Origin of the sequence: Billgrantia gudaonensis (assembly GCF_900100195.1) — a bacterium.
Lineage (GTDB): Bacteria > Pseudomonadota > Gammaproteobacteria > Pseudomonadales > Halomonadaceae > Halomonas > Halomonas gudaonensis.
Genome location: NZ_FNES01000002.1, coordinates 224590 through 281103, shown reverse-complemented (window position 1 = coordinate 281103; position 56514 = coordinate 224590). Strand labels below are relative to the sequence as shown.

Below are 56514 nucleotides of genomic sequence, written 5' to 3'. Positions count from 1 at the left end.
CCTGCCCACCACCTCCACCATCATGTACGGCCATATCGACGGTCCCGAGCACTGGGCGGCGCACATCGCCCTGCTGCGCGACATCCAGAAGCGCACCGGTGGATTCACCGAATTCGTGCCGCTCGGGTTCGTGCACTACAAGACGGCCCTGTTTCTCGAGCACGAAGGCGTGCGCCCTGGCCCGACACGGCTAGAGCACATTCGCATGCATGCAGTGGCGCGCCTGATGCTCGACGGCTGGATCGACAACATTCAGGCCTCCTGGGTGAAGCTGGGCCCGGAACTCGCTCGCCAGATGCTGGCGGCCGGGGTCAACGACCTGGGCGGCACCCTGATGAACGAGAGCATTTCGCGAGCCGCCGGCGGCCAGCACGGCCAGGAGATGCTGCCCGAGGAGATGGCCGACATGATCCGCGAAATGGGTCGCCGCCCGGTACGGCGCAACACCCTCTACCAGACGGTAGAGACCTTCGACGAACTCGCCGCCACGCCAACCCTTCGCCGTGCCGCTGGAGGCCTGGCATGACGCCCCGCGTCACCCTGCTGGCCGGCGGCGTGGGAGGCGCCAAGCTGGCCGAGGGGCTGGCGGCCGTCTGCTCGCCCGAACGGCTGTCGATCATCGGCAACGTGGCCGACGACCAGGAGTTCCACGGCCTGTGGGTGTCGCCGGACATCGACACTCTGACCTACAGCCTGGCGAACCTGATCGACCGACGGCAGGGCTGGGGCCTGGCCGACGAGAGCCACCGGGTGCTGGCGGGTCTCGAGCGCCTCGGCTGCGACACCTGGATGTCGCTGGGCGACCGGGACATGGCGACCCACATCTTCCGCACCCAACTGCGGCACCAGGGAGTTCGCCCCAGCGCCATCGCCCAGCGCATCGCCGAATCCCTGGGCGTGGACATCGACCTGCTGCTGCCCACGGACGATCCGCTGCAGACGACGGTGAAAACGGAGCAGGGCTGGCTGGCGTTTCAGGAGTACTTCGTCAGGGAGCGCTGCCGACCCGAGGTACTCGAGGTGCGCTTCGAGGGCGCTGCCACGGCACGTCCGACCTCCGAGGCCCTGGCAGCCATCGAGACGGCCGAGGTACTGCTGATCGCCCCCAGCAATCCGGTGGTCAGCATCGCCCCCATCCTCGCCGTGCCCGGCATTCGACGCGCCATCGAGACGTCTCGCGCCACGCGGGTCGCGGTCTCGCCGCTGATCGGCGGCCGCACCGTCAAGGGTCCGGCGGACCGCATGCTGACCGCCATGGGCTACCCCTGCAGCAACCTGGGCGTCGCCGAAAGCTATGCGGGCCTGCTCGATGGCCTGGTGATCGACGCGAGCGACCGCGACGACCGCACCGCCCTGGAGGCCGAGGGAGTGACGGTGTTGACCACGGACACGCTGATGACCGACGCCGAGGAGAAGGCGCGCCTGGCCGGGGAAACCCTCGCCTTTGCCGGCGCCCTGCGCCGCGAGGAGGTCGAGGCATGACCGAGCAGCCGCTGATCGTCATTCCGGTCAAAGCCTTCGGCCTGGCCAAGAGCCGGCTGGGCAACACGCTCTCGCCGGACCATCGCTCGGCCCTGGCCCAGCGCCTGTGTCAACGCACCCTGCACTTTTTCGCTCGGCACTTCCCCGAACACGATCGGCTGGTGGTCACAGCGTCTCCGGCGATCGGCCGGCTGGCGCAGGCCCACGGCGCCATGGTGCTCGAGGAAGCGGCAGCCGACGGGCTCTCCCAGGCGGCAGACCGTGCTGCCGAATGGGCCCGCCGGCGCGGCTATTCGGCCCAGTTGCTGGTCCCCGCGGACATCGTCCAGCTCGACGAAGGGGAAATCCGCCGGCTGCTCGAGACCCTCGACGCGGCCCCGTGCGCAGTGATCTGCCCGGCCAGCGACGGTGGCACCAACGCCCTGCTGACCTCGCCGCCGGATGCGCTGCCGTTCCGTTTCGGCCCCCGCTCCGCCGAGGCGCATCGCGAGACAGCCCTGCGCCTGGGCCTGAGCTGCCAAGTGCTGGAGCTGACCCACCTGCGCTTCGACCTCGATACCCCCGCGGACCTCGACACCCTGGACACCTTGATCCGGCATCACGGCGGCGAGACGCCGCAGGAGCTGAAGACGCTATGGAAACTGTGCACGACACCCACCGGGATGATGCCATGGCCGGCCTGGCCGACGACGCACTGATGGACGACGGCGTCGTTCTCCGCGCGCTGCCGGGCATCCCCGACATCCACCCGGGCGACGATCTAGCCGAGGTGCTGATCGAGAGCCTGCGGCGCCGGGACATGACCCTGCATGACGGCGACATTCTCGCCGTCGCCCACAAGGTGATCTCCAAGGCCGAAGGACGCGTCGTGGCCCTGGCCGATATCACCCCGAGCGCCGAGGCCCACGATCTCGCCGAGCGGGTCAACAAGGATCCGCGCAAGGTGCAGGCCATCCTCGGCGAGTCGACCCGCGTGGTGCGTGCCATGAAGCGTCCCGACCAGGACGAGGGCACCCTGATCGCCGAACATCGCCTGGGCTTCATCTGCGCCAACGCCGCCGTGGACGAATCCAACGTCGGCGCCGCGGACACCGTCATCCTGCTTCCCGTGGATCCCGACGCCAGTGCGCGCCGCCTGTGCGAACGCCTGGAGGCCGCCTTCGGCGTAAGGCTCGGCATCGTGGTCACCGACACCTTCGGCCGCCCCTGGCGCATGGGCCTGGTCAACGTGGCCATTGGCCTGGCCCGCGTCCCCGCCCGAATCGACATGGTCGGCGAACGCGACGCCTTCGGCCGCGTGCTGTCGGTGACCATGCCGGCCTTGGCCGACGAGCTGGCCGCTGCCTCGGGCCTGGTGATGGGCAAGAGCGACAAGACCCCGGTCGTGCTGTTCCGTGGCATCGACTGGCAATCCGAAGAGAGTTCGGCAAACGAACTGATCAGACCAAAACAAGAGGATCTGTTTCGATGAGCATTGCAATTCTTGGCGGCACCGGCCCTCAGGGCCGAGGGCTCGCCCTGCGTTTCGCCCGTGCCGGCACGCCGGTGGTGCTCGGTTCCCGCGACGCGGCTCGCGCTCAGGGCATTGCCGACGAGCTCAATGTGCAGCTCGACGGTGGGGCCGGCATCAGCGGCAAGGCACTACGCGACGCGGTAGCGGCCGCCGACGAGATGGTGATCCTGGCCGTTCCCTACGCCGCCCACGATGCCACCCTCGAGGCGATCCGCGACCTGCTGCCCGGCAAGATCCTGATCGACATCGTGGTGCCACTGGCCGATGGCGACCCGAAGAAGGTGGACATGCCCGACGCCGGTTCGGCCACCGAGGCCGCCCAGGCCCTGCTCGGCGAGGCGATCCCCGTGGTCGGCGCCCTGCACAACGTTTCGGCGGCGACCCTCAATCAACTGGATCACCCCATCAACTGCGACGTCCTGGTGTGCGGCAACGACCTGGCAGCCAAGGAAAAGGTGATCGAGCTGATTCGCCAGCTCGATGTCGCCGCCTACAACGCCGGCCCTGCCGTCAACGCGCGCTGCATCGAGGCGATCACCCCGATCCTGATCCGCCTCAACATCTCCAAGAAGGTTCCCTTTACCCATGCGGGTATCCGTATCTGGGCGCCCGGCGCCTGAGATACCCCTCGAAACGGCAACATCCAACAAGCACAACACGAGGAGACAACCATGGAATTCGGCATCTGTTTCAAGGGCTTCGTCAGCCCCGATCGCGCCCGCAAGCTGGTCAAGCAGGCCGAGGAGGTCGGTTTCGACTACTGCTGGTTCTACGACTCGCACATCCTGTGGCGGGAGTGCTATCCGGCCATCGCCATGTGCATGGAGCACACCACGAAGATGCGTTTCGCGCCCTGCGTCACCAATCCCAATGCTCGGGACTGGTCGCTGGCGGCCAGCCTGTTCGGCAGCCTGGCCAAGCAGAGCGGCGGCCGCTTCGATATCGGCCTGGGGCGCGGCGACAGCTCGGTGCGCGTCATGGGCAAGAAACCCGCCCCGCTGGCGCGCGTCGCCGAGTTCACCCACAAGGTCAAGGCGATGGTGCGCGGCGAGGAAGTGATCTACGGCGAGTGCCCGGAACCGGTCAAGTTCCCCTGGGCCGACGGCTACGAGCTGCCCGTGCACATCGGCGCCTACGGCCCCAAGGCCCTGAAGACGGCCGGCGAAGTGGGCGACGGCGTCATCCTGCAGATCGGCGACACCTACCTGGTCGAATGGCTGGGCAACCAGGCGCTCAAGGCGGGCAAGGAAGCCGGTCGCGACATGTCGGACTACAAGGTCGTCGTCGCGGCTCCCGCGTACTTCGGCGACAAGGAGAGCTGCATCGAGGCCACCAAGTGGTTCCCGGCCATGGTCGGCAACCACGTGGCGGACATCGTCGAGAAGTACGGCACCGACAGCGGCCTGGTGCCCAAGAGCCTCACCGACTACATCGAGAAGCGCAAGGGCTACGACTACTCCAAGCATGGCCAGAGCGACAACCCCTATCTCGACTTCATCACCCCCGAGATCGTGGAGAGTTTCTGTGTCCTGGGCCAGCCCGAAGACCATGTGGCCAAGCTGCAGAAGCTTCAAGAAGCGGGCATGACCCACTTCAACATCTACCTGGATAACGGCGACGAGGAGAACATCATCGCCCAGTACGGCGAGCATGTGATTCCGCGCTTCCGCCGCTGATCCAACGAGCCGGTGGCTGCGCCACCGGCTCCCCTTCCAAGACGACGTGCACGGGCTACTCAGCGTGAGCCCCTCAGGGCCCCTGTGTACCCATCACGTCACTCCGGCACGCTAATGACGCAGACGAGGACGACATGAACGACATCCGCATCGACAAGCAGCGTTTGTGGGACAGCCTGATGGAAATGGGCGAGATCGGCGGCACCGAAAAGGGCGGCTGTTGCCGCCTGGCGCTGACCGACCTGGACAAGCAGGGCCGCGATCTCTTCGTGAAATGGTGCGAAGAAGCCGGCTGCAGCATCACCGTGGACAAGATGGGCAACATCTTCGCCCGCCGTCCCGGTCAGGACGATTCGCTACCCCCGGTGGCCGTGGGCAGCCACCTGGACACCCAGCCCACCGGCGGCAAGTTCGACGGCGTCTTCGGCGTGCTGGCCGGCCTGGAGATCTTCCGTACCCTCAACGAACGGGGCATCGAGACCCGGACGCCGCTGGAGACGGTGATGTGGACCAACGAAGAGGGCTCGCGTTTCCCGCCCGCCATGGTTTCCTCGGGCGTGTTCGCCGGCGCCTTCGATCTGGACTATGGCCTGAGCCGCGCCGACCTCGACGGCAAGACCATGGGCGAGGAGCTCGAGCGCATCGGCTACGCCGGCAGCGCCGAGGTGGGCGGACGCCCCTTCAAGGCCTTCTTCGAGGCGCACATCGAGCAGGGGCCGATCCTCGAGGACGAAGGCAAGCAGATCGGTGTCGTCACCGACGCCCAGGGTCAGCGCTGGTACGAGATCACCCTCACCGGTCAGGAATCGCATGCCGGTCCCACGCCGATGCCCAGCCGCCGTGACGCCCTGCTGGGCGCCGCGCGCATCGTCGACATGGTCAACCGTATCGGCATGGACAACCAGCCCAACGCCTGCGCCACGGTGGGCCTGATGCAGGTCTTCCCCAACTCGCGCAACGTCATTCCCGGGCAGGTGTTCTTCACCGTGGACTTCCGCCACCCCGATGCCGAGGTGCTGGAGGCCATGGACGCTGCGCTGCGCGAGGGAGCGGTGCGCATCGCCGAGGACATCGGGCTGGAGATGGACTTCGAGCAGATCTGGTACTCACCACCCGTGCCCTTCGATGAGGACTGCGTCGCCTCGGTGCGCAAGGCGGCGGAGGCGCTCGGACTCAGCCATCGCGAGATGGTCAGCGGCGCCGGCCATGACGCCTGCTACATCGCCCGCGTGGCCCCCACCTCGATGATCTTCGTCCCCTGCGAAAAGGGCATCAGCCACAACGAGCTGGAACGCGCCGACGCCGACGATCTGGCCGCCGGCTGCAACGTCCTGCTCCAGGCGGTGCTGGAACGTGCCCAGGCGTGATGGCCACTCGATCGAGCCCAGGAGAACGACAATGCGACTAGCGGTGATGCGGGAACGCCACCCCGGGGAGACCCGGGTGGCCCTGACCCCCGCCAACGTATCGACCCTCACCGGCCTCGGCTGCGAGGTGTTCGTGGAAACCGGCGCCGGCGACGCCGCCGGCTTCGCCAACGACGGCTATCGCGAGGCGGGAGCCGAGATTCTCGAAACGCGCGCCCAGCTGCTCGACGCGGGCGAGATCGTCCTGTGCGTCGACGGTGCCCACGAGGAGGCCTTCGCCGACCTGCGCGCGGGCCACATCGGCATCGGCATGCTGGACCCCCTGAGCCGCCCCGAGCGTTTCCGCGGGCTGGCCGAACGCGGCATCACCAGCCTGGCGCTGGAGCTGGTGCCACGCATCAGTCGCGCCCAGAGCATGGACGCGCTCTCATCCATCGCCACCCTGGCCGGCTACAAGGCCGTGCTGCTCGCGGCCTGCCAGGCCCCGCGGCTCTTTCCCATGATGATGACGGCGGCGGGCACGCTGAATCCGTCGCGCGTCTTCATCATGGGGGCCGGGGTGGCCGGTCTGCAGGCGGCCGCCACCGCCAAGCGTCTGGGCGCCGTGGTGGAAGCCTACGACGTGCGCCCCGCAGCGCGCGACCAGATCCTGTCCGTGGGCGCCAAGCCCATCGAGCTCGATCTGGACACCTCTTCGAGCGAGGGTCAGGGCGGTTATGCCAGCGAGCAGGACGACGACTTCCTGAGACGCCAGCGCGAGCAGATGGCCGACGTCCTCGCCCAGCAGGACGTGGTGGTGACCACGGCGGCCATCCCCGGTGCCAAGGCCCCGGTGCTGATCACCGAAGAGATGGTGAAACGGATGAAGCCGGGGGCGGTCATCGTCGACCTCGCCGCCGAGCGGGGCGGCAACTGCGAGCTGACTCAGGCCGGCGAAACGCTCGAGGCCTACGGCGTCACCATCATCGGCCCGACCAACATCGCGGCCAGCCTGCCTCACCATGCCAGCCAGATGTATGGCCGCAACATGGAGAACCTGCTGCGCCATCTGCTGGACGAGGAAGGCAGGCTGGCGCTCGATTTCGAGGACGAGATCCTCGACGAGACGGTGGTGACCCATGGCGGGGAAGTGCGCGCGGCGCGTATCCGCGAGCGCCTGGTCCCGGCCTCCACGCGTGAAGAGGAGACGGTCTGATGGACATGCTGATCATGCAGATATCGCTCTTCGTGCTGGCCGTCATCCTGGGGGTCGAACTGATCACCAAGGTACCGGCCACCCTGCACACGCCGTTGATGTCGGGCAGCAACGCCATCTCCGGCATCACCCTGGTGGGTGCCCTGCTGGCCGCCGGTTCCGGCGAGGTCGGAGGCCTGTGGGTCTCCGTCCTCGGCACGGCGGCGGTCACCCTGGCCACCATCAATGTGGTCGGCGGCTTTCTGGTCACCAACCGCATGCTGAAGATGTTCCGCAGGAGGGACTGAGCCATGAGCCTGTCATTCGTCAATCTGTTCTATCTGGCTTCCGCGGTGCTGTTCGTCACCGGCATCAAGGGGTTGACCCGACCTCGCACGGCGGTACGCGGCAATCTGCTGGCCGCCATCGGCATGCTGGTCGCGGTCGTGGTGACCTTGCTGGATCGGTCGATCCTGTCCTACGGCTGGATCCTTGCCGGGGTCATCCTCGGCGGCACCATCGGGGCGCTGCTGGCCACGCGCATCCAGATGACGGCCATGCCGCAGATGGTCGCCCTCCTCAACGGCTTCGGTGGCGGCGCCTCGCTGGCCGTGGCCATGGCCAGCTTTCTCGCCCCCAGCGGGCCCATTGCCGCCGGCGGAACCATCGGCCTGCTGGCCATCGGTCTGACCGTACTGGTCGGCGCGGTCACCCTGACCGGCAGCGCGGTGGCTTTCGGCAAGCTGCAGGAACTGCTGCCCGGCAATCCCATCGGTTTCAAGGGCATCACGCTGTTCAACGCCGCCCTGCTCAGCGGTACCGTGGTGATCGTGGCCACCCTGGCCGGCGGCAACGGCGGCATCGGCTTGCTCTTGCTGCTGGCGACCATCGCTCTGGTGCTGGGCGTGACGCTGGTCATCCCCATCGGCGGCGCCGACATGCCCGTCGTCATCGCCCTGCTCAACTCCTACTCCGGCATTGCCGCCGCCGCCGCAGGCTTCATCATGGGCAATACCGTGCTGATCGTCTCCGGCGCCTTGGTGGGGGCCTCGGGGCTGATCCTGACCCGGATCATGTGCGTGGCCATGAATCGCTCCCTGGCCGGCGTGCTGTTCGGTTCGCTATCCGAGGAGGGCGGCGAGGGCATGGATGCCGACGAAGTCTATGCCGGCAAGGTGAAGTCCTCTTCCGCCGAAGAGATCAGCATGCTGCTGGAGACCGCCCAGCGGGTGGTGATCGTGCCGGGCTTCGGACTGGCCATGGCCCAGGCCCAGCATGCGGTGAGAGACCTGGCCGATACCCTGGAGCGACGCGGCGTGGAAGTGATCTATGGGCTGCACCCCGTGGCCGGCCGCATGCCGGGACACATGAACGTGCTGCTCGCCGAGGCCGAGGTGGATTACGACAAGATGCAACCCATGGAACAGGTGAACCCGCACTTCGCCCAGACCGACGTGGTCATCGTCATCGGAGCCAACGACGTCACCAATCCCATGGCGCGGGAGGACAAGGGCAGTCCGATCTATGGCATGCCGATCCTCGACGTCGATCAGGCCCGCACCGTGGTGGTGGTGAAGCGCAGCCTGAGTCCCGGCTTCGCCGGGCTGCCCAATCCGCTGTTCGCCAAGGACAACACCTTGATGCTGTTCGGCGATGGCAAGCAGGCGATCCTCGACCTGACCGGGGCACTGAACGAAGCCGCCTGATCGTCGGAAGCCAGAGCGTCGGAAGGGGGCGTTGAAGCGCCCCCTTTCAGCGTTTCTCCAGTCCCAGCCCCTTCAGGAAGACGTGGGTCAGGAAGTCCCCGGCACGCTGGAAGTCTTCCTCGTCGAGGTCCCGCTTTCCCAGCGCCAGGCTGACCTGGGACGAGAAGTCGGCGTAGGTCTGCGTGGACGCCCAGATGGTGAAGAAGAGATGCTCCGGGTCGACCTCATCCATTCGCCCATCGGCGATCCATTGCCGCACCAGGGCCAGATCGGCCTCCAGTTGGGGCAGCAGATCTTCTTCGAGATAGACCTGCAAGTGCGTGGCGCCACTGATCACTTCGTTGGCGAACACCTTGGAGCCATAGGGGCGTATGCGGGACAGTTCGAGCTTGCCACGTATGTAGTTCTCCAGCATCACGGCGGGCGTGTCGCCGGCCTGCTCCATCAGGGCCATCTTCTCGATCCATAGATCGAGCACGTGTTTCAAGACGTTCTGGTAGAGACTTTCCTTGGAGGGAAAGTAATACAGCATGTTCTGCTTGGAAAGACCGGCCCTTTCGGCAATCGCTTCCAGCGAGGCTCCACTGAAACCCTGTTCCGAAAAAACGATCTCGGCGGCATCGAGAATGCGCTGCTCGAGGGCCTTGCGGTTGGCGGAACGGCGAGGCGGCTTGCGCCCGTCGGCTGGTTGACTCATGTGGCTCTCGACCGGGTTGTCGTGTGCCATCGCACCCAGCGGACAAGACGCCATCGCAAGCACAGATCGCCGCTTACGACTCTGCCAGAGTTCCGAAAGGAGGGGCACACCAGGGGGGCTGAAACGGCCGACAGGATACCGTCGCCCTAGCGCCGCGTCCAGCCGCTCAGTAGCGACGAATGAGAAGCACTCCCAGGAACAGGAGCGCCACGCCCAAGAGCCTGGGCAGGGAAATGGACTGCTGGGGAAAGCCCAGCGCACCGAAATGATCGAGCAGCGTGGACGCCAGCATCTGTCCGGCCACCACGAGCGCGAGCAGGGTCGCCGCCCCCAGCTTGGGCGCGAAGATCACCATGACGGTGACGTAAAAGGCCCCCAGTACGCCGCCGGACCAGCTCCAGGCAGGAATGTCGGCAAGCTGCTGCCAGTTGGGCACGGCGAGACGCGACCCCATGGCCGCCCCCAGCAGTGCCAGGGTTCCCACCCCGAAGGAGATGGCCGCCGCCCACAGCGGATGCCCCCAGCCACGTGCCAGACCGGCGTTGATCCCGGCCTGCATGGGCAGCATGGCCCCGGCCGCCAGCACGATGATGAAGTGGAACCACATGCGACTCACTCCCTTGAAGCCTAGTCCCGGGGGGATGCCAGGTGTCGCTCCGCCTGGCACCCTTCAGCCCCGGTTCATGGTGAAGCGATCATCCCGTCCTTCTGGCGGCTTGAGCGACGGCAGCCTTGTCGAAGCTGGCCAACAGCACGGCATAACCAAGCACGGCAACCCCCACGCCCACCACCGGCGGCAGCACCGGCGAAAAGTACGCCGCGCCCGACCCCAACGCATAGGCGCCCAGACCGATCCGATTGAAGTTCGGCAACTGCACTTCCGCGATGGGCGGATAACGGCCGCGATGACGCAGCCAGAAGTCGGCCATGATGACGCCACCGAAGGGCGGGATGAAGGTGCCCAGCAACACCAGGAAAGGGATCAGCATGTTGTACATGCCGAACACGGCCAGAAGCGTCCCGATCGCGGCCCCCAGCAGGGTCACCAGGCGGCGATGCCGAGTTCTGACCAGATTGCAGCCCGCTACCGCGAAGTTGTAGATGGTGTTGTCCTGGGTCGTCCAGATGTTGAGAAACAGCATCAGCACGGCCAGCACGACGAACCCTTGCGCGAGCATGATGTCGACGATGTCGGCCTGCTGATAGACGAGCGCCCCGAAGGCCCCGGTGACGACCATCAGACCGTTGCCGACGCAGAAGGCCAGCATGGTGGCGATCACCGCAATGGCGGGAGATTTCGCGAAACGGCTCCAGTTGGTCGCCTGGGTTCCGCCGCTGACGAAGGTACCGATGATCACCGTCACCGCAGCGGCAAAGGTCATCTCTTCGCTCGGCGTCTGCCCCAGCAGGCCGGCGAAGCCGCCCGCATCGGCGAGACCGGTGTAGAGGCTGATCAGGATGAAGAGCAGCATGGCTGGCACGGCGAAGCGTGACAGCCAGTCGAGGCCGCGATAGCCGATCATGGCGGTCAGGCAGAAGGCGATGCCGAAGAAGACCATCAGCGGCGTTTCGGACCAGGCAGGCAGGCCGGTGGTCTTGACCAGCACGATGGCGATCGTGGCAGTGCCCCACGCATACCAGCCGATCTGGGTGAAGCCCAGCAGAATGTCCGAGAGCTTGCTGCCCAGCTCACCGAAGCAGAACCGACCCATCAGCACGGAGTTCAACCCGCTTTTGCAGGCGATGTAGGCCAGTGCCGAGGCATAGGCGCCCAGCAGCAGATTGCCCACCACTATCGCCCATAGCAGCTCGTCGAAAGGGAAGGCGGTGCCGATGCTGCCACCGGCCCACATGGTGGCCGTGAAGAAGGTGAACCCGAGCAGCACGACCGACGTGGAAAGAAGCCCCTTGCGTGACTCCCAGGGCACCTCGCTCAGCGGGTAATCGGAATGCTTCATGACTGTCATCTCCTGTCGTTGTTGTTATCGATCCGGTTCACGGCGAGTCAGGGTAAGGTACCGTCGCCGGCCGGCAAGTCGAGACCGTATCACACCGGCATAAAGCAAGCTGGCGGGACCTCGTCCCGCCAGCTTGGCTCTCTACGCTCAGCGTTTCACCGGTTGTGGCTCGTTGAGCTCCGTTTGGCGAGCCACGGCCTCCAGAACCGGGGCGAAGGCCGGCCGCTTGACGTAGCGGCCGGCGCCACGCTCCGCGTTCAACTCGCCGTTTCTCCACACCACCTTGCCATGACTCAGCGTATGGGTGGGAATGCCCTTCACGGTTCGGCCTTCGAAGATGTTGAAGTCGACGTTCATGTGATGGGTGTCGGCCGAAATCGTCCGGGTACCCTGCGGATCCCAGACGACGATATCGGCATCGGCACCCTCCGAGATGCTGCCCTTGCGCGGATAGATGTTGAACAGTTTCGCGGTATTGGTCGAGGTGACCGCCACGAATTCGTTCAGGGTCAGTCTTCCGTTGTTGACCCCCTCGTCCCAGAGAATCGCCAGACGATCCTCCACCCCGGCGGTACCGTTGGGAATCTTCGTGAAGTCGTCTTTCCCGGCGGCCTTCTGATCCCGGCAGAAGCAGCAGTGATCCGTTGCCGTGGTATGCAGGTTACCGCCCTGCAGACCGTTCCACAGCGCTGCCTGGTGTTCCTTGGAACGGAAGGGAGGGCTCATGACGTGGCCTGCCGCGACGTCGAAGTCCTCGCTGCGGTAGACGCCGTCGTCGATGACCAGATGCCCCGCCAGCACCTCACCGTAGACCCGCTGTCCCGCCGAGCGGGCCCTGGTGATGGCATCCAGCGAGTCCTTGCAGGAGACATGCACGATATAGATGGGCGTGTGCATGGCCTGGGCAACCTGGATCGCCCGGTTGGCCGCTTCTCCCTCGACGAAGGGGGGACGCGACAAGGGGTGGGCCTCGGGGCCGGTCAGGCCCTTTTCCAGCATCTCCTGCTGCAGCTGGTAGACCAGCTCACCGTTTTCCGCATGAACGGTAGGCATGGCCCCCAGTTCCACGCAGCGCCGGAAGCTTTTCACCAGCGTCTCGTCGTCGGCCATGATGGCGTTCTTGTAAGCCATGAAGTGCTTGAAGCTGTTCACGCCATGCTCGTGCACCAGGGTCTGCATGTCTTCATGGACGGAGTCGTCCCACCAGGTGATCGCCACATGGAAGGTGTAGTCGGCTGCCGCTTTCTCGGCCCATTCGCGCCACTGATTGTAAGCGTCCAGGAGACGCTGTCCCGGCTGGGGAATCACGAAGTCGATGATGCTGGTGGTACCGCCCGCCAGGGCAGCCGCGGTGCCGGTGTAGAAGTCATCGCTGGCCACGGTTCCCATGAAGGGGAACTGCATGTGCGTATGCGGATCGATGCCTCCCGGCATCACGTACTGGCCACTGGCATCCACCACTTCCGCGGAGGAGGGAACCTCCAGGTTCTCGCCGATGGCGGCGATCTTGCCATTCTCGCAGTAGACATCGGCTTGGAAGGTATGGTCGGCGGTGACGACGGTGCCACCCTTGATCAAGACGGACATGGATCTCTCCTTACCTTTCTTGTGGATTGTTGCTTTGCGGTTGCAATTCCGGCGTCACGCCGGCTGGCACGGGACTCGTCATGCGCATCAATGCCAGGTAGACGATGGCCCCGATGGCGACCCCGACGAACCAGGCATAGTTGTAGATGGCCGAGAAGATGCCAGGCACGCTGTCCAGCAGGCCTGCTGCCGCCAGAAAACCGGGGAGGTTGGGCAATACCGCAATGACGAAAGCGATCCAGGCCATGGGGTTCCAGCCATTGCCGTAGCTGTACCTGCCATTGCTCTTGAACAGGTCGTCGTGAGACAGATCGGTCTTTCGCAGCAGCAGATAATCGGCCAGCATGATCCCCGCCAGCGGGCCCAGCAGAGCCGAGTAGCCGATCAGCCAGGTGAAGATGTAGGCGCCGGTGGTTTCGAGCAGTTTCCAGGGCATGATGGCGATACCCAGACCGGCCGTGATGTACCCCCCCATGCGGAAGGAGATCTTGCCCGGCACCAGGTTGGCGAAGCCATTGGCGGGAGCGACGACGTTGGCCGCCAGGTTGGTGGTCACCGTGGCGATGACCAGCGCCAGCAAGGCAATGACGACCGCCACACCGCCCATGCGCTCGGTAATCGCCACCGGATCCCACAGCGCCTCGCCATAGATCACGATGGTGGCAGAGGCCACGGCCACGGCGATGAAGGCCAGAATCCCCATGGGGATCGGCAGCCCCAGCGCCTGGCCGACGAGCTGATGACGCTGGCTCTTGGCGAACCGGGTGAAGTCGGGAATGTTCAATGCCAGGGTTGCCCAGAAACCGACCATGGCGGTCAGGCCCGGCCAGAAGGCTTGCCAGAATTCGCCTTCTCTAGCCCCGCCCTCGACGAATTCCGACGGTGTGGAAAGCATGGGTCCGAAACCGCCCGCCTTCGTGACCGCCCAGATCAGCAGGCCGAAGCACATGGCAATCAGGAAGGGAGCCGCATAGGTCTCCAGGAAACGAATGGACTCGGTACCGCGTGCAATGAAGTAGACATGCATGCCCCAGGAAGCCAGGAAGCAGAGGAGCTGCGCCAGGTCGATGCCCAGCGCCGGTATCGGCTCTCCCACCAGGGCTCGATCGGTGAGAATGTTGAGAATCGCGTAGATGGCCGAGCCGCCTATCCACGTCTGGATGCCGAACCAGCCACAGCCGACGACGCCGCGCATCATGGCCGCCAGCTTGGCACCGGAGGTACCGAAGGAGGCCCTGAGCAGAACGGGAAACGGAATGCCGTGTTTGGCACCGGCATGGCCCAGCAACAGCATGGGTATGAGAATGATGGTGTTGGCCAGGAAGACGGTGAGCACCGCCTGCCACCACGACATCCCCTCGGGTATCAGGCTCGCTGCCAGCATGTAGGCCGGAACGCAGACCACCATCGATACCCACAGGCTGGCAATGTTCAACCAGGACCAGGTACGTTCTTCTCGCTCGACCGGTGCCAGGTCGGCATTCCATAGCTCGGGGCTATAACCGGCTTTCATCTTGGTTTTGTGCGTTGTTTCGCTCATGACTCAGCTCGCTATATTGTTATTGTGCTGCCGGGAGCAGCTTCTTCCCCCGACTCTCGATTCATGAAGGATTCAATAGTCCACCAGTTCGTCATAGGACTCAGGCCGCCGATCCCGGAAGAACTGCCAGCCCTTGCGAACCTCGCGAATCATGTCCAGGTCGATCTCGTGAACGAGAAGTTCGTCCTTGTCCTCGCTGGCCTGCGCTTCGATCTTCCCCATGGGATTGACGATGTAGCTGGAACCGTAGAAGTCACCCATTTGCTCGTCCCATGGCGCTTCGCGCCCTACGCGATTGATCGCGCCGATGAAGACGGCATTGGCGGCGGCCGATGCCGGCTGCTCCAGCTCCCAGAGGTAACGGCTCTTGCCCTTTACGGTGGCAGAGGGGTTGACGATGTACTCCGCGCCATTGAGTGCAAGAGCGCGCCACCCTTCCGGGAAATGACGGTCGTAGCAGATGTAGACGCCAAGTTTGCAGTAGGCAGTATCGAAGACGGGGTAACCGCAGTTGCCAGGCTTGAAGTAGAGCTTTTCCCAGAAGCCCGGCGCAGTGTCCGGAATGTGATTCTTTCGATATTTGCCGAGATAACTGCCATCCGCATCGATGACTGCTGCAGTGTTGTAGAACACACCGGGCATGTCTTCTTCGTAGATCGGAACCACGATGACCATGCGATGCTTCTTGGCATACTCCTGCATCAACTTGGTGGTCGGCCCGTCGGGAATCTTTTCCGCCGAGTCATACCACTTCTTGTCCTGGCTCGGACAGAAATAGGGTTGTGTGAACACCTCTTGGAAGCAGAGCACCTGGACGCCCTGACTCGCCGCATCGTCGATCATGGGAAGATGCGCTTCGATCATTTTCTCCCGAATCTCCCCCGGGCTCATCGACGTATCGCCCTTTAGCGACATTTGAATCAGACCGCATTTCACTTTATTCGACATATCGCAACCTCATTGTTGTGTTGTTGAGTTCAATTATCGCGCTATCGAGAACCCCCATTTATTCCGGGCACGACATCGCCCTATCGTCCGAAATCGAATCATTCGGACAAGTCGACTTGATGAATAGAGCGAATGCCGGACTGGGGATCAAGCCCTACCAGGCATGGCGGTTCGCCGCACGACCATCACGGCTGCCAGCCATGCCTAATGCCTGTAACAAACTGAATTAAATCGACATTGAGTGACATATCAGGTATCAGCCATATTGTGTTTGTTTTTTACCTACTGGTAAAGGTAAAAGCCATATCCGGGTTGGTCAAGGACTTTTTTGCCATCCGGTAAAGTCGATTTTCGCTGCACTGCAATGCTTCATAATGCTGGCTCATGCACTCGGAAAGTGCAGGAATTCACAGGCCGATAACTGCCGATCCTGATAGGAAGAATCGGTCCGTCACGCCTTTCCATGCCACACCTTTACCTGTCCATGCACGACGCTATCGTTGGCAATGGTTGCCAGAATACGGGCGCTCTTTCTCCGGCTTTCCGAGGCATAGTGAAGATACCGGTGTCGGCACTCACGGCCATGCATTTCATGTAGACGCCGGAACGCCTCCAGACACTAGATAGGGGAAGTAGGGGATACTTGCTGAGAGGGATACGGCCACCGATCGCCCGATGCTCGCGGTCGGTGCCTTGAAAAGGGAGGGGGACGATGGCCACGTCCCCCCGGTACGCTCATGACGGGAACGAGAACTGGGCACCCTCGCGCACCCCGGCCGACGGCCAGCGCTGGGTGACGGTCTTGCGCTTGGTGTAGAAGCGCACGGCATCCGGCCCGTAGGCGGCCAGGTCGCCGAACAGCGAACGCTTCCAGCCGCCGAAGCTATGATAGGAGACCGGTACCGGCAGTGGCACGTTGATGCCCACCATGCCGACCTGAATGTTGTCGCTGAAGTAGCGAGCAGCCTCACCGTCGCGGGTATAGATGCAGGTGCCATTGCCGTACTCGTGATCGTCGATCAGCTGCATGGCCTCTTCCATGGAGCCGGCACGCACCACCAGCAGCACCGGCCCGAAGATCTCTTCCCGGTAGCAAGTCATATCGGGCGTCACGCGGTCGATCAGGGTGCCGCCCACGTAGAAACCTTGCTCATGCCCCGGTACCTGTACGTCGCGACCGTCGACCACGATGGTGGCGCCCTGCTGCTCGGCGCTGTCGATGTAGCCGCAGACCTTCTCCTGATGAGCCTTGGTGATCACCGGGCCGAAATCATTGCTCTTGTCGGAGAAGGGGCCGACCTTGAGGGACTTCATCGACTCCTGCATCTTGGCGATCAGGGTATCGGCGGCCTCGTCACCCACGGCCACCGCCACGGAAAGCGCCATGCAGCGCTCGCCCGAGGAGCCGAAGGCCGCGCCGGTCAGGGAGTTGACCACGTTGTCCATGTCGGCGTCGGGCATCACGATGGCATGATTCTTGGCACCGCCGAGGGCCTGGCAACGCTTGCCGTTGGCGCTGGCGCGGGAGTAGATGGCCTCGGCAATGGGCGTGGAACCGACGAAGCTGACGGCTTGGACCCGGGCATCGTCGAGCAGAGTGTCGACGGCTTCCTTGTCGCCATTGACCACGTTGAGCACCCCGGCGGGCAGACCCGCTTCGAGCGCCAGCTCGGCAATGAACAGCGCCGAGGTCGGATCCCGCTCGGAGGGCTTGAGCACGAAGGTATTCCCGCAGGCGATGGCCATGGGGTACATCCACAACGGTACCATGGCCGGGAAGTTGAACGGCGTGATGCCGGCCACCACGCCCAGCGGCTGGAAATCGCTCCAGGAGTCGATGCCGGGGCCGGTGTTCTTGCTGTACTCACCCTTGAGCAGCTCGGGGGCGCCGCAGGCATACTCCACGTTCTCGATGCCGCGCGCCAGTTCGCCCTGGGCATCGTGGACGATCTTGCCATGCTCCTGGCCGACCAGGCGGACGATCTCGTCGGCATGTTCTTCCAGCAGCTGCTTGAAGCGGAACATCACGCGGGCACGCTTGGCCGGCGGGGTGTTCCGCCAGGCCGGAAAGGCAGCCTGGGCGGCAGCGATGGCCTCCTCGACAGTGGCCTTGCTGGCCAGGCTCACCTGGCCGCCGACCTCGCCGACGGAGGGATTGTAGATGGCCTGGGTGCGCCCTTCGCGATCGACGCGCACGCCGTTGATCAGATGGCCGAGTGTTGTCATGTGTCGCCTCTCGATGGGTCTGTCGGATGTTGAGATGTTCAGTCCAGTTCGCCGATCGCATCGCCAAGCGCATTGACGACCCGATCGATCTCCTCGCGCTCGACGATGAATGGCAGGCCGAGCTGGATGGTGTCGCCGCCGAAACGCACGTAGAAACCTTTCTCCCAGCACTTCATGGCGATCTCGTAGGGCCGCCGCGCCGGCTCGCCGGGATAGGGTTCGATCGTCAGTGCCCCAGCGAGCCCGTAGTTGCGGATGTCGCTGACATAGCGGGTGCCCTTGAGGCCGTGCAGCGCCTCCTCGAAGATCGGGCTCATCTCGCGCACGCGCTCGATCAGACGCTCCTGCTCCAGGATGTCCAGCGAGGCCAGGGCCGCTGCGCAGGCCACCGGATGGCCGGAGTAGGTATAGCCGTGGGGCAGCTCGAGCATGTAGTCGGGGCCGCCCTGCTCCATGAAGGTGTGGTAGATGTCCCCTTTGACCGTCACCCCACCCATGGGCACCGCCCCGTTGGTCAGCTGCTTGGCAAAGTTCATGATGTCGGGCGTCACGCCGAACTCCGCGGCGCCGGTCATCGACCCCATGCGGCCGAAGGCGGTGATCACCTCGTCGAAGATCAGCAGGATCTCGTGTGCATCGCAGATTTCGCGCAGCCGCTGGAGGTAACCCTGCGGCGGCGGAATCACCCCGGCGGAGCCGGCCAGCGGCTCGACGATCACCGCAGCGATGTTGGAGGCATCGTGCAGGGCGATCAGCTCCAGCAGCTCATCGGCCTTCTCGGCACCGCGCTCGGGCATGCCGCGAGTGAAGGCATTCTCCGGCAGCAGGGTGTGCGGCAGGTGATCGGCATCCACGCCTTGGCCGTACAGGGCACGGTTGGCCCCGATGCCGCCCAGACTGAAACCGCCGAAGTTCACGCCGTGGTAGCCCTTGGCCCGGCCGATCAGCTTGGTCTTGGTCGGCTTGCCCTTCTTGCGCCAGTAGGCGCGAGCGATCTTCAGAGAGGTATCGGCGCTCTCGGAGCCGGAACCGGTGAAAAAGGTGTAGTCCAGGCCGGCTGGGGTCAGTTCACGCAGGCGGTGAGCCAGCTCGAAGGCCTTGGGATGGCCGAACTGGAAGGCCGGGGCATAGTCCAGCTCGCGCAGCTGCCGGCTGACGGCATCGGCGATCTCGGGCCGGGAGTGCCCGGCACCGCAGGTCCAGAGTCCGGAGAGGCCATCGAAGACCTGGCGGCCCTGAGAGTCCGTCAGGTAGCTGCCTTTGGCGCCCACGATGATCCGCGGATCCCGCTTGAATTGGCGGTTGCCGGTATAGGGCATCCAGTAGGCGTCGAGCTGTTCGGCGCTGAGCCCGGCAGCATAGGGAAATTCTTGAGCGGTCATGGCACTGGCCTCCCGTTGTTCTGGCCATCGACGATAGCTTCGTGAATCAGGCTAGACGCCGCCTTCGATCAATTAAATAAAAAGCTCTTTAATTTCATGCAAGCAGTTGCTTAACTTTGTATGCCGCCTGCCGAGCAAGCCGGCAAGAGGAAACGCTGACGGAGGACATGCATGCCACAGCGCCGCACGACGCCCATGGGGCAGCCCGGGGACGCCGACCTGCGCCTGCTGCGGATCTACCGCAAGGTCGTGGAGTGCGGCGGTTTCTCCGCTGCCGAGGTGGAGTTGGGTATCAGCCGGGCCGCCATCAGCATGGCGATGAACGATCTGGAAACCCGGCTCGGTCTGCGCCTCTGTCAGCGCGGCCGCAGCGGATTCGCCCTCACCGACGAGGGCAGCGAAGTCTACGAATCGTCGCTGCAGCTGCTGGCGGCCGTGGAAGGTTTCCGCACCCGGGTCAACGGCCTGCATGCCCGGCTCAAGGGCGAACTCAACATCGGCATCACCGACAACCTGGTGACCATGCCCGAGATGCACATCACTCACGCGCTGAGCGCGCTGAAGGAGCGGGGACCCGATGTGCGCATCAACATCCGCATGATTCCGCCCAGCGACATCGAGCTGGCCGTGCTCGACGGTCGCTTGCACACTGGGGTGATCCCGGCCCTCAAGACCCTGCCGGGGCTCGACTACCGCTCGCTGTACGAAGAAGCGTCGCAGCTCTACTGTGCAGCCGGCCACCCGCTGTTCGAAGAGTCGGACGTCCACGAAGGGACACTGGCCAACCACGATGCCGTGGTGCCCGCCTATGCCCAGACGCCCGAGATCAAGGCGGTTCACGAGCCGCTCAAGGCCTCGGCCTCGGCGACCGACCGTGAAGGCATCGCCTTTCTGATCCTATCCGGCCGCTACATCGGTTACCTGCCGACCCACTACGCCGAGCGATGGGTCCGTGACGGTCGCATGCGCGCCCTGAATCCGCGGCGCTGGCACTATCTCACCCGCTACAGCGCCATCACTCGCAAGGGAGCTCCGCCCAACCTGGTGCTGGAGAGCTACCTCGAGGAACTGGAGCGTCTGGTAGGGCGATGAGGCCGGCGCGCCGGGACGCCGCGCACCTTCAGCCCCAGGCTCCCGCCACGGCTTTCGCGACATCTCATCCCAGCGATTGCCGCCAACGATGCTCGAGGGTTTCGGGCTCGGTGGGTCCGTAGAGCGCCTGACGGTGACCGCCGTAGTGGGCCCAAAGCTGGTCGCCGAAGTCGTAGTGCCACCACTCGCTGGGCAGGTTGGTGAAGCCCTGCTCGGCCATGGCGTGATAGAGCAGGCGCCGCCGATCGCGGGCCCGGCGCTGCGCCTCGCTGGGTGCATCGAGCCGCTCCAGGTGGTCGCTGTGCGAGGCCGCGCTGGCCTCGTCGAACAGCGACCCCATGTCGAGCATCACGCCATCGGCGTCGCACAGCGTCACGTCCACCGCCCCGCCGGTGAGGTGTGGGCTGGGAGCGACCGGATCGCGGCTGGGCATGGCCACGAACTCGCGGGTGCGCGCCAGCAGCGCCGTCTCGTCCAGGTCGTCGTAGCGGCTCTGCAACGCTTCGAAGAGGGTATCGAACAGATACTGCTGCACCCGCCAGGGTCGCCAGCCATCGAGTACCACCAGGCCCAGCCCGGTCGGCAATGAGCGAGCCGCGGCCAGCAGGCGACGATGAACCCCCTCGCGCACGTAGCACTCGGGCACCGCGCCGGGAATCCCCAGGCGTGCATAGGCGGGAAACGTCTTGACCGGCTCGGGCGCCAGGCTCAGTGGCAGCAGGCGCTCGTCGCTGGCCGCGATGGGCAGGCGGGACAGCGTCTCCCAGGGCGGTTCCGCCAGGGAAGGGATCGGCGTCAGGCACCGCGAGTCGGGGGTGGAATCGGGCATCATGGGCATTCCAGTCGTTCAGTCATGAAGCTAGCCAAGCACCGACGGCAGCCACAGTGTCAAGCCGGGAAACGCGATCAGCAGCAGCAGCACCAGCACGGCCATCAGCACGAACGGCCAGATGGTACGGAACAGCGCGGTGATCTCGAGCCGGCTGACCGCTGCGGCCACGAACACGCAGGCCCCCATGGGCGGCGTGATCAGCGCGATGGTGATGTTCAGGGTGATGATGATGCCGAGGTGCACCGGATCGATTCCCGCCATCATCGCCACCGGCGAGAAGATCGGGGTGAGCAGCATCAGCGCCGAGACCTCCTCCATGAACATGCCGGTGACGAAGGTGATGGCGCTGAGCAGCAGCAGGATCACCACCGGCTGGCTCACGTAGGGTGCCAACAGCTCGACGAAGCGCTCGGGCACCTGAGCGTAGGAGAGCAACCAGCTGATGGTGGCCGCCGCCGCCATGATCAGGAAGATCGCCGCAGTCAGCCGCGTGGTGGTGACGATGGCGTCCCAGAAATCGGTCAACCGCAGTTGGCCAAGCGCCACGCCGCACAGCGCCACGTAGAGGGCGGTGAGCGCGCCGGACTCGGTGGGTGTGACGAAGCCCATGACGATGCCGGCAACGATGATCACCGGAGCGACCAACGCCGGCAGCGCAGCAAAGGCCGCCAGGCCGAGCTCGCTGGCCTGCGGCCAGCGCCCCGAGGTTGCCATGCCCTGGCGCCAGGCGTACCAGGCGTTCATGGCCATGAACGCCACGCCGAGGATCAGGCCCGGCACCACGCCGGCCAGGAACAGGTCGCCCACCGAGGTATTGGTCAGCGAAGCGTAGAGGATCATGAAGATGCTGGGCGGTATGATCGGCCCGATCAGCGAACTGCCGGCAGTCAGGCCGGCGGCGAACGCCGTCGAATAACCCGCCTTGCGCATGGAAGGCACCAGCAACGACCCCAGCGCCGAGGTATCCGCCACCGCCGAGCCGTTGACCCCGGCGAAGAACACGCTGGAGACCACGTTCACGTGGCCCATGCCGCCGCGCAGGTGGCCGACCAGCAGCCGTGCCAGCCCCATCAGCCGGTCAGTCAAGCCGCTGGCGTTCATCAGGTTGCCGGCCAGGATGAACAGCGGTATCGCCATCAGCGAGAAGACGTTGATGCCGCCGAAGAACTGCTGCGGCATCATGCGCGGGATCATGGCCGGATCCACGAACAGAAAGCCCACCACCGCCGTGGCCAGCAACGACACGAACAGCGGCAGGCCGAGCAGCACGTGCACGAGAAAGACCGCGAGCATGGTGAGCGTCATGCAGTCTCCTCCGTCTGGGACGGCAAGGGGCCGGGACCATACCAGAACGCCTGCCAGGCCAGCAGCGCAAAGCCGATGGGCAGCGACAGCATGGGAAGCGTGCGGCTGATGCCCAGCCCCGAAGTAGTGAACATGGCCACCGACAGGGCGTAGCGATAGCTGAACAGCGCACCGGCTGTCGCCAGCAGCAGGGTCAGCAGCCACTGATAGAGGTGTAGCAGGCGCGTGAGCCGTGCCGGCAACAACCGTTCGATCAGCGCCACGCGCATGTGGCCGCCCTCCACCCACACGGCGCCGGCGGCGAGCATCACGCTGCCGATGATCAGAAACCGCGACAGTTCGTCGGTCCAGATCGGCGCGCCGCCGACCAGATAGCGCATGAAGACGCCATACAGGATCACCGCCAGGTTGATCAGCAGCAGGGCGCTGGCCAAGGTCAGCGTCACGGGACGACTGACCGCCAGCACCCGTTGACGAAATCGCGTCATGGGAAGCTGTCCCTTCGCAGGAAGTGCCCGGCCGCGGACGGCCGGGCGGGCAGGATCACTCGGTGAGGTGCGTCATGCCGGCATCTTCCAGCGCCATGTCGATCCAGCGCTGTTCGATGCCCTGCTCCTCGACGAGCCACTCCAGGTAGGCCGGCTGGCCCTGCTCGCGAAACGCCTCGAGGTTCTCCTCGGACGGGCGGATGATCTCCATGCCCTGCTCCTCGAGGTAGGCGATGCGCTCGTCCACCCTGGCCTCGTTGTGCTCGCGGGCCATGACGTTGGCCTCCTCGACCGCCTCCATGAAGGCCTCGCGGGTCTCCTCGTCCCAGCCGTCGATCATCGCGCCGTTGCCGACCAGGAACTGATCGGAGTACTGGATGTTGGCCAGCGTCAGGTAGTCCTGTACCTCGTAGAGGCTGCCGAGGATGATGTACATCGGCGGGTTCATCTGGCCGTCGGCGACCCCGGTGCGCAGGGCCATGTACACCTCGGTCCAGGGAATCGGCGTGCCGGAGGCACCGAAGGCCTCGTAGAGCGCCACCTGGCTGGGATCCATGGCGCGGAAGCGCAGCCCCTCGAAATCGGCCGGCGAGTGAATGGGCTTCTCATCGTTGGTGAAGGCCAGGAAACCGCCCTCTTCGACCACTGCCAGCAGCTGCATGCCGGTGCGCTCCTGCAGGGCCGTCTCGACTTCCTGCCAGTACTCCCCCTCGTCGAAGAAGGTGCGCGCGTCCTCGAAGTCCTCGAACAGGAAGGGAATCGCGCTGACGAAGACCTCGGGCACCAGCGGCGACATCCCGGCGAAGGAGGCGACGTTGAGACTCGGGGAGTTCATGGTCTGCTCCATGCGCTCCTCCTCGTCGCCCAGCTGGCTGTTGGGATAGAGCTCGAGTTCGATTTCGCCGTCGGTCTTCTCCGCCACCAGCTCCTGGAGATTGGTGGCGAAGACGTGAACGGCGTTCTTGTCCGGATCGGGGGCGCCGTTGTAGCTGAGGTTGACGGTGGTCGCCGCCTGGGCCTGAGCGGCCAGGGTCATGGCACCGAGCAGGCAGGCAGCGGGGAGGGACTTGGGCATGAAACGGGTCATCGGCAACTCCTTGTTGTTGTCGGGCGGCGCACTCAGGGCGCCTGGCCGTGGAAGATATCGCCCTTTGCAGGCTAGCCATTGATCCGTTGACGATGCAATTCGCTTAGCGTTGCATTGACGACAACGCTTGCTCGTCCAGCAGCCGCGGCGCATCGGCATTGAGGAAGCGCATCCCGCGTCGCAGATGGTCGACGCAGGCCTGGGCGGCCACCGTCAGCTCACGCCCGGCCCGGCTGACGATCTGGGCACGGGCGCCACTGAGCGCTGGATGGGATAGAGGCAGTACCCGGATGTCGCCCTGGCGCACCTCTTCCATTACCGTCAGCTCCGGCATGAAGGTGACGCCGATGCCGGAGCGCACGAAATTCTTGAGCACCGCCACCGAATTGGTACGCAGCCGTGCGCGCAGGTGCACCCGTTCCTGCTGGGCCACCTGGTTGACCATCTGACGCATGCCGAAGCAGTTGTCCATGAGCCCCAGCGGCCATTCGGCCAGGTCGCCCAGCCCGACCGCTCGCCCGAGCGTCAGCAGCGGGTGCGCCGGTGGGACGATCAAATCCAGCGGTTGGCGGGTCTCGACGTGGGGTTGGATCAACGGATCGACGGGCGGTGCATAGAGCAGCGCCAGCTCCACCTCCCCTTCCTTGACCAGAGCCATGGCTTCGTTGACCCCGGCCATCAGCACTTCGAGTTCGATGCCGGGAAAGGCGGCCATGAAGGATTGCAGCGGCGCCGAGATGAGATCGCTGATGAAGCCCTCGCCCACGGCGATGCGTACCTCGCCGCGTTCCAGCCCCTGCAGGGCCATGAGCTGCGACAGCACCGCCTCTTCGGCGGTGCGCTGGGCATGGTAGTGATCGACCAGCAGGCGACCGGCCGGTGTGGCGCGCACGCCATTGCCGTAACGCTCGACCACCGCCACGCCGAGCTCCTCCTCGAGCCCCTTCAACTGACGACTGATCGCCGAGGCGTCGATGGCCAGGTGGGTCGCCGCCTTGCGCAGCGAACCGCGCCGGATCACCTCACCCAGATAGGCCAGGGCACGCGGATTGAGCATGGTTTCTCCCGACAGGTCGCAAAGCCACAAGAATCGGGAAATTTCGTCATGGCGGCAAGCTCAACCGCCGGTCATGTTCATGAAGCGCACGACCTGGACGTCGCCGTCGGTGGTGAAGTGGTGGCGTTCGGGCTTCTTGGCCATGGCGGCGACGATGGCCGACTTGAGGCGTTCTCTGTCGCCGGGGTGGCGACGCAGCACCGCGCGCAGGTCGACGGAGTGCTCGTTGCCCAGACACAACAGCAATCGGCCCTCGGCGGTGACGCGCACGCGGTTGCAGGCACCGCAGAAGTCGTGACTGTGAGGCGAGATGAAGCCGATCCGCGAATCGCTGTCGGCCATGCGGTAGTAGCGCGACGGCCCCAGGGTGGTCTCGGTGGTGGGCACCAAGGGATGACGTACCTCGATGCGTGCGCGCACCTCGTCGCTACCGCAGAAGGTCTCGGCACGGTCGTGACCGATGCCCTGACCCAGCGGCATCTCCTCGATGAAGCTGATGTCCACACCCTCGGTGCGCGCAAATTCGACCAGGTCGAGAATCTCGTCGTCGTTGCGCCCCTTGAGGATCACCGCATTGAGTTTGATGCGCGCGAAGCCGGCATCCCGCGCGGCGCGGATGCCGTCGATCACCCGGCCGAGTTCGCCGGTGCGCGTCAGCGCCCGAAACCGTGCCGGATCGAGGGTATCGAGACTGACGTTGAGTCGGCGAAGGCCACCGTCGTATAGCTGGCGAGCGTATTTCGCCAGGCCGGCCCCGTTGGTGGTCATGGCGAAATCGGCCAGCCCCTCCAGCGCGCCGATCCGCTCGACCAGGGTCTCGATGCCGCGGCGTACCAGAGGCTCGCCGCCGGTGAGGCGGATCTTCTCCACGCCGAGCTCGACGAAGGCCGCGCACAGCGTGGCCATCTCCTCCAGGGTGAGCACCTGGGCGCGGGGCAGGAAGGTCATCTCCTCGGCCATGCAGTAGACGCAGCGGAAATCGCAGCGGTCGGTGACCGAGAGGCGCAGGTAACGCACCGTGCGGCCGAAGCCGTCGATCAGGGCGGGCTCGCGCGGGGTCGAAGTCATGCGGCCTTTCCTCGTGGTCGGACGCCAACGGGCACGGCAGTCGCGCGGCCGTCAGTCGTCGGTGAGCATGATGTCGCGCAGCTTCTGCTCGTCGAGCACCACCAGTCGCTGGCGATCGATGTTGATCGCGCCGCTGTCACGCAGCTTGGCCAGCAGCCGCGACAGGGTTTCCGGCGTCATGGCGAGCTGGGCCGCCAGCCAGCGCTTGGGAATCGACAGACGGACCACCCGCGGGCTCTTGCTGCGGCCCACCGGCAGCTGGCGAAGGATGTAGCTCACCAGCCGCGACATGGCATCGGCCTGGGTGAGCAGCGCCAGGTCCTCCAGGCGCTCGGTGAGCTCCAGCGCCAGGCGACTCATGAACTCGGCGCGACACTCGGGCTGGCGATCCATGATCTCGCGGCAATGCTCGGCGGGGATGGCCAGCACATGGGTACGCCGCAGCGCCTCGGCGGAATACAGATAGATGCCGCCCCGCGACACCATGCTCAGCTCGCCCAGGGTGCCGCCGCGTTCCACGCAGCGAATGGTCGCCAGTCGCCCATCGCCGGCGCTGCGCGCCAGGCGCACCGCCCCGTTGATGACGATGTACAGCCAATGCGCCGGTGCGTCCTGGCGAAACAGCCACTCGCGATTCTTCAGCGTCTTGAGCTCGGAATGTTCGAGCAGTGCCGCCGCTTCGGCATCATCGAGCGCACCGAGCCACGGCACGCCCTGCACCAGCTCACGCAGCTGCTTGGGCTTGAACAGCAGGTCAGTCGTGGAACTGTCCGCCGGGCAGATAGGGGTATTCATGTCCTTCCTCCACATCGGTATCGGCAGCCATCAACAGATAGCCATGAGCCTGGCTGGCTGCCCGCAACATGTGGGACCCCTGCCCGCCAGCCAGATGGGCGACCGGATGACCGCCCTGCCAGTCGAGTACCACGCGCACCAGCTCAGTGCGACCCGGCGCGCCGCGGCGTGCGAATCCGGCGCGCACCGGAAACCGCTCGAGCGGCCCCACCGCGCGCCCCTGACAGCCGTGGACGAAAGGCAGGGCCAGCAGTTGCCAGCCCACCAGCGAGGCCACCGGATTACCCGGCAGGCCGATCAGCGGCACCCCCTCGGGCGAGCCATCGTCCAGGTAGCCGAAGGCAAACGGCTTGCCCGGCTTGATCGCCACGCCGTGGAACACCAACCCGCCCAGGCGCTCGAGCACCGGGCGCACGTGATCCTCCTCGCCCACCGAGACCCCGCCGGTGCACAGCACCAGGTCGGAGCCGTCACGGGCGGTAGCCAGGGCGTCGTGCAGCGCCGCCGGCGTGTCGGCGACGATGCCCAGGTCGACCACCTGGCAGTGCGCCGCTTCGAGCAACGCCCGCAACATCACCCGGTTGCTGTTGTATACCCGACCGGATTCGTAGGGTATACCGAGTTCGATCAGCTCGTCACCCGTCGACAGCAGTGCCACCTTGAGGCGTGGACGTACCGCAACCTCGGCGAAGCCTTGACTCGCCAGCATGGCCAACGCTGCGGCATCCAGCCGGGTACCCGCCGACAACAGCCGCTCACCGGCCCGATATTCCTCGCCGCGCCGCCGTACATTGGCTCCGGCTCGGGCCTCGCCGCTGACGTGGATGTGCCCCGCCGCGCCACGCGTGACCCGCTCCTGGGGGATCACGCAGTCGGCACCTTCGGGCACCGGCGCGCCGGTGAAGATGCGCGCACAGCCACCTTCCGGCAGTGCTGCCACCTCCGCTCCCGCCGGCACGCGCAGCGCCACCGGCAAGCCCGCGTCACCGGCCGCCGCCAGTTCGGCGCTGCGCAGGGCATAACCGTCCATGGCGCTGTTGTCGACCCCCGGCATGTCGAGGTGGGCGACGACATCGCTGGCCAGCACCCGTCCGCGGGCCCTCTCCACGGCAACCACTTCCTCGCCGGAAAGCGGCTCGGCCGCGGCAATCAGGCGCGCCCTGGCGACGTCGAGGTCGAGCAGTCCCTTGGCGAGCGTGGCACAGCTCATGGGTGGGCTCCTTGACCATGGTCAGGCGTCGACTGCCCCTCGCGTGGCGCACAAGGCGGCGCTTCAGGCAGCACCATGGCCACGAAGTTGCAGGGTCGGGTGCGCGCATCCAGCTGCTCGGCGAGGATGCCATCCCAGGCGGTGGCGCACGCCTTGGGCGAGCCGGGCATGGCGAAGATCAGGGTACGATTGGCCACCCCACCCACGGCCCGGGACTGGATGGTGGAGGTACCGACACTGGCGAGCGACAGGTGGCGGAACAGCTCGCCGTAACCCTCCACGGCCTTGTCGAACAGCGGCATGAGCGCCTCGGGCGTGGTGTCGCGGGGCGTGAAGCCGGTTCCGCCGTTGACCAGGATCACCTGGATGTCGTCGCGCACCACCCACTTGGAGACCACAGCGCGGATGCGGTAGACGTCGTCGGGCACGATACGTCGCTCGACCAGGGCATGGCCGGCCTCGGTCAGGCGCTCGCTGAGCAGGTCGCCGCTGCCGTCTCGGTCATAGCCACGGGTATCGGATACGGTGAGCACGGCAATGCCGAGCGGCACGAAAGACGCCCCGGCGTGGACATGGGCCATGGAATCTCTCCTATTGCATCAGTGAACCGGCGGCATCGTCGTCGAGCTCGATCCCCTCGACACCGATCTCCGCTTCCAGCGCCAGCAGGTAGTGGCGCAACGCCCGGCGCGTGGCCTGCTCGCGCAAGGTATGTCGCACCCGCTCGACGACCGCTTCGAAGGGCAGCTGACGACCCTCGACGCGAGCATCGACGCTGACCAGGTGCCAACCGTAGCGCGAGGCGAGCGGCCGCTCGTGCAGCCCCTCCGGCAGGTGGTGCAGGGCGCGATCGAGCTCGGCCACGGTCTGCCCCGGCGCCAGCCAGCCCAGCTCACCGCCCTCGTCCTTCGAAGGGCAGGCGGAATAGCGCTGGGCGAACTCGGTGAAGCGCTCCGGCACCGTCTGGAGCGTTTCGAGCAGGCTCACGCCCTGGCGGTACTGAGCGTCGCGAGACTCGGCGTCGTCCGGTGCCGCCGGCAGCAGGATGTGGCGAACCGCCAGTCGAGTGGGTTCGCTGAAACGCGCCGGATCGGCATCATAGAAACGCCGGCAGTCCGCCTCCGCGGGTTCCGGCACGTCCAGCTCCTGCTCCAGCAGGGCAGCGATGGCGGCCTCGTTGTCGCCCTCGTCCGCAGCGACGTCGGTCACCAGCCCCCGCTCCACCGCGCGCCGGCGCAGCAGCTCGCGCACCACCAGGGCACGCGCGGCCTGCAGCTGCGCCTCGCCGGCGCTGGACGCCGGGTGGTACTGCATTTCATGGGCGATGTCCGCCTCGCCGATGGCGGTCTCGCCGACCCGGATGGGCGGTGGCGCAGCCCCGCCGGGAATCTGTTCGATCTCGATCATTTGCATGGTCAACTCCAGGAACCTGATCAACAACCTATCGCGACTCGCGGCACCGCTCGGGGCTGATCCGTCGACAAGCCTGCGAGGAGGCGCTGTGAACCCTTCCCTGGGCGCTACCTTCACCATCCATGGTGAAGGACCTCCTCTTCGGCTTGCCCCCGACGCCCCTCGCTGGTGGTATCAGCGCTCGCCCTAGCCTGGACGAATGGGCCGACATCAACCCCGCTTGCGCACCAGCTGGTAACGCCGGGTGATGTAGCCCAGCGGCACGCTCCACACGTGCACCAGTCGCGTGAACGGGAAGAGCAGGATGATGGTCAGGCCGAGGAAGATATGCAGCCTGTAGATCCACGACACCTCGGCCATGTAGTCGGCCGCCCCGCCGCCGAAGAACACGATGGCCTGCGCCCAGGAGGCGAGGGTGATCATCATCTCGCCATCCAGATGGCCCAGCGAAAAGAACACGCTGATCACGCCCAGCGCCGCCTGGAAGACGATCAGCCCGAGGATCAGGGTATCCATCACGCTGGACGACGCCCGCACGCGCGGGTTGGTGATGCGGCGATGCAGCAGCATGGCGCCACCCACCAGGCACAACACGCCGGCAATGCCGCCGACCACGATGGCTACCACTTGCTTGGCCCCGGCGCTCAGGAAGGGCGCATAGACCCAGTGGGGCGTCAGCATCCCGAACAGGTGGCCGAAGAAGATCACGATGATGCCGATGTGGAAGAGATTGCTGGCCAGACGCATGTTCTTCGACGAGAGCATCTGGCTGGAGCCGGTCTTCCAGGTAAACTGGCCGTGGTCATAGCGCATCAGACTGCCGACCAGAAACACCGTACCGGCCAGATACGGGTAGTAGCCGTAGAGCAGGTGCGTGAGGTATTCGGAAAACATGGCGATTCTCCTGTTATCGATCGGACGGGCTGCGACCGACCGAGGGGGCGGGAGCCTCTGCCGGTGACATGATGCGCACGGCCTCGCTGTGCGTGACGTTCTTGCGCTCGGCGAGTCGCCGTCCCTCGGCGGACTGCAGCGCGCAGTCCTGGTCGGACTCGGCGGAGAAGCGAACGGCTTCCTCTTCCCATACCGCATCCAGCGCCTCGGGAGTGTCGTCCGGCGCCTCGTCGCGCACCTGGGGCCGGTGCGGCTCGACGTCGGCCTCGGCGCCGATCAGCGCCAGCAGCGCCCGCGGCACCAGCGCCTGGTCGGCCTCGCGCTCCTCGAGGCGCGCGGTGAGCAGCGCCAGGATATGGCGGATCTCGCCCAGCCAGCGGCCGATCTCCGCCTCGCTGCAGGTGGAGAGGTATTCCAGAAACAGCGGCAGGTAGTCCGGCAGCTCGCGAGCGTCGAGCTCGAAGCCGGCGGCCTGATATTCGTTCATCAGGTCGACCATGGCCTGGCCGCGGTCGCGCGACTCGCCGTGGACGTGTTCGAAGAGCAGCAGCGAGGTGCTGCGACCCTTGTCGAACAGCGCCACGTATTCGGCCTGCAGTTCCAGGAGATCGCCATCGGCCATCTCCTGACACCACGCCATCAGGCGCCGCTTGAGTTCACCGCCCAGGCGTGGCTCGGCGCCGATGACCTCGATCATCTCACCGGCGGCGGCCTGGTGCTCGGGGGTGGGGTAGTCCAGCAGGCGGGCCAGCACGCGCAGGCTGCGCATGCCGGGCTCCGGCTGGGCCATTTGCAGTGCGGCTTCAGCCATGACGGGCCTCCTCGGCTTCGGGTTCGTAGACTTCCACCGGCTTGACCAGGGTGGTGGTCTGGGAGCGACCGTTGAACAGGCTCGGCTTGCTCTCGCCATGGCAGCCGTCGCCGAAGCTGAAGCCACAACCGCCGCGCTCGGGGAAGGCTTCGGTGGCCATCTCGCGGTGGCTGGTGGGAATCACGAAGCGATCCTCGTAGTTGGCGATGGCCAGGTAGCGGTACATCTCCTCTACCTGGGCCTCGGAGAGCTCGACCTCCTCCAGCACCCCGGCGTCGGCCTGACCTTCCACGTGCTTGCCGCGCATGTAGAGACGCATGGCCATCAGGCGCTTGAGCGCCAGTACCACGGGCGCTTCCTCGCCGGCAGTGAGCAGGTTGGCCAGATACTTCACCGGGATGCGCAGCGACTCGATCTTGGGCAGCACGCCGTCGTACTCGACCTGGCCGGCCTCGGCGGCGGACTGGATCGGCGACAGCGGCGGCACGTACCACACCATGGGCAAGGTGCGATATTCGGGGTGCAGCGGCAACGCCAGGCCCCACTCCATGGCCAGCTTGTAGACCGGCGATTCCTGGGCGGCCTTGATCACGTTGTCGGTGATGCCGTCCTTCTTGGCCTGGGCGATCACCTCCGGGTCGTTCGGGTCGAGGAAGATCTCGCGCTGGCGATGGTAGAGGTCGCGCTCGTCCGGGGAGCTCGCCACTTCCTCGATGCGGTCGGCGTCGTAGAGCAGCACGCCGAGGTAGCGGATGCGGCCCACGCAGGTCTCGGAGCACACGGTAGGCATGCCAGCCTCGATGCGCGGGTAGCAGAAGATGCACTTCTCGGACTTGCCGGTCTTCCAGTTGTAGTAGATCTTCTTGTACGGACAGCCGGAGATGCACATCCGCCAACCGCGGCACTTGTCCTGGTCGATCAGGACGATGCCGTCTTCCTCGCGCTTGTAGATGGCGCCTGAGGGGCAGCTCGCCACGCAGGTGGGATTCAGGCAGTGCTCGCACAGGCGCGGCAGGTACATCATGAAGGTGTTCTCGAACTGGCCGTAGATGTCGGCCTGCACCTTCTCGAAGTTGGCGTCCTTGCGGCGTTTGGCGAACTCGGTGCCGAGGATCTCCTCCCAGTTCGGCCCCCACTCGATCTTCTGCATGCGCTCGCCGGAAATCAACGAGCGTGGGCGCGCCACCGGCTGGTGCTTGCCCAGCTTGGCGGTATGCAAGTGCTGGTAGTCGAAGTCGAACGGCTCGTAGTAGTCGTCGATCTCGGGCAGGTCGGGGTTGGCGAAGATGTTCGCCAGCACCCGCCACTTGCCGCCGATGCGCGGCTCGATCTTGCCGTCCTTGCGGCGCAGCCAGCCGCCTTTCCACTTCTTCTGGTTCTCCCACTCCTTGGGATAGCCGACGCCGGGCTTGGTCTCGACGTTGTTGAACCAGGCGTACTCCATGCCTTCGCGGCTGGTCCAGACGTTCTTGCAGGTCACCGAACAGGTATGACAGCCGATGCACTTGTCGAGGTTGAGGACCATGCCTACCTGGGAACGAATCTTCATTTCACGGCCTCCTGAACGGTGTCGTTGCCCTCTTCATCGAGCCAGTCGACGCGCTTCATCTTGCGCACCAGGACGAACTCGTCGCGGTTGGAGCCGACGGTTCCGTAGTAGTTGAAGCTGTAGGCGAGCTGGGCGTAGCCGCCGATCATGTGAGTCGGCTTGGGACACACTCGGGTCACGGAGTTGTGGATACCGCCACGCGTGCCGGTGATCTCGGAGCCCGGCACGTTCACGTTGCGCTCCTGAGCGTGGTACATCATCACCATGCCGTTCTTGACCCGCTGACTGACCACCGCGCGAGCCGCGATGGCGCCGTTGGCGTTGTAGAGCTCGATCCAGTCGTTGTCCTCGACGCCGATGTCGGCCGCGTCATCCTCGGAGAGCCACACCACCGGGCCGCCGCGATTCAGCGTCAGCATCAGCAGGTTGTCCGAGTAGGTGGAGTGGATGCCCCACTTCTGGTGCGGGGTGATCCAGTTCAGCGCCTTGGACGGATTGCCGTTGTCGTTGACGAACACCACGTCCTTGTACGCCTTGGTGTCGATGGGCGGGCGATAGACCAGCAGGCTCTCGCCGAAGGCACGCATCCAGGCGTGATCCTGGTAGAACTGCTGACGGCCGCTCACCGTGCGCCACGGAATCAGCTCGTGGACGTTGGTGTAGCCGGCGTTGTAGGAGACGTGCTCGTCCTCGAGGCCGGACCAGGTCGGACTGGAGATGATCTTGCGCGGCTGGGCGACGATGTCGCGGAAGCGGATCTTCTCCTCCTCCTTGTTCGATGCCAGGTGGGTGTGGTCGCGCCCGGTGATCTTGGACAGCGCACCCCACGCTTTCACCGCCACCTGGCCGTTGGTCTCCGGCGCCAGGGTCAGCACCGTCTCGGCGGCGTCGATGGCGCTCTCGATGCACGGGCGTCCCTTGGCCGGCCCCTCGGCCTTGCGGTAGTTGAGCTTGCCGAGCAGCTCGACTTCGCTGTCGGTGTTCCAGCTGATGCCCTTGCCGCCGTTGCCGAGCTTCTCCAGCGCCGGACCGAGCGAGGTGAAGCGCTCATAGGTGGCCGGGTAGTCGCGCTCGATCTCGATCAGCGCGGGCATGGTCTTGCCGGGGATCGGTTCGCACTCGCCTTTCTTCCAGTCCTTGACCTCGGGCTGGGCCAGCTCGGCGGGAGAGTCGTGCTGGTGCGGCAGAGTGACGAGGTCCGTCTCCACACCCAGGTGGCCTTCGCAGGCCTTGGAGAAGGCCTTGGCGATACCCTTGTAGATCTCCCAGTCGCTGCGCGATTCCCAGGCCGGGTCGGTGGCCGCCGTCAGCGGGTGGATGAAAGGATGCATGTCGGAGGTGTTGAGGTCGTCCTTCTCGTACCAGGTCGCCGTGGGCAGCACGATGTCCGAGTAGAGGCAGGTCGTGGACATGCGGAAGTCGAGGGTGACCAGCAAGTCGAGCTTGCCTTCCGGCGCCGCGTCGTGCCACTTGACCTCCTCGGGCTTGGTGCCGCCCTCCTCGCCCAGGTCCTTGCCCTGGATGCCGTGACGGGTGCCCAACAGGTACTTGAGCATGTACTCGTGCCCCTTGCCGGAGCTTCCCAGCAGGTTGGAGCGCCACACGAAGAGGTTGCGCGGGAAGTTCCGGGGGTCGTCCGGATCCTCGGCAGCGAAAGAGAGCTCGCCCTTCTTGAGCTGCTCGACGGCGTACTCCTTGGTGGCCATGCCCGCCGCCTTGGCGGCTGCGGCGAGACGCAGCGGATTGGTGCCCAGCTGCGGCGCCGAGGGCAGCCAACCCATGCGCTCGGAGCGCACGTTGAAATCGATGAGGCTACCCGGGTAGTCCTCGGCCTTGGCCAGCGGCGAGAGGATCTCCTTGATCTCGAGCTTCTCGTAGCGCCACTGCGAGGAGTGGTTGTAGAAGAAGGAGGTGGAGTTCATGTGGCGCGGCGGACGGGTCCAGTCCAGTCCGAAGGCCAGCGGCAGCCAGCCGGTCTGCGGGCGCAGTTTCTCCTGGCCCACGTAGTGCGCCCAGCCGCCGCCGCTCTGACCGATGCAGCCGCACATCACCAGCATGTTGATCAGGCCACGATAGTTCATGTCCATGTGGTACCAGTGGTTCATGCCGGCACCGACGATGATCATGCTGCGGCCCTGAGTCTTGTCGGCGTTGTCGGCGAACTCACGGGCGATGCGGGTGGCTTGCTCGGCGGATACCCCGGTGATCTTCTCCTGCCACGCGGGGGTGTAGGGCTTGACCTGGTCATACGAAGTGGCGCCGTCGTCCTCGCCGAAGCCACGGTCGATGCCGTAGTTGGCACACATCAGGTCGAAGACGGTGGCGGTCAGCACTTCGCTGCCATCGGCCTTCTTGAGGCGCTTGACGGGCAGGCTGTGAAACAGCAGGCCCTCGGCGGCACCGACTCCCTCGCCCTTGACGTGATCGAAGTGCTCGTGCTCGATGCCGCCGAAGTAGGGGAAGGCGACTCGGGCCACCTCGTCATGCTTGTCGGCGAGCGTGAGCAGCGGCTGGATATCGTTGCCGTCGGCATCGCGGGGTTCGAGGTTCCACTTGCCCTCTTCGCCCCAACGGAAGCCGATGGAACCGCGCGGCACGACGAGCTGATCGCGGGTCTCGTCCCAGGCCACGGTCTTCCACTCGGGGTTGTTGTCCTGCCCCATGTTCTTGGCGAAGTCGCTGGCGCGCAGCTGGCGACCCGGCGCATAGCTGCCATCTTCGCGCGCTTCCAGCTCGACCAGGAACGGCATGTCGGTGTAGCGCCGCACGTAGTCGGTGAAATAGGCGCTGGGCTTGTCGAGGTGGAACTCCTTGAGGATGACATGCCCCATGGCCATGGCCAGAGCGGCGTCGGTGCCCTGCTTGGCCGACAGCCACTCGTCGGTGAGCTTGGAGACCTCGGCGTAGTCCGGGGTGATGGAGACGGTCTTGGTGCCCTTGTAGCGCACTTCGGTGAAGAAGTGGGCGTCGGGCGTACGGGTCTGAGGGACGTTGGATCCCCAGGCGATGATGTAACCGGAGTTGTACCAGTCGGCGGACTCGGGTACGTCGGTCTGCTCGCCCCAGGTCATCGGCGAGGCCGGCGGCAGGTCGCAGTACCAGTCGTAGAAGCTCATGCACACGCCGCCGATCAGCGACAGGTAGCGGCTGCCGGCGGCGTAGCTGACCATCGACATGGCGGGAATCGGCGAGAAGCCGATGATGCGGTCTGGCCCGTACTGCTTGGCGGTGTAGACGTTGGAGGCGGCGATCAGCTCGTTGAGTTCGTTCCAGTCGGCGCGCACGAAGCCGCCCATGCCGCGGGCGCGCTTGTACTGCTTGGTTCTGGCCGGGTCCTCGACGATAGAGGCCCAGGCATCGACCGGGTCTTTCTTCTCGGCCAGTGCCTCGCGCCACAGCTTGAGCAGGGGCTTTCTGATCAGCGGGTACTTGAGGCGGTTGGCGCTGTACATGTACCAGGAGTAGCTGGCCCCCCGCGGACAACCGCGCGGCTCATGGTTGGGCAGGTCGGGGCGGGTGCGCGGGTAGTCGGTCTGCTGGGTCTCCCAGGTGACCAGGCCATTCTTGACGTAGATCTTCCAGCTGCACGAGCCGGTACAGTTCACGCCATGGGTGGAGCGCACGATCTTGTCGTGCTGCCAGCGCTGACGGTAGCCGTCCTCCCAGCCGCGGGACTCGTCGCGGACCTCGCCATGCTCGTTGGCAAAGGGCTCGCGGGCCTTGCGGAAGAAGTTCAGCCGATCGATGAAGTGACTCATGGTCGCTCTCCAGGCTCCTCGAAAGATGCGTGACCGCTGCTTGGGTCACTCTCTGGCGCCGGGCGGTCGATGGGTCTTCTCCACCGCTCCAGGCACGGTCTCTAAGCGTCGATTCTGGGGTATCGGTACGGCGATTACTGCCCGGTTACCTCCATATACCGCCGCCCTACCCCCAAGGTGATAGACGGCCCCGACCGGGGGAGATAGCCCGTCTCAGGCCACGGCTCCGGTGCGCGAGCGCGGATCCCAGCGCATCAGCAGCATGCACACGGCCAGCGCGGCATAGAGGAACATGAAACCGGCGGTGCGGATGCCGATCCATTCGTTGCCGAGCACGAACATCAGCGGCAGCAGTGCGGCAAACAGTCCGCCGAGAGCGAGTGCCAGCCCACCCGAGCGCACCATGTCATCGCCGTGCTCGCGGTACAGCAGGCACATCAGGCTGCCCTTGCCGATGCCCATGGCCAGACCCATCGTCGTCAACAGAGCGACGAAACCGACCAACGGCATGCTGAAATGCAGCGCCAGATCGCCGTGGATGCCGTGGATCTGCATGGAGAAGTCGGGGTAGGAGAGGAAGAACAGGCAGGTCATCACGACGGCGCTGACCCACCAGCGCAGGTCGCGGAAGTCGCGCCGGTCGGCCAGGGCACCGCCCAGGATCTGGCCCAGCCCGCCGGGCAGCGTGAACAGCAGGGCCCACAGCGCTGCGTGCTGCAGCGGCAGCTGGTACTGGGCGGCGAGATAGCCGGGCAACCACAGCGCCAGCGCCACGAAGGTGCCGTAGAAGAAACTGTAATAGAGCGCCAAACGCCACACCGCCAGTGGCGGCCAGCCGAACCGGTTCGCAGCCAGACGCGAGCTCGGCGACGCCCCCCGGGATGTCCCGGACACCGAAGAAGCTGCCAGTGGCTCATCATCGGCGAACACCCACAGCAGCAGCGCCACCAGCAGCACCGGCAGCAGATAGAGCTTGGGCGCCAGCGGCCAGCCGTAGGCGCGGCTGATCAGCGGCAGCAGGCAGTAGGTGAGCCCCGCCCCCAGCATGCCGGCACCGTAGAGTCCCAGCGCCAGACCGGCATGCCGCCGCGGCCCGAGAGCCGCCACGTAGACGAGGCCCGCGGCCAGCGAGCCGGCGCCCAGCCCCAGGCCGGCACCGGCCAGCAGGAAATCAGCATAGCCTCGCGAATTCGCGATGGCCCACAGGAAAGGGCAGATCAGCAGCAGACAACCGATCATCACCCGACGACCGCCCAGGCGGCGGGCCAGCATCGCCATGGGCAGCGCCGCCAGCGCCCCGGTGAACAGCGGCATGGCGAGCAGGGTGGCGAACTGCACCTCGCCGAAGCCCAGCGAGCGCTTCAACTCCACCCCGAGCACGGCGAAAATGGTCCAGCTGGCGAAGACCAGCGCGAAAGCGAGAGGCGACAGCAGCACCACCACGAGCGAAGGATAGTCGATCGGCCGGCCCTCGGCCGGGCCGTTCCGGGCAGGTTTCATGAACGACGCGTCCCGTGGCAAGGTCGTAGACATTCTCGGAAGCGCCGCCGACAGCGTCAAAAGGGCATGCGAGGTACCTCTTTGGAGGCGAATGCGGCTACCCCGCCGCCGCTTGCGGTATAGTCGAGCCTCGGCCCTACCCATCCCGACACCCAGCGGAGATCCGACCCGGCGATGAAACTGCTGCAACGTTCCCTGGTGGCCCGCATCGTGGCCTCGCTACTCGCCATCAGCGGCATGGCGCTGATCAGCATCGTGGTGACCATGGCGGTGGCCGGAGGCAGCCAGGGCGATGCCGCCGCCATCAACGTGGCCGGCTCGCTGCGCATGAACACCTACCAGATCGTCGCCGCTCTGCAGCGCTACCAGCACCAGCCCACCGACGCCCACGAGGCGGCAGTACGCGTGTACGCCCAGCGCTTCGGCGAGCGCCTGGAAAACGAGGAGCTGACCGGTGCCATCCCGCGCTCCGAAGCCCACGAATTGCGCAAGCAGTACCGCCTCATTCTCACCCGCTGGTACAACGAACTGGGCCCCCATGTGGAAGAGGTCATCGATACTCGCCAGCTGCGCGGCGGCCAGCTCGACCGAACCCTGGACGACCTGGTCGGCGACATCGACACCATGGTCACCCAGCTGGAGGAGAACACCGAAGCCAAGATCCGCCTGCTCAGCGCCCTGCAGATCCTGTTTCTCGGCCTGACGGCGGTGGTGGTAGGCATCGCGCTCTACGACATCCGTCACAACCTGGTGCTGCCGCTACGCCAGTTGCTGGTGCTGGCCCGCCAGGCAACGCGCCGCGACTTCTCCCACCGTACGAAACTCACCGGTCACGATGAACTGGCCACCCTCGGGCGCACCTTCGACAACATGGCCGAGCAGTTGGCCTCCAGCTATGCCGAACTGGAAGCACGCGTGGCACGCCAGACCCAGGAACTGGAGCGCAGCAACCAGGTGATGCGGGTGATGCACGACGGCAGCCGCTCGTTGTACGGCGGCGGCAACGACCTGTGCGCCAGCGCCGCGCCCATGCTCCGGCACATCGAGCAGCTGCTGGAGATCGGCCCCATCCGGCTGTCGCTCAACGACCCCTACGACGACCGCCAGATCCCCATCCTGGCCACCCAGTCCGCGCGACGCCCGGCCTACTGCCGCGACCACGACTGCCACGCCTGCCTGCTCGACCCGCACCCCCTCAACCTGCCGGATACCGAGGAGGGAGAGTGCCTGCTGCTGCCGGTGAGCGTGGGCGACGAGATGCTCGGTACCCTGGAGATCTGGCACCCCCGGGAGGAGCGCCTCTCCGACAGCGTGCGGCGCCTGCTCAATGCCCTGGCCGACCAGCTGGCCACCGCCGTTTACCTGCAGCGGCGCATCGAAGAGGAGCAGCATGTCTCGTTGATCAACGAACGTACCGTGATCGCCCGCGAACTCCACGACTCCCTGGCCCAGTCGCTCTCCTATCTCAAGATGCAGGTGGCACGCCTCGAGCGCATGCAGGCCAAGAACACTCCGCGCGAAACCCAGGCCGCGGTATTCGACGAGCTGCGCACCGGCCTCAACAGCGCCTATCGCCAGCTGCGCGAGCTGCTCACCACCTTCCGCCTCAAGCTGGAAGGCGCGGGTCTGCAATCGGCCCTGCGCCAGGCCACCGAAGAGTTCACCGAGCGCATGGGCGCCCCGGTCGAGCTGCACTACGACGTACCGCCCCACCTGCTCAATCCCAACGAAGAGATTCACGTGCTGCAGATCGCCCGCGAGGCGCTGAGCAACACTCACAAGCACGCCGAGGCGCACTGGGCATCGGTCGCCGTACGCTTCGAGCAGGCACGCATCCACCTGTCCATCGAAGACGACGGCGTGGGTCTCGAGGACGATGCCTCGCCACCCATGCACTACGGACTGGTGATCATGCGCGACCGTGCCCAGACCCTCGGCGGCGAACTGGTCATCGCCAACCGGGCTGGCGGTGGCACGCGCATCGAGCTCACGTTCACCCCGCAGACGGCGCGACTGATCACCCGCCAGCCGGCATCGTCTTCCACCGTCCACGAGCAAGGAAACTGACCCCCATGGCACCGTCCGACCACGAGACCCCCGCCAGCATCCTGATCATCGACGACCACCCCCTGTTGCGGCGCGGCGTCGCCCAGTTGCTCGAACTGGAGGACGACCTCACGCTGGTCGGCGACACCGGCGAGCCCAGCGAAGGCGTCCGCCTGGCCGATGAACTCGACCCGGACATGATCCTGCTGGATCTCAACATGCCGGGCATGGACGGCATCCAGACCCTCAAGGCGCTGCGCGAGGCAGGTTTCGCCGGGCGCATCGTGATGTTCACCGTTTCCGACCACGAGGACGACCTGGTGGCGGCGCTGCGCGCCGGCGCCGACGGTTATCTGCTCAAGGACATGGAGCCCGAGGAGATGGTACGCCAGCTGCGCCAGGCCGCCCTGGGCCGCATGGTGGTCAGCGAGAGTCTCACCGCCCTGCTCGCCGAAGCGCTGCGCAGCCAACGCACGCAACCGGCCACGCCGGACATCCACAGCCTGACCCAGCGCGAGCGCGAAATCCTGCGCGAGCTGGCCGCCGGACTCTCCAACAAGCTGATCGCCCGCAAGCTCGACATCACCGAGGGCACGGTGAAGGTGCACGTCAAGCACCTGCTCAAGAAGCTCAACCTGCGCTCGCGGGTGGAGGCGGCGGTGTGGGCCGTCCAGGAAGGCATCGACCGGTAGGAAAACGAGAGAGGTAAGAACGGGTTCTGTGTGGATACCTCCAATGACTTTTCGGCGCCGACAGGGCGCCTTTCTTTTGCCTGCCGATTTTTGCAACACCAATGAAGACAGTGAGTTATAAAAATACCCCTGCTACCCCTCAAGTGGTATTTCCCTGATTTCACGGCCATTTCGGCCGGTTTCACCGCCCCGAGCGGCGTCGTATCTTTCGAGCATCTGCACTGAATTGATCCCGGTCAGGCCTCAGGGTGCAAGCCGGGCATCGACGGACTCACCATCAGGGGAAACCACCATGGCCAACACAGACGCCGACCTGGGCAAGGTCGCCTCCGGCAGGAAGAATGCCGACCTCGAACACTGGGACGTCGAGAACGACGCTTTCTGGGAGCGCGAGGGCAAGAAGGTCGCCACGCGCAACCTGTGGATCTCCATTCCCAGCCTGCTGATGGGCTTCGCGGTCTGGCTGATGTGGGGCATGATCACCACCCAGATGCGCAACCTCGGTTTTCCGTTCAGCGTCGACCAGCTGTTCACGCTGACGGCGATTGCCGGCCTTTCCGGCGCCACCCTGCGCATTCCCGCCTCGTTCATGATCCGCATCGCCGGCGGGCGCAACACCATCTTCCTGACCACGGCGCTGCTGATGCTTCCCGCCGCCGGCACCGGCATCGCGTTGATGAACCCGGGCACCCCCTTCTGGGTCTTTCAGGCCCTGGCTCTGCTCTCGGGCATCGGCGGCGGCAACTTCGCCTGCTCGATGAGCAACATCTCCACCTTCTACCCGAAGAAACAGCAGGGCTACGCCCTGGGCATGAACGCCGGGCTGGGCAACTTCGGCGTCACCACCATGCAGATCCTGATTCCGCTGGTGATGACGGTGGGCATCTTCGGCGCCATCGCCGGCGCTCCCATGGAGCTGCAGCAGGCCAGCGGCACCCTGATCGGACGCATCGAGGCGGGTACCGAGACCTGGATCCAGAATGCCGGCTTCGTCTGGCTGGTGTTTCTGATCCCGCTGGCCTTCGCCGGCTGGTTCGGCATGAACAACATCCGCGACATCACCCCCAACCCCGGCAGCCCGGCCGCCGCCTTCGGCAAGATTCTCGGCCTCTACGCCGTGGGCATGCTAACCTCCATCGCCGGCGTAGTGGCACTGGGGTGGCTCAACATGTGGATCGCCCTGCCGCTGACCATCGCTCTGACGCTCGCTCTGCTGCGTCTGATGCCCGGCCAGATCCGCGTCAACATCCAGAAGCAGTTCGCCATCTTCCGCAACAAGCACACCTGGTCGATGACGGTGCTCTACATCGCCACCTTCGGCTCCTTCATTGGCTTCTCGGCGGCCCTGCCGCTCTCCATCACCGTCATCTTCGGCAACATGATGGAAGTCGCTGCCGACGGCAGCGTCACCCGCATCGCCAACCCCGACGCGCCCAGCGCCCTGACCTGGGCCTGGATGGGTCCCTTCGTCGGCGCCCTGATACGTCCGGTGGGCGGCTGGATCTCCGACAAGCTGGGCGGCTCCATCGTCACCCAGGTGATCTCGGTGATCATGGTGATCGCCTCGGCGGCCGTGGGCTACGTGATGATGCTGGCCTACAACTCGACCGATCCCAACCAGTACTTCTGGATGTTCCTGGTGCTCTTCATCGTGCTGTTCGCCGCCAGCGGCATCGGCAACGGTTCCACCTTCCGCACCATCGGGGTGATCTTCGACCAGCAACAGAAGGGCCCGGTGCTGGGCTGGACTTCCGCCGTGGCCGCCTACGGCGCCTTCATCGCCCCGCGGGTGATGGGCGAGCAGATCAAGCTGGGTACCCCGGAACTCGCCATGTACGGCTTCGCGATCTTCTACGCGATCTGCCTGGTGGTGAACTGGTGGTTCTACCTGCGCCCGAACGCCGAGATCAAGAACCCCTAATAGCGACCCACCCTGACGCCGTCACGACCGTGCTCCTCTCCCCCGAGTTCGGGCACGGTCACTCGAAAGTCCGTCTCACACGGAGGTAAGTCATGAAGATCATGATCGCCTATGACGGCTCACGTAACGCCAAGCTGGCGCTCGCTCAGACGATCGGCATGTTCCGCTGCAACGCGCCGCTGCTGATGCTGGTAGGGGTCGCCGAGAACCCGCGCGACGCCACCGACGCCAACGAGGATCTCTTCCAGGAAGAGGTCGACCAACTCAAGAAGGCGCTTCAGGAAGGCGCCGACTTCGCCACCCGGGAGGGTTTCGACGTCGACTGGAGTCTCGCCGAAGGGGACGCGCGCAAGATGCTGCTGCACGCCACCCAGAAGCACCGGCCCGATCTGTTGATCATCGCTCGCCACAGCAACAAGCCCGACGGGGGCATCATCGCCCAGTCGCTGAGCTACTTCGTCGACGAACTCGACTACATGACCTTCGGCAGCGTCAGCTCCTTCCTCGCCCGGCGAGTGGAGTGTCCTCTGCTGATCTTTCCCAGCCCCTGACACGGGGTTACAGGCTTCTTCCTTCGCGAGATCAGGATGACACGACCATGAAAGTCGCCGACCTATTCAAGTTCCGCACCCCCGAGATCCGGGCCCTGCACCTGACCTGGATCGCCTTCTTCATCACCTTCTACGTCTGGTTCAACATGGCGCCGCTGGCCAGCAGCATGCTCAAGAGCGTGGACTGGCTGACGGCGGACGACCTCAAGCTGTTCGCCATCTGCAACGTCGCGCTGACCATCCCGGCGCGCATCATCGTGGGCATGGCACTCGACCGCTTCGGCCCGCGCCGGGTGTTCTCGGTGCTGATGGTGAGCATGTCGATCCCCGCCCTGGTGTTCGCCTTCGGCGATACCATGACCCAGTTGCTGGTTTCCCGCCTGGTACTGAGTTCCGTCGGCGCCAGCTTCGTGGTGGGCATCCACATGACGGCGCTGTGGTTCAAGCCCAAGCACATCGGCTTCGCCGAGGGTTTCTACGCTGGCTGGGGCAACTTCGGCTCCGCCGCCGCCGCCATGACCCTGCCGACCATCGCCATCACCTGGTACGGCGGTGCCGATGGCTGGCGTTGGGCCATTGCCCAGAGCGCCATCGTCATGGCCGCCTACGGCGTCTACTACTGGTTCGCCATCACCGACGGCCCCGATGCCAAGGCCCACCGCAAGCCGCGCAAGGCGCTGGCCATGGAGGTGAGTAGCTGGGGCGACATGGTCAAGCTGATCCTGTGGACAATCCCGCTGGTGGGCGTACTGGGCATCCTGGTGTGGCGCATCCAGAACCTGGGCTACCTCTCCACCACCGGTGCGGCCATCGCTTACCTGGCGATCATCGCCGTGGTCGGCTATCAGATCGTGCAGATCCTGCGCGTCAACGTGCCGCTTCTCAAGAAGGGCGTACCGGAAGACGACCGATACTCCTTCAACAGCGTGGCCGCGCTCAACAGCACCTACTTCGCCAACTTCGGCGCCGAGCTGGCAGTGGTTTCCATGCTGCCGATGTTCTTCGAGCAGACCTGGGGGCTCAGCGCCGCTGCCGCCGGCCTGATCGCCGCCTCGTTCGCCTTCGTCAACCTGGTGGCGCGCCCCATGGGCGGGCTGGTTTCCGACCGTCTGGGCAACCGCCGCTTCGTGATGCTCAGCTACATGTTCGGCATCGGCATCGGCTTCGTACTGATGGGCCTGCTCGATGCCAGCTGGCCGCTGATCATCGCCATTGCCATCACCATCTTTACCTCCTTCTTCGTGCAGGGGGCGGAAGGGGCGACCTTCGGCATCATTCCCTCGATCAAGCGCCGTATCACCGGCCAGATCTCGGGCATGGCCGGCGCCTACGGCAACGTGGGAGCGGTGGTCTACCTGACCATCTTCACCTTCGTCACGCCCACTCAGTTCTTCTACATCATCGCCACCGGCGCCTTCCTCAGCTGGCTGATCTGCCTGCTGTGGCTGAAAGAGCCGGAAGGGGCCTTCGACGAGGAGTACTACGTCTCTTCGGTGGACCGCCTGATCGAAGAGCAGGAGCAGGCACCGCTCAAACCCTAGCCGGGCGGGTAGTGCAATCCAGCGTGCGACGGCCGCTCTTGCGCCCGTCGCACACCGTCTTTCGAACCGCAAAGGAGAGAGCATGGCTTCGCAGCGCTTCAAGCAGTATTCGGTGCTCGCTGCCAACACCTTCGCCTTCACCATGTGCTTCATGGTGTGGACGATGTTCGGCGAGATCGGCGTGCCCATCGCCGAAGAGCTCGGCCTCAACGGCACCCAGTTCGGCATTCTTACCGCAGTCCCCATCCTCACGGGCTCGCTCACGCGCCTGCCCCTGGGGGCGATGACCGACCGCTACGGCGGCCGCCCGGTCTTCTTCGTCATCCTCGTGCTCATCGTGCCCGCCATCTGGATGGTCCAGTTCGCCACCCAGTACTGGCAGTTGCTCATCCTCGGCGCCCTCATCGGCCTGGCCGGCGGCTCCTTCTCGGTGGGCATCACCTATACCGCCAAGTGGTTCGAGAAGGAGCGCCAGGGGCTGGCCATGGGCATATTCGGTGCCGGCAACGCGGGCGCCGCGGTGACCAAGTTCATCGCCCCCACGGTGATCGTAGTGCTCGGCTGGCAAGCGGTGCCCAACCTCTACGCCGCCATCATGCTGATCACGGCGATCGTCTTCTGGTTCTTCACCTACTCCAACCCGACACACCGCAATGCCGATCGCGTTTCCCTCCGCGAGCAGGTCAAGGTGCTCAACGATCCCAAGGTATGGAAGTATTGCCAGTACTATTCGGTGGTGTTCGGCGGCTACGTGGGCGTCTCGCTGTGGCTGACTCGCTACTACATGAACGAATACGGCCTGGGAATCCAGCTAGCTGCGCTGATCGCCACCATCTTCGTGCTGCCCTCCGGGGTGATTCGTGCCTTCGGCGGCTGGCTATCCGACCGCTTCGGCGCCCACACCGTCACCTGGGCGTGCATGTGGGCGAGCCTGGTGGCCTTGTTCATCATGTCCTATCCCGAGACCCAGTACCGCGTGGCGACCAGCGGCGGCGAGGGCGTGGTGGAATTCGGCTTCGGCATTCCGGTATGGCTGTTCACCGCCGCGCTGTTCGTGGTGGGCATCGCCTGGGGCATCGGTAAGGCCTCGGTGTTCAAGTACCTCTCCAACGACTATCACGAGAATCTCGGCCTGGTTTCCGGCATCGTGGGGCTGGCCGGTGGCCTGGGCGGCTTTCTGCTGCCGATCATGTTCGGCGCCCTGGTCGATCTCACCGGCGTGGCCACCACCGTGTGGATGCTGTGCTTCGGCGTGACGCTGGTTTCGATCGTGTGGATGTGGTGGACCGAGCGGCGAGTGCCGATGCTCACCCGGGACGAACACCATCAGGCAACCGTCATCGAGACACCGCCCCACTCCTGAGTGCGACAATCTGCCCGCCCCAATACCCGAGCCGAGGACTCGGGTATTGATCCGTGACAAGGACAGCGGGAATGTCCTGCGGCATAGTAGCGGTGTTCATAACCGACGTGCCTCGTCCGCTGGCGAGGTCGACATCGAACCGGCAACGACCGGCAACTCTGCACCCAGGAGGTGGCCATGTCCGCACCATCCGCGCCTCTGCCTTCCGACGCCGCCGAAGACGAACGCGGCAAGAAACTCGCTGCCGTGGTCTACGTACTGTACCTGGGTAGCGTCCTGGCCGTGGTCACGGCGCCGATCGGCGTCGTCTTCGCCCACCTGCGCCGCCGCCAGGCCGCCGATTGGGTCGCCAGCCATCTGCAGTTCCAGATTCGCACCTTCTGGCTGGGCATCGTCGGTGCCGTGCTCTGCCTGCTCGCCTGGCAGCTGCTCGGCTGGCTCAGCTTGCCCGCCTGGGCACCCTGGGCACTGGGTTACGGCTTCTTCACCGCCTGCCTGATCTGGATGGTCGGGCGCTGCGGGGTGGGCATCCATCGACTGATGGCCGGTCGCCCCATCGAGGCACCCAAGAGCCTGTGGCTGGGCGGCGCTTCCGTCAGCCTGAGCGATTGACGCGGAGCCGTATCATGAGCGCATCGATCTCGCCTGGGGCAGCGCCCCCTACCCGTTCATTCGCCGTCACGACCATTGCCTGGGGATTCATCGCCTTTGCCGCCGTGACCATCGTCTTGCTCGGTCTGGCCCTGCTGCCCGGCGAGCGGCTCCCGCTGGTTCTGACCGCCGAGCCCGGCAGCGGCGGGCTGACCGGCGGAGTCGCCTGGCTGCTCGAGCGCAGCCAGGCCTTGGCCGCACTGCTGCTGGCGGGCGCCGTGCTCACCCTGTGGCTGGCGATCGCCCTGCTGCAACGCCGTGCCTGGGCACGGCGTGCCTTTCTCATCCTGCTGGCCACGGGCTTCGTCGCCGTGCTGGGAGGCGCGGCCCTCACGCCGCTCACCTTCAGCCTGCTGCCGGAGGCCGCCACCAGTGCCGCCGTGGATCGTAGCGCACCCACCGCCGGACTGACCGGAACCCTGAGCGCCATCATCCTCTTGGCCACGCTGCTGGCGGCACTGTTCGCCTGGGCGGGCTGGAAGCTCGGCTCCACGACGGTTCGCCGCGAGTTCCGGCAACAGGAGGGGTGAGCATGTCCTCCTACGAGCATCGCACGGCGCGCGCCCTGCCCAACCCCGGCTGGGGGCCGCTCTCCGCACTGCCCGGCAACCCGCTGATGTGGGTGCTGATACTCAGCGAGATGCTGGTCTTCGCCGCCTTCTTCGCGCTCTACGCCTGGCAGCGCGCCACGAACGTGGCCGCCTTCAATGCCGCCCAGCAGGCCCTCGATCCGTTGATGGGCGGGCTCAATACCCTGGTGCTGCTGACCAGCGGGCTGTGCGTCGCGCTGGCCGTGGAAGCCATCGGCCATGATCAGCGGCGACGCGCCCGCCAGTGGCTGACCGCCAGCATGGCGCTGGGCGTGGTATTCGGCGTGGTCAAGGTGGTCGAATATGCCGACAAGTTCGCTGCCGGCATCACCCCAGACACCCATCTCTTCTTCGGCTTCTACTACGGCCTGACCGCCTTCCACTTCGCCCACGTGCTGTTCGGACTGGGACTGCTGGCGCTGGTGACCTGGCGCACCTCCACCGACAACGTGGAGACCGCCGCCGCCTTCTGGCACATGGTGGACCTGATCTGGATTTTGCTCTATCCGCTCGTCTATTTATTGCGCTGAGGTCCCTTTACTCCGCTGAAGGCACTCCGTTGCGCTGAAGGCTCTCCAACCCATGAGGTGTCTCATGACCGCACTGCCCGGCACCCGCCGCCTGCTCGCCACCTGGTTGACGCTGATGGGGCTGACGCTCGTCGCCATGCTCTCGGCACGCCTCGACCAGGGCAGCTGGGCTCCGCTGCCGCTGTGGTCGGCCGCACTGGTATTGATCGTCACCGGTTTCAAGGCCCAGCGGCTGCTGATGGTCTATCTCAACCTGCGCGCCGCCACTCCAGCCTGGAAGGGCACCTTCATGGGGCTGGTGATCCTGACGCTGGCGTTGATTGGCGCCGGCTATGCGGCGCCGCGGCTGGGCTTGTGAAACGAGTCCCCGACGTTCAGCGGCGGGGAGAATTGGAACGGGAGCGGGACGAAGAGGGCGGCGGGTTGCGTGCCCACGCCTCGAGGATCCGAGCCAGCCGCATCAGGCCATAGACGATGAGCGGCACGGCGAGCATCAGCCCCACCCCCCAGTCGCGGTTGTTGATCAGCCAGGCCACAGGCAGCACCACCGCCAGGCCGATGGTGAGCCCGATGGCGACGGCAATGGCGAGACGGGGATTGGACATGGCCATGCTTCCTCAGGTGCCAATGATCTGACGGTAGATATCCGGCAGCGCCAGCGACAGGTGCTCGGGGCGGTTGAGAATGGCGTAGCTGCCCCGTCCGAACAGGTGCGGCACGTAGCGGTGGCCTTCGCTGTCGACGGTCACGCCGAATACCTTGACCTCCTGCTGACGCGCCTCGAGCACCGCCTTGCGGGTATCCTCGATGCCGTAGCGCCCTTCATAGTAGTCGGTATCGTTGGGTTTGCCGTCGGTGAGCACCAGCAGCAGGCGATGGCGGTTGGGGCGTTTGGCCAGCTCCTGGGTGACGTGACGGATCGCCGGCCCCATGCGCGTGTAGTGACCGGGTCGCAACGCAGCGATGCGCCGAGCGACCCGTTCGCTCATGCGCTCCTCGAAGCCCTTGAGGGTGTTGACCCACACCTTGTGGCGGCGGTGCGAGGTGAAGCAGTGGATGGCGTAGTCATCACCGCAGCCGGCTAGGCCATGCCCCAGTACCAGCAGGGCTTCCTTCTCGACGTCGAGCACGCGACGATCCTCAAGCCAGGCTTCGGTAGAAAGCGAGACGTCGATGAGGATGGACACGGCCAGGTCGCGCGCCTGCTCGCGAGCCGACAGGTAGATCCGGTCGCTGGCCTCGCCGGTGGCGGCCAGATCGCAGCGCGAACGGATCACCGCGTCCATGTCGAGGTCGCTGCCGTCCAGCTGACCGCGCAGGATCTCGCGACGCGGTCGCAAGGCCTCGAACTCGCGGCGCACGCGGCGGATGCGGCGCCGGGTCGGCTCGTCGGGCTCCCACTGCTCGCCCTCCTCGCTCTGCACGTCGCTGTGGACGACGCAGTGGTCGGGCAGGTAGATCTGCTTGCGATGGTGCCACTCGGGATAGGTGTGGCGCCCCGCCAGACGGCCGCCGGTCGCCTCATCGGGAGCCAGGTCGAGATCGAGCTTGAGCCGTGAGGCCGCCTGCTTGCGGTTGGGGCTGAGCACGATCTCCTCGATCTGATCGGCCGCCTCTTTGGCGGTTTCCTCCTCCTCGTCCTCGACATGGCGGTTCAGGTTCACCATCTCGGCCCAGGAGAGCATCTTCTCCGAGGCGTTGAGCATCAGTGGGTCGTCGCGGTCGGCCTGATCCTGCTCGCGGCGGTCCGCCTGGCGCTTTCCGGCGTCGTCTTCCGGTTGGTTGCGACGCAGGGCGATCTCCGCATCGTCGGCGACGTCCTCGCGCGCGCCGTCGCGGGTACCCAACGTCACCACCTGCCCCCACAGCGGAACCGGCAAGGGCGGCCGGTAGTCGCGCGGGGCGCGGAAGTCGTCCAATGCCATGGCGTCATCCTCGATGGCCCGGTGCATGGCGCCGGCCCAGCCGTCATCGGGTACCGGGGCGCCGAGCTGAGCCAGCAGCGCGGCCTCGAGCGCCGCTTCCATGGGCGGCAGACGCTTGCGCTGGGGGCGCACTTCGAGAAGCGCCCGGCACAGGCGAGCATGACGTTCGGCCAGGCCCGGGAAGCGCTCGAGCACCGCCTGCGTGGTGCGATGCGCCGTGCGCAGGGCAAGCAGGTCGTTCTGCAGCGGATCGGCAGCGGTGGGGGCGCGCTGGCCCGATGCCAGATAGGCGGTGAGCCACAGGTAGAGGTCGCGGTTCAGAGCCGCCTCGGGAAAGAGGGCGACGCGTGGCGGCAGCAACAGGTGCTCCTCGTCGCGGCGCGCCTGGTCCAGCGCCTCTTCGTCGAGACCCAGACGCTGTCGCAGCGACAGCCGGTGACGAGAGTTGCGCCGGGCGATGGCGGCCACCTCGATACCGGACTCGCCACCGCCACTGCGAAAGAAGACACCGAGCAGCGTACGCAGATCGTCCAGATGCACCGCCGACTCGGGGTGATCCGGATAGCTGGCCGCGCTGGAAGCCCAGCGGTGCCAGTGGCGGCCGACGAACTCCTCGACCTCGAGAAAGTCCAGCATGCATCGTCTCCTGGGGATGGTCGGGGCTGATCCGGCAGCAGGCCTGCCCTCGACACGCCTCGCGACTAAAGTACCGTCTTACCCAAAGGTTGCCTTGATCGATTCCAGCAGCCCCTCCTGAACGTCCTGATCGTCGGAGAGCGGCTCCACCAGGGTCGCCTGGGTCGCTTCGAGGATCGGCATCCCTGCGGCGATCAGGGTCGCACAATAGACGAGAAGACGCGTGGACACGCCCTCTTCCAGATCCTGGCCTTTCATGGCGCGCAGTCGCGAGGCCAGGTTGACCAGGGCAGCGCAGCGATCGTAGGCCAGGCCGCTCTCGCGGGCGACGATCTCGCACTCTGCCTTGGGGGGCGGAAAATCGAACGACATCGCCACGAAACGCTGGCGGGTGCTCGGCTTGAGCGACTTGAGGATGTGCTGATAGCCAGGATTGTAGGAAACCACCAGCATGAAATCGTCCGGCGCCTCGAGCAGCTCGCCGGTGCGTTCCAGCGGCAGCAGGCGACGGTCATCGGTCAACGGGTGCAACACCACGGTGACGTCCTTGCGTGCCTCGACCACCTCGTCGAGGTAACAGATACCGCCCTCGCGCACGGCGCGGGTCAGTGGGCCGTCGACCCAGCGCGTTTCGCCACCCTGCAGGAGATAGCGGCCGGTGAGGTCGGCGGCGGTGAGGTCGTCGTGACACGAGACGGTGAACAGCGGCCGCCCGAGCTTCGCCGCCATGTGGCTGACGAAACGGGTCTTGCCGCAGCCGGTCGGCCCCTTGAGCAGCAGCGGCAACCGCTGCTGATAGGCCTGCTCGAACAGCGCGCATTCGCTGCCGACCGGCTCGTAATAGGGCAGCGTCTGCTCGACGGCAGAGTCGCTGGCAGTTGCGGTATCGGACATGGTCACTCCAGGGGAAGGGTCGACGGGGCGCAAGCGCCCCGTCGACGAGCACTCACTCGGCTGCGGTCAACGGCGCGCTGGTGGCAGGCACCTGCTCGCGTGACGGGCCGAAGAAAGAGTAGAGCAGCATCACGGCGGCCACGGTCACCGCGACGCCAGAGCCCAGACGCATGACGTAGAAGAGGTCGAGCTGGCTCTGCACCTCCATGTAGTTCATGCCCAGCACCCGCTGCAGGTGAGTCTGAACGACGCCGGCAAAGGTCAGGGTGAAGGTCATGAAGCACATGGCCGAGGTCATGATCCAGAAGCCCCACATGTTCATCACCTGGTTGTACGGCTGCACGCGACGCAGTTGCGGCATGGCGTAGGTGATGATGCCCAGGATCAGCATCACGTAGGCACCGTAGAAGGCCAGGTGGCCGTGCGCCGCGGTGACCTGCGTACCGTGGGTATAGTAGTTGATGAACGACAGGGTGTGCATGAAGCCCCACACGCCGGCACCGAAGAAGGCGATGGTCGGGCAGCCCAGGGCCCAGAGCATGGCCGCCTTGTTGGGGTGGTTACGGCTGCCTTTCCAGAACATGTAGAAAGCGAACACCACCATGGCGAAGAACGGAATCACCTCGAGGGTGGAGAAGATGCTGCCAATGGGCTGCCAGTAGCTCGGCGCACCGATCCAGTAGTAGTGGTGACCGGTACCCAGCAAGCCCGAGAACAGCGACAGGCCGACGATGACGTAGAGCCACTTCTCGATGACCTCGCGGTCGACGCCGGACATCTTGATCAGCAGATAGCCGAGCAGCGAAGCCATGATCAGCTCCCACACGCCTTCGACCCACAGGTGCACGACCCACCACCAGTAGAGCTTGTCCACCGCCAGGTTGGAGGGGTTGTAGAAAGCGAACAGCCAGAACACCGCCGCCAGCCACAGACCCAGCATCAGCACCAGGTTGATCGCCGTCTTGCGACCCTTGAGCAGGGTCATGCTGGTATTGAACAGGAAGATCAGATAGGAAATGGTGATCAGCACCTTGATCCAGAACGGCTGCTCGAGAAACTCGCGCCCCTCGTGAATGCCGAACTGATAGCCGACCAGCGCCGCCGCACCGGCAAAGGCGAAGATCGCCAGCTGCAGGTAGGCCAGGCCGGGGCTGTGGATCTCGCGCTCGGCCTCTTCGGGCATCAGGTAGTAAGTGCTGCCCATGAAACCGATCAGCAGCCACACGATCAGCAGGTTGGTATGGCTGACGCGCATGATGTTGAAGGGCATCACCTCAGCCATGAAGTTGGGTGCGATATAGACGGTGGCCGCCAGCAGACCGAAGACGATCTGCAGTGCGAACAGGGCCATGGCCACCATGAAGAATGGCAAGGCCACCTTCTGGGTTTCGTATTTCATCGGTCTCGTTCTCCTTGCATCATCAACCCGGACTCACGTCACGCCGCTCACCCGGCGGGGTGCGGTGGCCAATCCTGGTCGTCGATGGAGTCGGTCCACTTGAGGAAGTCGATCAGTGCGTTCATCTCCTCGTCGCTGAGGTCGAAATACGGCATCTGGCGACGACCTTCGGCGCCGGTCGGCTGCGCCCGCATCCAGGCGGTGAGTGCCATGCGCGCGCCTTCCGGGTTGTCGTGACCGCCATAGCGCTCCCACACGTTGCCCAGTTCCGGCGCGAAATAGGCACCTTCGCCCATGATGCTGTGGCAGTTGATGCACATGTTCTCTTCCCAGACGTGCTTGCCGAGTTCGACGGAGTCGGTCAACCCTTCCTTATCCGTCGAGTCGTTGACCATGTACCAATGGCTATGAGCCGTCAGCGCGGTAAACAACAGGAAGAAAAACAGCGAGCCGCCATAGAAGATATTGCGGGCCGCTGCCTTGGTGAGGCCTTCGGTCATGGGCCATCCCCCCTTGCTTGCTTGGCATTCGCAGGACCCGCAGCCGATATCGACCGGTCCCACCCCTTTTTTTAAACATGCATTTATGATGCATGTTTAGAATAGCAGGAGCCACCCCGCCAGGGCATTGACCTTGGTCAAATTGGAGAAAAGAAGCGCCAATACCACGATGATGGCGCCGCCCGGCCACTCGCGACACGATGTCGCAGGCCAGCCGGCAGAGCCGGCAACCGCTGCTCAGCTTTCGACGATATCATCGATCCAGGTCAGCGCTGCAACCCCAGCCGGCAGGCCCAGCGTAGGCACGGCCAGCAGGGCTACCTGGCGCAGCGCCTCGGGCTCGATGCCTTCGTGCAGACCGCGCCGCACGTGCGAGTGAACCGCCCCTTCGGAGCCGGCACCTGCGGCCAGGGCCAGCTTGACCAGGCGGCGAGTTCGTGCATCCAGCGGCCCGCTCTCGGCACAACGCTGGCCGAGCGTCTGAAACGCCTCCCAGACCGCCGGATACTGCTCGGCCACCTTGCCGGCACCGCTGGGGAGTGATTGGTCGCTCATTGGGCTCATCCTTCCTGGCGAGTGAATCGTTGACGCGCCCTCAGTATAGACACCCGGAACGCGTCAGCCAGCTGACAGGATCACCAGCCAGGAGAGCGGGTGATGAGCGACGGCAGCCCCCACCATGTAGGCGAAGGCCGCCAATGCTGCCACCGCCGCCACGGCTCGGGTGACCGGGCTGCGTCCGCGCTTGATGGCCACGGTACCCAGGCCGATGTAGAGCAGCAGGGCGACGAGTTTGGCAGCGAGCCAAGGGTGCTGGTGAGGCCACATCGACAGCATTGCCATCAGCAGCACGCCGAACGTGAGCAGCAGGGTATCGTTGAGGTGCGGCAGCACCTTCACCCAGCGTCGCTGCAGGAGCGGCGACTGGCGTACCGACCACACCGCACGCACCACGAAGAACGCCAGACTCAGCGTCACGGTCAGCAGGTGCAGGTGCTTGATCGGCAGGTAGTACTCCAGCATGGTCGACTCCGGCTGCGGGCTGCGGGCTGCGGGCTGCGGGCTGCGGGCTGCGGGCTGCGGGCTGCGGGCAGAATCGTCGCTCGACGTTCGCGACTCATGGCGTTGGCGCGTAGCGCCGGCTAGCCGTCCTGGCCATCGGCACGCGACGACAGCAATGGCACCGTATAGTGGAACAGGAAGACGCCGTAGGCCAGGCACCAGAAGATGATGCCCAGGTTGTAGGTCCAGTGGGTGATCTGCGGGAAGAGCGCCAACACCGGCGAGCGCAGCAGCGCGGCAGCCACCATCAGTCCCAGCGCCACGCCGATGCCCGGCAAGGTACGGATGGGGCGAGCGGTGTGCCCCAGCGAGACGCGCGCCATCATCGACAGCATCATCGTACCCATGCCGCCGATGGTCAGGGCGTGCACCGCCACGTCCACGCGGAAAGCGCCAAGCAGCGCCAGGGCCCACATCGCCAGACCCACCGGAATGAAGGCATAGCTCAGGTGCAGCCCCCACAGCAGCGGCTCGCGCCAGCTATGCAACCCGCCCCAACGCGCCAGGCGCACGCCGTTGGTCAGGGCGGCCAGGCCCATCAGGGCGGCCAGCAGGGGTGCCGGCAGCGCCGCCCCCAGCGTCGCCAGCAACTGCGCCACCACCACCGCCATGACGCTGCCGAGGCTGACATACTCTAGCGTCGCGATCGGAGGCTTGCGCGTCAGACCCAGGCGATTGGCGGTGAACATGGCGATCACGCGGCCGCCCACCACCACCATCAGCAGAGTGATCAGCAGCACGGCCAGGTAGGCCGACTGGCGAATCAGTAGCGCATCGCCGTCGAGCACGCCCAGGTGCATGGTCAGGTTGGCCAGCGTCAGCAGCGCCAGGGCGGGCAGGAAGATCAGGTTGCGCCAACGCCGGGCGGCGATCACCAGCCGCGCCATGACGATGCCCACTACCGGCAGGAAGGCTACGTCCACGGTGGCGATCAGCCACCCCGGCAGCCCGGCCGGAAAGGCGATCAGCAGCCGTGCGGCGAGCCACAGCGCCACCAGACCCAGCAACGGCGCGCCGTGCAGGCTTCGCTGCCCGGTCCAGTTCTGTACGGCGGTGAGCAGGAAGCCCGCCACCACGGCCGTGGCGAAACCGAAGATCATCTCGTGCTGATGCCACCACACCAGTCCCCCATGCGGGCGCAACAGAATATCGCCGTGCCAGAAGGCGAACCACACCACCATGGCGAGCACGCTGAACAGCGCCGCCAGCAGGAAGAAGGGGCGGAAGGCCAGACGCGCCACGGGCAGGCGCGCCAACGTGGTAGAAGACAGGGAAGACGAAGAGGACGGCATGGTCGCGATACCTGAGTAAAACGCTTGGACATGCGCATTGTGCGCCAACTGACGCGCGGCTTCCATGACAAGTATCAAGAATGCTTCTTACGAAGACTGGCCGTCGCCGGAACGGGCAACCGAAGTCGGCTGACGGCTTTTCGTCTCAGTGGCTGGTACCCTCCTCGTACTGCGTCTTGTTCCATACGTTGTACTTGCCGGAGGGTTTCTTCATCGGCATGCGGTCGAGTTCCTCCAGGGTCTCGGCGTCGATGCGCAGCAGCGCGCCATCGTCGTCCCAGATGCTCAGCAGCAGGGTTTCGCCGTCGCGATCGAATTCCACGTGGGCGGCAGTCTTGCCGGGTTCGGGGGTCAGCGTCTCGGCGATCTTCAGCGTCTGCTTGTCGATGACGTGGATGCGGTCGTGGTTGGGTCCGAAGAAGACGTCCACCCAGACATAGGGCGAATTCTCGTGGCTGCGCATGAAGAAGCCCGGCCCGTCGGTCTCGATGTGGGTGATCAGCGACCAGTCGCTCATGTCGAACACCGACACCAACCCCTTGTCGATGTGCGGGATCGCCATCACCCGGCGCCCGTCGAGCTCCCAGGTAGTGCCGGCGCCCAGGTGAGGCATCCCCTCCAGCGGCAGCTCGGCGATCGTCTCCTCGGCATCCATGTCGAACACCACGCCACCGCCGCCGTCACCGCGGGATGCACCCACCAGGTAGCGGTACGACTGATCGAAGAAGAAGTCATCCATGTAGTCCGGCGCCGCCATGCGATGCAGGGCGAAGTCGCCGACCAGCGGCTCGTCCCCCTCGGCGCGC

General features: G+C 65.4%; 53 protein-coding genes (2 of these 53 cut by a window edge). 21 read left to right on the top strand and 32 right to left on the bottom strand.

Translation table 11 applies throughout. From position 1 onward, the window contains the following. From cofH to BLP96_RS03360, 10 genes are all read left to right on the top strand, one after another. Positions 1 to 526: the final stretch of a 5-amino-6-(D-ribitylamino)uracil--L-tyrosine 4-hydroxyphenyl transferase CofH gene (gene cofH / locus BLP96_RS03405; RefSeq protein WP_089683080.1), read on the top strand. It extends 695 nt beyond the left edge of the window; 526 of the gene's 1221 nt are visible here — the last part of the coding sequence; its start codon lies off the left edge, out of view; it ends in the stop codon at positions 524 to 526. Then, positions 523 to 1482 (top strand): 2-phospho-L-lactate transferase, encoded by a 960-nt coding sequence (gene cofD / locus BLP96_RS03400; protein ID WP_089683079.1) that lies wholly within the window; start codon positions 523 to 525, stop codon positions 1480 to 1482. Before cofH ends, cofD begins: the two co-directional genes overlap by 4 nt. Further along, a complete protein-coding gene (cofC, locus tag BLP96_RS03395) occupies positions 1479 to 2180 on the top strand; it encodes a 2-phospho-L-lactate guanylyltransferase (RefSeq protein ID WP_089683077.1) in 702 nt (233 codons plus the stop codon). Before cofD ends, cofC begins: the two co-directional genes overlap by 4 nt. Beyond that, positions 2117 to 2953 (top strand): coenzyme F420-0:L-glutamate ligase, encoded by an 837-nt coding sequence (gene cofE, locus BLP96_RS03390; protein WP_245682146.1) that lies wholly within the window; start codon positions 2117 to 2119, stop codon positions 2951 to 2953. The genes cofC and cofE overlap by 64 nt, the downstream gene beginning before the upstream one ends. Further along, positions 2950 to 3615: an NADPH-dependent F420 reductase gene (gene npdG, locus BLP96_RS03385; protein WP_089683075.1), complete on the top strand. Its 666-nt coding sequence runs from the start codon at positions 2950 to 2952 to the stop codon at positions 3613 to 3615. Before cofE ends, npdG begins: the two co-directional genes overlap by 4 nt. Before the next feature lie 51 nt (positions 3616 to 3666). Next, positions 3667 to 4671 carry a TIGR03842 family LLM class F420-dependent oxidoreductase gene (locus BLP96_RS03380; protein ID WP_089683073.1) on the top strand — a complete coding sequence of 335 codons (1005 nt, stop codon included), beginning with the start codon at positions 3667 to 3669 and terminating at the stop codon, positions 4669 to 4671. Positions 4672 to 4805: 134 nt separating this feature from the next. After that, on the top strand, positions 4806 to 6038 hold the full coding sequence (locus tag BLP96_RS03375; RefSeq protein ID WP_089683071.1) for a Zn-dependent hydrolase: 1233 nt from the start codon (positions 4806 to 4808) through the stop codon (positions 6036 to 6038). Positions 6039 to 6069: 31 nt separating this feature from the next. After that, positions 6070 to 7233 carry a Re/Si-specific NAD(P)(+) transhydrogenase subunit alpha gene (locus BLP96_RS03370; RefSeq protein ID WP_089683069.1) on the top strand — a complete coding sequence of 388 codons (1164 nt, stop codon included), beginning with the start codon at positions 6070 to 6072 and terminating at the stop codon, positions 7231 to 7233. Next, positions 7233 to 7520, top strand: coding sequence for an NAD(P) transhydrogenase subunit alpha part 2 (locus BLP96_RS03365; protein ID WP_089683067.1), 288 nt, complete (start codon positions 7233 to 7235; stop codon positions 7518 to 7520). The genes BLP96_RS03370 and BLP96_RS03365 overlap by 1 nt, the downstream gene beginning before the upstream one ends. Positions 7521 to 7523: 3 nt before the next feature. Beyond that, positions 7524 to 8918 (top strand): NAD(P)(+) transhydrogenase (Re/Si-specific) subunit beta, encoded by a 1395-nt coding sequence (locus BLP96_RS03360; RefSeq protein ID WP_089683064.1) that lies wholly within the window; start codon positions 7524 to 7526, stop codon positions 8916 to 8918. Positions 8919 to 8964: 46 nt separating this feature from the next. Here the strand turns inward: BLP96_RS03360 and BLP96_RS03355 are convergent, their stop codons facing one another. From BLP96_RS03355 to aptA, 8 genes are all read right to left on the bottom strand, one after another. Beyond that, positions 8965 to 9615 (bottom strand): TetR family transcriptional regulator C-terminal domain-containing protein, encoded by a 651-nt coding sequence (locus BLP96_RS03355; protein ID WP_089683061.1) that lies wholly within the window; start codon positions 9613 to 9615, stop codon positions 8965 to 8967. 166 nt (positions 9616 to 9781) lie between these two features. After that, a complete protein-coding gene (locus tag BLP96_RS03350) occupies positions 9782 to 10222 on the bottom strand; it encodes a DMT family transporter (protein WP_089683059.1) in 441 nt (146 codons plus the stop codon). 88 nt (positions 10223 to 10310) lie between these two features. Further along, on the bottom strand, positions 10311 to 11573 hold the full coding sequence (gene codB / locus BLP96_RS03345) for a cytosine permease (protein WP_089683057.1): 1263 nt from the start codon (positions 11571 to 11573) through the stop codon (positions 10311 to 10313). Positions 11574 to 11720: 147 nt separating this feature from the next. Continuing rightward, on the bottom strand, positions 11721 to 13160 hold the full coding sequence (gene hydA / locus BLP96_RS03340; protein WP_089683055.1) for a dihydropyrimidinase: 1440 nt from the start codon (positions 13158 to 13160) through the stop codon (positions 11721 to 11723). A gap of 10 nt (positions 13161 to 13170) precedes the next feature. After that, a complete protein-coding gene (locus BLP96_RS03335) occupies positions 13171 to 14700 on the bottom strand; it encodes an NCS1 family nucleobase:cation symporter-1 (RefSeq protein WP_089683053.1) in 1530 nt (509 codons plus the stop codon). A gap of 72 nt (positions 14701 to 14772) precedes the next feature. Next, the gene (locus BLP96_RS03330) at positions 14773 to 15648 is read right to left on the bottom strand and encodes a nitrilase-related carbon-nitrogen hydrolase (protein WP_089683051.1); all 876 of its coding nucleotides are present in this window, start codon (positions 15646 to 15648) and stop codon (positions 14773 to 14775) included. Between the two features lie 735 nt (positions 15649 to 16383). Further along, on the bottom strand, positions 16384 to 17874 hold the full coding sequence (locus BLP96_RS03325) for a CoA-acylating methylmalonate-semialdehyde dehydrogenase (RefSeq protein WP_089683049.1): 1491 nt from the start codon (positions 17872 to 17874) through the stop codon (positions 16384 to 16386). A gap of 38 nt (positions 17875 to 17912) precedes the next feature. Beyond that, the gene (gene aptA, locus BLP96_RS03320) at positions 17913 to 19256 is read right to left on the bottom strand and encodes an omega-aminotransferase AptA (protein ID WP_089683047.1); all 1344 of its coding nucleotides are present in this window, start codon (positions 19254 to 19256) and stop codon (positions 17913 to 17915) included. Positions 19257 to 19427: 171 nt separating this feature from the next. Between aptA and BLP96_RS03315 the strand changes: the two genes are divergently transcribed. Beyond that, a complete protein-coding gene (locus BLP96_RS03315) occupies positions 19428 to 20348 on the top strand; it encodes a LysR family transcriptional regulator (RefSeq protein ID WP_089683045.1) in 921 nt (306 codons plus the stop codon). A 64-nt stretch (positions 20349 to 20412) separates the two neighbouring features. On the opposite strand, the gene BLP96_RS03310 is transcribed toward BLP96_RS03315, so the two are convergent. From BLP96_RS03310 to BLP96_RS03240, 15 genes are all read right to left on the bottom strand, one after another. Further along, complete coding sequence (locus BLP96_RS03310) at positions 20413 to 21180, bottom strand: M15 family metallopeptidase (RefSeq protein WP_176761443.1); 768 nt, start codon at positions 21178 to 21180, stop codon at positions 20413 to 20415. A 27-nt stretch (positions 21181 to 21207) separates the two neighbouring features. Then, entirely contained in the window at positions 21208 to 22485 is a 1278-nt protein-coding gene (locus BLP96_RS03305) for a TRAP transporter large permease (RefSeq protein WP_089683043.1), read from the bottom strand. Beyond that, the gene (locus BLP96_RS03300; RefSeq protein WP_089683041.1) at positions 22482 to 22973 is read right to left on the bottom strand and encodes a TRAP transporter small permease; all 492 of its coding nucleotides are present in this window, start codon (positions 22971 to 22973) and stop codon (positions 22482 to 22484) included. Before BLP96_RS03300 ends, BLP96_RS03305 begins: the two co-directional genes overlap by 4 nt. A gap of 55 nt (positions 22974 to 23028) precedes the next feature. Continuing rightward, a complete protein-coding gene (locus BLP96_RS03295; RefSeq protein WP_089683040.1) occupies positions 23029 to 24060 on the bottom strand; it encodes a TRAP transporter substrate-binding protein in 1032 nt (343 codons plus the stop codon). A gap of 103 nt (positions 24061 to 24163) precedes the next feature. Further along, positions 24164 to 25117 carry a LysR family transcriptional regulator gene (locus tag BLP96_RS03290; protein WP_089683038.1) on the bottom strand — a complete coding sequence of 318 codons (954 nt, stop codon included), beginning with the start codon at positions 25115 to 25117 and terminating at the stop codon, positions 24164 to 24166. A gap of 60 nt (positions 25118 to 25177) precedes the next feature. Next, complete coding sequence (moaA, locus tag BLP96_RS03285) at positions 25178 to 26185, bottom strand: GTP 3',8-cyclase MoaA (protein WP_089683036.1); 1008 nt, start codon at positions 26183 to 26185, stop codon at positions 25178 to 25180. Positions 26186 to 26236: 51 nt separating this feature from the next. Further along, positions 26237 to 26980: a Crp/Fnr family transcriptional regulator gene (locus BLP96_RS03280; RefSeq protein ID WP_089683034.1), complete on the bottom strand. Its 744-nt coding sequence runs from the start codon at positions 26978 to 26980 to the stop codon at positions 26237 to 26239. After that, positions 26940 to 28190, bottom strand: a complete 1251-nt coding sequence (locus BLP96_RS03275) for a molybdopterin molybdotransferase MoeA (RefSeq protein WP_089683032.1) — start codon at positions 28188 to 28190, stop codon at positions 26940 to 26942. The genes BLP96_RS03280 and BLP96_RS03275 overlap by 41 nt, the downstream gene beginning before the upstream one ends. Continuing rightward, positions 28187 to 28771 carry a molybdenum cofactor biosynthesis protein B gene (gene moaB / locus BLP96_RS03270; protein ID WP_089683030.1) on the bottom strand — a complete coding sequence of 195 codons (585 nt, stop codon included), beginning with the start codon at positions 28769 to 28771 and terminating at the stop codon, positions 28187 to 28189. The genes BLP96_RS03275 and moaB overlap by 4 nt, the downstream gene beginning before the upstream one ends. 10 nt (positions 28772 to 28781) lie before the next feature. Beyond that, positions 28782 to 29603, bottom strand: a complete 822-nt coding sequence (locus tag BLP96_RS03265; RefSeq protein WP_089683028.1) for a peptidylprolyl isomerase — start codon at positions 29601 to 29603, stop codon at positions 28782 to 28784. A 210-nt stretch (positions 29604 to 29813) separates the two neighbouring features. Then, entirely contained in the window at positions 29814 to 30497 is a 684-nt protein-coding gene (gene narI, locus BLP96_RS03260) for a respiratory nitrate reductase subunit gamma (protein WP_089683026.1), read from the bottom strand. Positions 30498 to 30510: 13 nt separating this feature from the next. Continuing rightward, positions 30511 to 31308: a nitrate reductase molybdenum cofactor assembly chaperone gene (gene narJ, locus BLP96_RS03255; RefSeq protein WP_089683024.1), complete on the bottom strand. Its 798-nt coding sequence runs from the start codon at positions 31306 to 31308 to the stop codon at positions 30511 to 30513. Further along, entirely contained in the window at positions 31301 to 32857 is a 1557-nt protein-coding gene (gene narH, locus BLP96_RS03250; RefSeq protein WP_089683022.1) for a nitrate reductase subunit beta, read from the bottom strand. The genes narJ and narH overlap by 8 nt, the downstream gene beginning before the upstream one ends. Continuing rightward, positions 32854 to 36615 carry a nitrate reductase subunit alpha gene (locus BLP96_RS03245; protein WP_089683020.1) on the bottom strand — a complete coding sequence of 1254 codons (3762 nt, stop codon included), beginning with the start codon at positions 36613 to 36615 and terminating at the stop codon, positions 32854 to 32856. Before BLP96_RS03245 ends, narH begins: the two co-directional genes overlap by 4 nt. Before the next feature lie 213 nt (positions 36616 to 36828). Continuing rightward, positions 36829 to 38115: an MFS transporter gene (locus BLP96_RS03240; RefSeq protein WP_176761442.1), complete on the bottom strand. Its 1287-nt coding sequence runs from the start codon at positions 38113 to 38115 to the stop codon at positions 36829 to 36831. 174 nt (positions 38116 to 38289) lie between these two features. Here BLP96_RS03240 and BLP96_RS03235 point away from each other — a divergent pair, with 174 nt between their 5' ends. The 10 genes from BLP96_RS03235 to BLP96_RS03190 all read left to right on the top strand — a co-directional run bounded on the left by BLP96_RS03235 (position 38290) and on the right by BLP96_RS03190 (position 48358). After that, on the top strand, positions 38290 to 40182 hold the full coding sequence (locus tag BLP96_RS03235; protein ID WP_089683017.1) for a histidine kinase: 1893 nt from the start codon (positions 38290 to 38292) through the stop codon (positions 40180 to 40182). 5 nt (positions 40183 to 40187) lie between these two features. Further along, complete coding sequence (narL, locus tag BLP96_RS03230; protein WP_089683015.1) at positions 40188 to 40853, top strand: two-component system response regulator NarL; 666 nt, start codon at positions 40188 to 40190, stop codon at positions 40851 to 40853. Between the two features lie 292 nt (positions 40854 to 41145). Continuing rightward, the gene (locus tag BLP96_RS03225; protein ID WP_089683013.1) at positions 41146 to 42774 is read left to right on the top strand and encodes an MFS transporter; all 1629 of its coding nucleotides are present in this window, start codon (positions 41146 to 41148) and stop codon (positions 42772 to 42774) included. A 92-nt stretch (positions 42775 to 42866) separates the two neighbouring features. Next, positions 42867 to 43325, top strand: a complete 459-nt coding sequence (locus tag BLP96_RS03220) for a universal stress protein (RefSeq protein WP_089683011.1) — start codon at positions 42867 to 42869, stop codon at positions 43323 to 43325. A gap of 47 nt (positions 43326 to 43372) precedes the next feature. Then, entirely contained in the window at positions 43373 to 44866 is a 1494-nt protein-coding gene (locus BLP96_RS03215; RefSeq protein ID WP_089683009.1) for an MFS transporter, read from the top strand. An 82-nt stretch (positions 44867 to 44948) separates the two neighbouring features. Further along, the gene (locus BLP96_RS03210) at positions 44949 to 46229 is read left to right on the top strand and encodes an MFS transporter (RefSeq protein WP_089683007.1); all 1281 of its coding nucleotides are present in this window, start codon (positions 44949 to 44951) and stop codon (positions 46227 to 46229) included. A gap of 177 nt (positions 46230 to 46406) precedes the next feature. Continuing rightward, on the top strand, positions 46407 to 46841 hold the full coding sequence (locus BLP96_RS03205) for a DUF4870 family protein (protein ID WP_089683005.1): 435 nt from the start codon (positions 46407 to 46409) through the stop codon (positions 46839 to 46841). Between the two features lie 14 nt (positions 46842 to 46855). Then, positions 46856 to 47410, top strand: a complete 555-nt coding sequence (locus tag BLP96_RS03200) for a hypothetical protein (RefSeq protein WP_089683004.1) — start codon at positions 46856 to 46858, stop codon at positions 47408 to 47410. Positions 47411 to 47412: 2 nt separating this feature from the next. Further along, complete coding sequence (locus tag BLP96_RS03195; protein ID WP_089683002.1) at positions 47413 to 48000, top strand: cytochrome c oxidase subunit 3 family protein; 588 nt, start codon at positions 47413 to 47415, stop codon at positions 47998 to 48000. A gap of 64 nt (positions 48001 to 48064) precedes the next feature. After that, the gene (locus BLP96_RS03190) at positions 48065 to 48358 is read left to right on the top strand and encodes a hypothetical protein (RefSeq protein ID WP_089683000.1); all 294 of its coding nucleotides are present in this window, start codon (positions 48065 to 48067) and stop codon (positions 48356 to 48358) included. A gap of 16 nt (positions 48359 to 48374) precedes the next feature. Here the strand turns inward: BLP96_RS03190 and BLP96_RS03185 are convergent, their stop codons facing one another. The 9 genes from BLP96_RS03185 to BLP96_RS03145 all read right to left on the bottom strand — a co-directional run. Then, entirely contained in the window at positions 48375 to 48605 is a 231-nt protein-coding gene (locus BLP96_RS03185) for a hypothetical protein (protein ID WP_089682998.1), read from the bottom strand. Between the two features lie 12 nt (positions 48606 to 48617). After that, a complete protein-coding gene (locus BLP96_RS03180) occupies positions 48618 to 50561 on the bottom strand; it encodes a nitric oxide reductase activation protein NorD (RefSeq protein ID WP_089682996.1) in 1944 nt (647 codons plus the stop codon). A gap of 78 nt (positions 50562 to 50639) precedes the next feature. Beyond that, positions 50640 to 51455, bottom strand: coding sequence for a CbbQ/NirQ/NorQ/GpvN family protein (locus BLP96_RS03175; protein ID WP_089682994.1), 816 nt, complete (start codon positions 51453 to 51455; stop codon positions 50640 to 50642). A gap of 52 nt (positions 51456 to 51507) precedes the next feature. After that, entirely contained in the window at positions 51508 to 52854 is a 1347-nt protein-coding gene (locus BLP96_RS03170; protein WP_089682991.1) for a cbb3-type cytochrome c oxidase subunit I, read from the bottom strand. Positions 52855 to 52901: 47 nt separating this feature from the next. Next, complete coding sequence (locus tag BLP96_RS03165; RefSeq protein WP_089682989.1) at positions 52902 to 53354, bottom strand: c-type cytochrome; 453 nt, start codon at positions 53352 to 53354, stop codon at positions 52902 to 52904. Between the two features lie 237 nt (positions 53355 to 53591). Further along, complete coding sequence (locus BLP96_RS03160) at positions 53592 to 53909, bottom strand: carboxymuconolactone decarboxylase family protein (protein WP_089682988.1); 318 nt, start codon at positions 53907 to 53909, stop codon at positions 53592 to 53594. A gap of 63 nt (positions 53910 to 53972) precedes the next feature. After that, positions 53973 to 54374, bottom strand: a complete 402-nt coding sequence (locus BLP96_RS03155; RefSeq protein WP_089683377.1) for a SirB2 family protein — start codon at positions 54372 to 54374, stop codon at positions 53973 to 53975. Positions 54375 to 54496: 122 nt separating this feature from the next. After that, positions 54497 to 55708, bottom strand: coding sequence for an NnrS family protein (locus tag BLP96_RS03150; protein WP_089683375.1), 1212 nt, complete (start codon positions 55706 to 55708; stop codon positions 54497 to 54499). A gap of 145 nt (positions 55709 to 55853) precedes the next feature. Then, on the bottom strand, positions 55854 to 56514 hold the end of the coding sequence (locus BLP96_RS03145; RefSeq protein ID WP_281182540.1) for a nitrite reductase. It continues 881 nt past the right edge of the window; only the last 661 of its 1542 coding nucleotides appear in the window; its start codon lies beyond the right edge, outside the window — the gene reads right to left on this strand; the stop codon is at positions 55854 to 55856.

Excerpts from the sequence above, each read along its gene's own strand:
- cofD (WP_089683079.1), top strand. The coding sequence starts at position 523 with ATGACGCCCCGCGTCACCCTGCTGGCCGGCGGCGTGGGAGGCGCCAAG.
- cofC (WP_089683077.1), top strand. The coding sequence starts at position 1,479 with ATGACCGAGCAGCCGCTGATCGTCATTCCGGTCAAAGCCTTCGGCCTG.
- cofE (WP_245682146.1), top strand. The coding sequence starts at position 2,117 with ATGGAAACTGTGCACGACACCCACCGGGATGATGCCATGGCCGGCCTG.
- npdG (WP_089683075.1), top strand. The coding sequence starts at position 2,950 with ATGAGCATTGCAATTCTTGGCGGCACCGGCCCTCAGGGCCGAGGGCTC.
- BLP96_RS03380 (WP_089683073.1), top strand. The coding sequence starts at position 3,667 with ATGGAATTCGGCATCTGTTTCAAGGGCTTCGTCAGCCCCGATCGCGCC.
- BLP96_RS03375 (WP_089683071.1), top strand. The coding sequence starts at position 4,806 with ATGAACGACATCCGCATCGACAAGCAGCGTTTGTGGGACAGCCTGATG.
- BLP96_RS03370 (WP_089683069.1), top strand. The coding sequence starts at position 6,070 with ATGCGACTAGCGGTGATGCGGGAACGCCACCCCGGGGAGACCCGGGTG.
- BLP96_RS03365 (WP_089683067.1), top strand. The coding sequence starts at position 7,233 with ATGGACATGCTGATCATGCAGATATCGCTCTTCGTGCTGGCCGTCATC.
- BLP96_RS03360 (WP_089683064.1), top strand. The coding sequence starts at position 7,524 with ATGAGCCTGTCATTCGTCAATCTGTTCTATCTGGCTTCCGCGGTGCTG.
- BLP96_RS03355 (WP_089683061.1), bottom strand. The coding sequence starts at position 9,615 with ATGAGTCAACCAGCCGACGGGCGCAAGCCGCCTCGCCGTTCCGCCAAC.
- BLP96_RS03350 (WP_089683059.1), bottom strand. The coding sequence starts at position 10,222 with ATGTGGTTCCACTTCATCATCGTGCTGGCGGCCGGGGCCATGCTGCCC.
- codB (WP_089683057.1), bottom strand. The coding sequence starts at position 11,573 with ATGAAGCATTCCGATTACCCGCTGAGCGAGGTGCCCTGGGAGTCACGC.
- hydA (WP_089683055.1), bottom strand. The coding sequence starts at position 13,160 with ATGTCCGTCTTGATCAAGGGTGGCACCGTCGTCACCGCCGACCATACC.
- BLP96_RS03335 (WP_089683053.1), bottom strand. The coding sequence starts at position 14,700 with ATGAGCGAAACAACGCACAAAACCAAGATGAAAGCCGGTTATAGCCCC.
- BLP96_RS03330 (WP_089683051.1), bottom strand. The coding sequence starts at position 15,648 with ATGTCGAATAAAGTGAAATGCGGTCTGATTCAAATGTCGCTAAAGGGC.
- BLP96_RS03325 (WP_089683049.1), bottom strand. The coding sequence starts at position 17,874 with ATGACAACACTCGGCCATCTGATCAACGGCGTGCGCGTCGATCGCGAA.
- aptA (WP_089683047.1), bottom strand. The coding sequence starts at position 19,256 with ATGACCGCTCAAGAATTTCCCTATGCTGCCGGGCTCAGCGCCGAACAG.
- BLP96_RS03315 (WP_089683045.1), top strand. The coding sequence starts at position 19,428 with ATGCCACAGCGCCGCACGACGCCCATGGGGCAGCCCGGGGACGCCGAC.
- BLP96_RS03310 (WP_176761443.1), bottom strand. The coding sequence starts at position 21,180 with ATGATGCCCGATTCCACCCCCGACTCGCGGTGCCTGACGCCGATCCCT.
- BLP96_RS03305 (WP_089683043.1), bottom strand. The coding sequence starts at position 22,485 with ATGACGCTCACCATGCTCGCGGTCTTTCTCGTGCACGTGCTGCTCGGC.
- BLP96_RS03300 (WP_089683041.1), bottom strand. The coding sequence starts at position 22,973 with ATGACGCGATTTCGTCAACGGGTGCTGGCGGTCAGTCGTCCCGTGACG.
- BLP96_RS03295 (WP_089683040.1), bottom strand. The coding sequence starts at position 24,060 with ATGACCCGTTTCATGCCCAAGTCCCTCCCCGCTGCCTGCCTGCTCGGT.
- BLP96_RS03290 (WP_089683038.1), bottom strand. The coding sequence starts at position 25,117 with ATGCTCAATCCGCGTGCCCTGGCCTATCTGGGTGAGGTGATCCGGCGC.
- moaA (WP_089683036.1), bottom strand. The coding sequence starts at position 26,185 with ATGACTTCGACCCCGCGCGAGCCCGCCCTGATCGACGGCTTCGGCCGC.
- BLP96_RS03280 (WP_089683034.1), bottom strand. The coding sequence starts at position 26,980 with ATGAATACCCCTATCTGCCCGGCGGACAGTTCCACGACTGACCTGCTG.
- BLP96_RS03275 (WP_089683032.1), bottom strand. The coding sequence starts at position 28,190 with ATGAGCTGTGCCACGCTCGCCAAGGGACTGCTCGACCTCGACGTCGCC.
- moaB (WP_089683030.1), bottom strand. The coding sequence starts at position 28,771 with ATGGCCCATGTCCACGCCGGGGCGTCTTTCGTGCCGCTCGGCATTGCC.
- BLP96_RS03265 (WP_089683028.1), bottom strand. The coding sequence starts at position 29,603 with ATGCAAATGATCGAGATCGAACAGATTCCCGGCGGGGCTGCGCCACCG.
- narI (WP_089683026.1), bottom strand. The coding sequence starts at position 30,497 with ATGTTTTCCGAATACCTCACGCACCTGCTCTACGGCTACTACCCGTAT.
- narJ (WP_089683024.1), bottom strand. The coding sequence starts at position 31,308 with ATGGCTGAAGCCGCACTGCAAATGGCCCAGCCGGAGCCCGGCATGCGC.
- narH (WP_089683022.1), bottom strand. The coding sequence starts at position 32,857 with ATGAAGATTCGTTCCCAGGTAGGCATGGTCCTCAACCTCGACAAGTGC.
- BLP96_RS03245 (WP_089683020.1), bottom strand. The coding sequence starts at position 36,615 with ATGAGTCACTTCATCGATCGGCTGAACTTCTTCCGCAAGGCCCGCGAG.
- BLP96_RS03240 (WP_176761442.1), bottom strand. The coding sequence starts at position 38,115 with ATGAAACCTGCCCGGAACGGCCCGGCCGAGGGCCGGCCGATCGACTAT.
- BLP96_RS03235 (WP_089683017.1), top strand. The coding sequence starts at position 38,290 with ATGAAACTGCTGCAACGTTCCCTGGTGGCCCGCATCGTGGCCTCGCTA.
- narL (WP_089683015.1), top strand. The coding sequence starts at position 40,188 with ATGGCACCGTCCGACCACGAGACCCCCGCCAGCATCCTGATCATCGAC.
- BLP96_RS03225 (WP_089683013.1), top strand. The coding sequence starts at position 41,146 with ATGGCCAACACAGACGCCGACCTGGGCAAGGTCGCCTCCGGCAGGAAG.
- BLP96_RS03220 (WP_089683011.1), top strand. The coding sequence starts at position 42,867 with ATGAAGATCATGATCGCCTATGACGGCTCACGTAACGCCAAGCTGGCG.
- BLP96_RS03215 (WP_089683009.1), top strand. The coding sequence starts at position 43,373 with ATGAAAGTCGCCGACCTATTCAAGTTCCGCACCCCCGAGATCCGGGCC.
- BLP96_RS03210 (WP_089683007.1), top strand. The coding sequence starts at position 44,949 with ATGGCTTCGCAGCGCTTCAAGCAGTATTCGGTGCTCGCTGCCAACACC.
- BLP96_RS03205 (WP_089683005.1), top strand. The coding sequence starts at position 46,407 with ATGTCCGCACCATCCGCGCCTCTGCCTTCCGACGCCGCCGAAGACGAA.
- BLP96_RS03200 (WP_089683004.1), top strand. The coding sequence starts at position 46,856 with ATGAGCGCATCGATCTCGCCTGGGGCAGCGCCCCCTACCCGTTCATTC.
- BLP96_RS03195 (WP_089683002.1), top strand. The coding sequence starts at position 47,413 with ATGTCCTCCTACGAGCATCGCACGGCGCGCGCCCTGCCCAACCCCGGC.
- BLP96_RS03190 (WP_089683000.1), top strand. The coding sequence starts at position 48,065 with ATGACCGCACTGCCCGGCACCCGCCGCCTGCTCGCCACCTGGTTGACG.
- BLP96_RS03185 (WP_089682998.1), bottom strand. The coding sequence starts at position 48,605 with ATGTCCAATCCCCGTCTCGCCATTGCCGTCGCCATCGGGCTCACCATC.
- BLP96_RS03180 (WP_089682996.1), bottom strand. The coding sequence starts at position 50,561 with ATGCTGGACTTTCTCGAGGTCGAGGAGTTCGTCGGCCGCCACTGGCAC.
- BLP96_RS03175 (WP_089682994.1), bottom strand. The coding sequence starts at position 51,455 with ATGTCCGATACCGCAACTGCCAGCGACTCTGCCGTCGAGCAGACGCTG.
- BLP96_RS03170 (WP_089682991.1), bottom strand. The coding sequence starts at position 52,854 with ATGAAATACGAAACCCAGAAGGTGGCCTTGCCATTCTTCATGGTGGCC.
- BLP96_RS03165 (WP_089682989.1), bottom strand. The coding sequence starts at position 53,354 with ATGACCGAAGGCCTCACCAAGGCAGCGGCCCGCAATATCTTCTATGGC.
- BLP96_RS03160 (WP_089682988.1), bottom strand. The coding sequence starts at position 53,909 with ATGAGCGACCAATCACTCCCCAGCGGTGCCGGCAAGGTGGCCGAGCAG.
- BLP96_RS03150 (WP_089683375.1), bottom strand. The coding sequence starts at position 55,708 with ATGCCGTCCTCTTCGTCTTCCCTGTCTTCTACCACGTTGGCGCGCCTG.